50 protein-coding genes and 2 pseudogenes (2 of these 52 only partly in view) are annotated in these 57,671 nt (G+C 67.2%); 27 read left to right on the top strand and 25 right to left on the bottom strand.

Going from position 1 to position 57,671, the window contains the following annotated elements; translation table 11 throughout:
- Both NMK44_RS31385 and NMK44_RS31380 read right to left on the bottom strand, forming a co-directional pair.
- Positions 1-843, bottom strand: partial view of a zeta toxin family protein gene (locus NMK44_RS31385; RefSeq protein ID WP_302888865.1) — the 5' portion only. It extends 78 nt beyond the left edge of the window; the window shows 843 of its 921 coding nt (coding positions 1-843); its start codon is at positions 841-843; its stop codon lies off the left edge, out of view.
- Positions 844-1,074: 231 nt separating this feature from the next.
- Positions 1,075-1,806 carry a hypothetical protein gene (locus NMK44_RS31380; protein ID WP_254749534.1) on the bottom strand — a complete coding sequence of 244 codons (732 nt, stop codon included), beginning with the start codon at positions 1,804-1,806 and terminating at the stop codon, positions 1,075-1,077.
- A 430-nt stretch (positions 1,807-2,236) separates the two neighbouring features.
- Between NMK44_RS31380 and NMK44_RS31375 the strand changes: the two genes are divergently transcribed.
- Positions 2,237-3,574: an LGFP repeat-containing protein gene (locus NMK44_RS31375; RefSeq protein ID WP_254749522.1), complete on the top strand. Its 1,338-nt coding sequence runs from the start codon at positions 2,237-2,239 to the stop codon at positions 3,572-3,574.
- Between the two features lie 342 nt (positions 3,575-3,916).
- On the opposite strand, the gene NMK44_RS31370 is transcribed toward NMK44_RS31375, so the two are convergent.
- Positions 3,917-5,740: a hypothetical protein gene (locus NMK44_RS31370; RefSeq protein ID WP_254749520.1), complete on the bottom strand. Its 1,824-nt coding sequence runs from the start codon at positions 5,738-5,740 to the stop codon at positions 3,917-3,919.
- Between the two features lie 283 nt (positions 5,741-6,023).
- Here NMK44_RS31370 and NMK44_RS31365 point away from each other — a divergent pair, with 283 nt between their 5' ends.
- Complete coding sequence (locus tag NMK44_RS31365; RefSeq protein WP_254749518.1) at positions 6,024-7,628, top strand: tectonin domain-containing protein; 1,605 nt, start codon at positions 6,024-6,026, stop codon at positions 7,626-7,628.
- Positions 7,629-8,388: 760 nt separating this feature from the next.
- Here the strand turns inward: NMK44_RS31365 and NMK44_RS31360 are convergent.
- Entirely contained in the window at positions 8,389-9,624 is a 1,236-nt protein-coding gene (locus NMK44_RS31360) for an amidohydrolase family protein (RefSeq protein ID WP_254749516.1), read from the bottom strand.
- A gap of 91 nt (positions 9,625-9,715) precedes the next feature.
- Between NMK44_RS31360 and NMK44_RS31355 the strand changes: the two genes are divergently transcribed.
- Positions 9,716-10,183 (top strand): MarR family winged helix-turn-helix transcriptional regulator, encoded by a 468-nt coding sequence (locus NMK44_RS31355; RefSeq protein ID WP_254749514.1) that lies wholly within the window; start codon positions 9,716-9,718, stop codon positions 10,181-10,183.
- A gap of 249 nt (positions 10,184-10,432) precedes the next feature.
- On the opposite strand, the gene NMK44_RS42220 is transcribed toward NMK44_RS31355, so the two are convergent.
- From NMK44_RS42220 to NMK44_RS31340, 4 genes are all read right to left on the bottom strand, one after another.
- Complete coding sequence (locus tag NMK44_RS42220; RefSeq protein ID WP_302888843.1) at positions 10,433-10,558, bottom strand: hypothetical protein; 126 nt, start codon at positions 10,556-10,558, stop codon at positions 10,433-10,435.
- A gap of 388 nt (positions 10,559-10,946) precedes the next feature.
- A complete protein-coding gene (locus NMK44_RS31350) occupies positions 10,947-12,479 on the bottom strand; it encodes an ATP-binding protein (RefSeq protein ID WP_254749512.1) in 1,533 nt (510 codons plus the stop codon).
- Between the two features lie 913 nt (positions 12,480-13,392).
- Entirely contained in the window at positions 13,393-15,180 is a 1,788-nt protein-coding gene (locus NMK44_RS31345) for a hypothetical protein (protein ID WP_254749510.1), read from the bottom strand.
- 282 nt (positions 15,181-15,462) lie between these two features.
- Positions 15,463-15,936, bottom strand: a complete 474-nt coding sequence (locus tag NMK44_RS31340) for a DUF6233 domain-containing protein (RefSeq protein WP_254749508.1) — start codon at positions 15,934-15,936, stop codon at positions 15,463-15,465.
- 113 nt (positions 15,937-16,049) lie between these two features.
- On the opposite strand from NMK44_RS31340, the gene NMK44_RS31335 reads away from it, so the two are divergent.
- The 11 genes from NMK44_RS31335 (at position 16,050) to NMK44_RS31290 (ending at position 24,942) form a co-directional block, all read left to right on the top strand.
- Positions 16,050-17,348 carry an alpha/beta hydrolase family protein gene (locus tag NMK44_RS31335; RefSeq protein WP_254749506.1) on the top strand — a complete coding sequence of 433 codons (1,299 nt, stop codon included), beginning with the start codon at positions 16,050-16,052 and terminating at the stop codon, positions 17,346-17,348.
- 537 nt (positions 17,349-17,885) lie between these two features.
- Positions 17,886-18,080, top strand: a complete 195-nt coding sequence (locus NMK44_RS31330; RefSeq protein WP_254749504.1) for a holin — start codon at positions 17,886-17,888, stop codon at positions 18,078-18,080.
- Positions 18,081-18,109: 29 nt separating this feature from the next.
- Positions 18,110-18,343, top strand: coding sequence for a hypothetical protein (locus NMK44_RS31325; protein ID WP_254749502.1), 234 nt, complete (start codon positions 18,110-18,112; stop codon positions 18,341-18,343).
- A gap of 19 nt (positions 18,344-18,362) precedes the next feature.
- Positions 18,363-18,485, top strand: coding sequence for a DUF7620 family protein (locus NMK44_RS42935; RefSeq protein ID WP_428849367.1), 123 nt, complete (start codon positions 18,363-18,365; stop codon positions 18,483-18,485).
- A 1-nt stretch (position 18,486) separates the two neighbouring features.
- The gene (locus NMK44_RS42930) at positions 18,487-18,813 is read left to right on the top strand and encodes a putative phage holin (protein WP_428849366.1); all 327 of its coding nucleotides are present in this window, start codon (positions 18,487-18,489) and stop codon (positions 18,811-18,813) included.
- A gap of 310 nt (positions 18,814-19,123) precedes the next feature.
- Positions 19,124-19,627, top strand: a complete 504-nt coding sequence (locus NMK44_RS31315) for an RICIN domain-containing protein (protein ID WP_254749498.1) — start codon at positions 19,124-19,126, stop codon at positions 19,625-19,627.
- Positions 19,628-19,857: 230 nt separating this feature from the next.
- On the top strand, positions 19,858-20,517 hold the full coding sequence (locus tag NMK44_RS31310) for an HNH endonuclease family protein (RefSeq protein WP_254749496.1): 660 nt from the start codon (positions 19,858-19,860) through the stop codon (positions 20,515-20,517).
- A gap of 136 nt (positions 20,518-20,653) precedes the next feature.
- Positions 20,654-21,904 carry a helix-turn-helix domain-containing protein gene (locus tag NMK44_RS31305; protein ID WP_254749494.1) on the top strand — a complete coding sequence of 417 codons (1,251 nt, stop codon included), beginning with the start codon at positions 20,654-20,656 and terminating at the stop codon, positions 21,902-21,904.
- Positions 21,905-22,040: 136 nt separating this feature from the next.
- A complete protein-coding gene (locus NMK44_RS31300; RefSeq protein ID WP_308358635.1) occupies positions 22,041-22,607 on the top strand; it encodes an SPRY domain-containing protein in 567 nt (188 codons plus the stop codon).
- On the top strand, positions 22,604-22,795 hold the full coding sequence (locus tag NMK44_RS31295; RefSeq protein ID WP_254749492.1) for a hypothetical protein: 192 nt from the start codon (positions 22,604-22,606) through the stop codon (positions 22,793-22,795). The genes NMK44_RS31300 and NMK44_RS31295 overlap by 4 nt, the downstream gene beginning before the upstream one ends.
- Complete coding sequence (locus NMK44_RS31290) at positions 22,774-24,942, top strand: DEAD/DEAH box helicase (protein ID WP_254749490.1); 2,169 nt, start codon at positions 22,774-22,776, stop codon at positions 24,940-24,942. The genes NMK44_RS31295 and NMK44_RS31290 overlap by 22 nt, the downstream gene beginning before the upstream one ends.
- Before the next feature lie 31 nt (positions 24,943-24,973).
- Here NMK44_RS31290 and NMK44_RS31285 read toward each other — a convergent pair whose 3' ends face one another.
- Entirely contained in the window at positions 24,974-25,525 is a 552-nt protein-coding gene (locus NMK44_RS31285; protein ID WP_254749488.1) for a helix-turn-helix domain-containing protein, read from the bottom strand.
- A gap of 143 nt (positions 25,526-25,668) precedes the next feature.
- A pseudogene (locus NMK44_RS31280) lies at positions 25,669-25,925 on the bottom strand (transposase); the annotation flags it as partial.
- Positions 25,926-25,997: 72 nt separating this feature from the next.
- Here NMK44_RS31280 and NMK44_RS31275 point away from each other — a divergent pair.
- From NMK44_RS31275 to recD2, 9 genes are all read left to right on the top strand, one after another.
- Positions 25,998-27,190 (top strand): IS3 family transposase gene (locus NMK44_RS31275; protein ID WP_254749486.1). Its coding sequence is split into 2 segments (ribosomal slippage): positions 25,998-26,262 and positions 26,262-27,190, totalling 1,194 coding nucleotides; the frame shifts between segments, so codons are not numbered across the junction.
- A gap of 375 nt (positions 27,191-27,565) precedes the next feature.
- Positions 27,566-27,991: a DUF4259 domain-containing protein gene (locus NMK44_RS31270; protein WP_254749484.1), complete on the top strand. Its 426-nt coding sequence runs from the start codon at positions 27,566-27,568 to the stop codon at positions 27,989-27,991.
- Positions 27,992-28,027: 36 nt separating this feature from the next.
- The gene (locus NMK44_RS31265) at positions 28,028-28,432 is read left to right on the top strand and encodes a hypothetical protein (protein WP_254749483.1); all 405 of its coding nucleotides are present in this window, start codon (positions 28,028-28,030) and stop codon (positions 28,430-28,432) included.
- 167 nt (positions 28,433-28,599) lie between these two features.
- Positions 28,600-29,277 (top strand): DUF4253 domain-containing protein, encoded by a 678-nt coding sequence (locus NMK44_RS31260; RefSeq protein WP_254749482.1) that lies wholly within the window; start codon positions 28,600-28,602, stop codon positions 29,275-29,277.
- 153 nt (positions 29,278-29,430) lie between these two features.
- Positions 29,431-29,991, top strand: coding sequence for a hypothetical protein (locus NMK44_RS31255; RefSeq protein ID WP_254749481.1), 561 nt, complete (start codon positions 29,431-29,433; stop codon positions 29,989-29,991).
- 213 nt (positions 29,992-30,204) lie between these two features.
- Complete coding sequence (locus NMK44_RS31250) at positions 30,205-30,465, top strand: hypothetical protein (protein ID WP_254749480.1); 261 nt, start codon at positions 30,205-30,207, stop codon at positions 30,463-30,465.
- A 731-nt stretch (positions 30,466-31,196) separates the two neighbouring features.
- Positions 31,197-31,460, top strand: coding sequence for a helix-turn-helix transcriptional regulator (locus NMK44_RS31245; RefSeq protein WP_254749479.1), 264 nt, complete (start codon positions 31,197-31,199; stop codon positions 31,458-31,460).
- A gap of 179 nt (positions 31,461-31,639) precedes the next feature.
- Entirely contained in the window at positions 31,640-32,518 is an 879-nt protein-coding gene (locus tag NMK44_RS31240; protein ID WP_254749478.1) for a DUF6083 domain-containing protein, read from the top strand.
- 291 nt (positions 32,519-32,809) lie between these two features.
- Complete coding sequence (gene recD2 / locus NMK44_RS31235) at positions 32,810-35,125, top strand: SF1B family DNA helicase RecD2 (RefSeq protein WP_254749476.1); 2,316 nt, start codon at positions 32,810-32,812, stop codon at positions 35,123-35,125.
- A gap of 294 nt (positions 35,126-35,419) precedes the next feature.
- Here recD2 and NMK44_RS31230 read toward each other — a convergent pair whose 3' ends face one another.
- On the bottom strand, positions 35,420-36,661 hold the full coding sequence (locus NMK44_RS31230; RefSeq protein WP_254749474.1) for a helix-turn-helix domain-containing protein: 1,242 nt from the start codon (positions 36,659-36,661) through the stop codon (positions 35,420-35,422).
- 1,606 nt (positions 36,662-38,267) lie between these two features.
- Between NMK44_RS31230 and NMK44_RS31225 the strand changes: the two are divergent.
- Positions 38,268-38,809 (top strand): annotated as a pseudogene (locus NMK44_RS31225) (integrase core domain-containing protein); the annotation flags it as partial.
- A 392-nt stretch (positions 38,810-39,201) separates the two neighbouring features.
- Here NMK44_RS31225 and NMK44_RS31220 read toward each other — a convergent pair.
- The 8 genes from NMK44_RS31220 to NMK44_RS31185 form a co-directional block, all read right to left on the bottom strand.
- Positions 39,202-39,990, bottom strand: coding sequence for an inositol monophosphatase family protein (locus NMK44_RS31220; protein WP_254749472.1), 789 nt, complete (start codon positions 39,988-39,990; stop codon positions 39,202-39,204).
- Positions 39,991-40,174: 184 nt separating this feature from the next.
- Positions 40,175-40,972, bottom strand: a complete 798-nt coding sequence (locus NMK44_RS31215; protein ID WP_254749470.1) for a TauD/TfdA family dioxygenase — start codon at positions 40,970-40,972, stop codon at positions 40,175-40,177.
- Between the two features lie 85 nt (positions 40,973-41,057).
- Positions 41,058-42,416: a thymidine phosphorylase gene (locus NMK44_RS31210; protein WP_254749468.1), complete on the bottom strand. Its 1,359-nt coding sequence runs from the start codon at positions 42,414-42,416 to the stop codon at positions 41,058-41,060.
- Positions 42,413-43,705 carry an aminotransferase family protein gene (locus NMK44_RS31205; protein ID WP_254749466.1) on the bottom strand — a complete coding sequence of 431 codons (1,293 nt, stop codon included), beginning with the start codon at positions 43,703-43,705 and terminating at the stop codon, positions 42,413-42,415. Before NMK44_RS31205 ends, NMK44_RS31210 begins: the two co-directional genes overlap by 4 nt.
- Before the next feature lie 50 nt (positions 43,706-43,755).
- Positions 43,756-44,556, bottom strand: a complete 801-nt coding sequence (locus NMK44_RS31200) for a thioesterase II family protein (RefSeq protein WP_254749464.1) — start codon at positions 44,554-44,556, stop codon at positions 43,756-43,758.
- Positions 44,553-45,824, bottom strand: a complete 1,272-nt coding sequence (locus NMK44_RS31195) for a DegT/DnrJ/EryC1/StrS family aminotransferase (protein ID WP_254749462.1) — start codon at positions 45,822-45,824, stop codon at positions 44,553-44,555. Before NMK44_RS31195 ends, NMK44_RS31200 begins: the two co-directional genes overlap by 4 nt.
- Complete coding sequence (locus NMK44_RS31190) at positions 45,736-46,830, bottom strand: Gfo/Idh/MocA family protein (RefSeq protein WP_254749460.1); 1,095 nt, start codon at positions 46,828-46,830, stop codon at positions 45,736-45,738. The genes NMK44_RS31195 and NMK44_RS31190 overlap by 89 nt, the downstream gene beginning before the upstream one ends.
- A gap of 97 nt (positions 46,831-46,927) precedes the next feature.
- On the bottom strand, positions 46,928-48,109 hold the full coding sequence (locus NMK44_RS31185) for a glycosyltransferase (protein ID WP_254749458.1): 1,182 nt from the start codon (positions 48,107-48,109) through the stop codon (positions 46,928-46,930).
- A gap of 102 nt (positions 48,110-48,211) precedes the next feature.
- On the opposite strand from NMK44_RS31185, the gene NMK44_RS31180 reads away from it, so the two are divergent.
- Both NMK44_RS31180 and NMK44_RS31175 read left to right on the top strand, forming a co-directional pair.
- A complete protein-coding gene (locus NMK44_RS31180) occupies positions 48,212-49,477 on the top strand; it encodes an MFS transporter (RefSeq protein WP_254749456.1) in 1,266 nt (421 codons plus the stop codon).
- A gap of 5 nt (positions 49,478-49,482) precedes the next feature.
- Complete coding sequence (locus NMK44_RS31175; protein WP_254749454.1) at positions 49,483-50,469, top strand: SAM-dependent methyltransferase; 987 nt, start codon at positions 49,483-49,485, stop codon at positions 50,467-50,469.
- Between the two features lie 800 nt (positions 50,470-51,269).
- On the opposite strand, the gene NMK44_RS31170 is transcribed toward NMK44_RS31175, so the two are convergent.
- The 5 genes from NMK44_RS31170 to NMK44_RS31150 are packed head-to-tail and all read right to left on the bottom strand — an operon-like array spanning position 51,270 to position 56,572.
- Positions 51,270-52,538, bottom strand: a complete 1,269-nt coding sequence (locus tag NMK44_RS31170; protein WP_254749452.1) for an ATP-grasp domain-containing protein — start codon at positions 52,536-52,538, stop codon at positions 51,270-51,272.
- A gap of 39 nt (positions 52,539-52,577) precedes the next feature.
- The gene (locus NMK44_RS31165; protein ID WP_254749450.1) at positions 52,578-53,855 is read right to left on the bottom strand and encodes a DegT/DnrJ/EryC1/StrS aminotransferase family protein; all 1,278 of its coding nucleotides are present in this window, start codon (positions 53,853-53,855) and stop codon (positions 52,578-52,580) included.
- Between the two features lie 25 nt (positions 53,856-53,880).
- Positions 53,881-54,678, bottom strand: coding sequence for an SDR family NAD(P)-dependent oxidoreductase (locus NMK44_RS31160; protein WP_254749448.1), 798 nt, complete (start codon positions 54,676-54,678; stop codon positions 53,881-53,883).
- A complete protein-coding gene (locus NMK44_RS31155; protein WP_254749446.1) occupies positions 54,675-55,406 on the bottom strand; it encodes a cupin domain-containing protein in 732 nt (243 codons plus the stop codon). Before NMK44_RS31155 ends, NMK44_RS31160 begins: the two co-directional genes overlap by 4 nt.
- Positions 55,406-56,572 carry a 2-deoxy-scyllo-inosose synthase gene (locus NMK44_RS31150; RefSeq protein WP_254749444.1) on the bottom strand — a complete coding sequence of 389 codons (1,167 nt, stop codon included), beginning with the start codon at positions 56,570-56,572 and terminating at the stop codon, positions 55,406-55,408. The genes NMK44_RS31155 and NMK44_RS31150 overlap by 1 nt, the downstream gene beginning before the upstream one ends.
- Before the next feature lie 514 nt (positions 56,573-57,086).
- On the opposite strand from NMK44_RS31150, the gene NMK44_RS31145 reads away from it, so the two are divergent.
- Positions 57,087-57,407: a hypothetical protein gene (locus tag NMK44_RS31145; RefSeq protein WP_254749442.1), complete on the top strand. Its 321-nt coding sequence runs from the start codon at positions 57,087-57,089 to the stop codon at positions 57,405-57,407.
- A 252-nt stretch (positions 57,408-57,659) separates the two neighbouring features.
- Here the strand turns inward: NMK44_RS31145 and NMK44_RS31140 are convergent, their stop codons facing one another.
- Positions 57,660-57,671, bottom strand: partial view of an ArsR/SmtB family transcription factor gene (locus NMK44_RS31140; protein WP_254749440.1) — the 3' portion only. The gene runs 960 nt beyond the window's last position; only the last 12 of its 972 coding nucleotides appear in the window; the start codon falls outside the window, past its right edge — the gene reads right to left on this strand; it ends in the stop codon at positions 57,660-57,662.

The raw sequence follows: 57,671 nt of genomic DNA, 5'->3' as shown, positions 1-57,671 counted from the left end.
GGCGCCTTGCCCGACCCAGCGACGATGCCGACGCCGTTGGCGCGGACCGGGTCGGCGGCCAGGTCGTCGAGGGCGGACAGAGTGTCCTCCGGGGTGAACGGCGCGAGACGTCGGGTCCGGGCAGCGCGAAGAGAAGCCAACTGGGCCCTTCCTCGCGCCCGTACCTGGTCGGAGTCGACCCCGACCAGGTCGGCCATCGCCAGCTGGGCGGGTATCTCCGGCTTGACGCCCTCTCCCACCGGGCGACTTTCTCGCGGCGGAAGGCCATGTTCCCGTGGCCGAGCTCTGTGGTCCGCTCGGCCACCGCCTTGGCAGGGGTGGCGAGGCTGTGGCCACCCGCGGCACGCTCGGGATGCCTCCCGACGTGCTGAACAACTGCTGCTGTCGTGAGACGCGACCACGCCGGTGGTCAGGCGTACAGGGAGTGGAGGAGCCAAGCCCGCGGCTACAGCGACCAGCCACAGACGTAGCCTCAAAGTCCCCCTGCCCGGTCGATGGGCTGAGCCCGCGGCTAGCCTCACGCCCGCTCAGCCTCCGCACACAGGTGTCGTGGTTCTCCCACGACACGAACCGGAACTCGGTGAGGAAACGCTTCGCGGTCCCGAGCTGGCTCAGGGTCTCTGCTGTCGCCAGCATTACCACCTCAAGCCGGGTACCGAAGCGTCGGTATGCGGCAGAAGAGGCCCGGAACTCCTTGGGATCGGCCAGCGCCGACTCGACCACCGCGTCCAGGCGCTGGGCACGGACGTACTCCTCCACGGCTGCCTGCCAACTACGCGTATCGAATCTGCCTCTCGGATCCTCATAACCCGCCTGACGACTGGACTCGTTTCGGGGCGTCAGCCGATCTGCGGGTGGTGCACCCGAACCGGGAGCAAGGCGTGAGGCGGGGCTGGCCTAATCCGTGTGTTCCTTGCGCTGCCAGCGGCTCCAGGCTGGCGCGGCTCCCCAGGCGATGGCGGCCACGATGAGACCGGCGATGACGTTCTCGATGATGTTGTTCACGGGCATGCCTCCCAGGCGTCGGGCGGCCTGCTGACCGGGCGACACCAGGTTGTCGGGCGTTGGGTGGAGTTAGCGGGTCATGAGTCCGGCAGGCAGTCGTGGGTGTCGCAGGAAGACGCGGGCTTCTCGTCGCACGGGAATCTCGCGGGCGAAGTTCGGTGCGAGTTCGGTGCGGTGCCGGACCGCCTGTGGTAGGTGCCGAGCTGGCCTGAAGCCGAGCATCCTGGAGAAGGCACTCCACGCACGGGAGTCGGCGTTGGGACCGGTCGCCGCGTGGTGGGCGGCGAGGAGATGTGCGGCGAGCGCGTCACCGGCGCCGGCGGCGAAGCGCCACCAGTAGGTCGCCGACTCGCGCTTGTCGAGGCTGTAGAGCAGGCATCCGAAGGTTCGGGCGCCGGCCTCGTCGTAGTCGGCCGCGAAAGCATCAAGGGTGTCGATCTCCACAGAGCGCAGGACGGTACTGCACAGCTCGGTCACGTAGCTGAAGGCGAGGTACTGGCTGGCCTTCAGGTCAAACGGGTTGATGGGGGTGGGGCGACGTCGGCGTGAGCGCGGCCGTTGAAGCGGCCGCCCAGCCGGCCGGACCGTCCGCGAGGGCGGCCCGGCGGTCGGCGGCGCCACCTGGGCGATCTCCGCGGTCTCCTCCGTGTAGGCGGCCGGGCCCGCGGACGCGTACTGCACCCGTGTGGGCCGCTTGGCCTCGGACGCGATCCGCGCCGCCAGACGCTGCATGAAGCTCTCGGTGCTGTGGAGCATGACCTGCGCGCGGATCGCCTCCGCCTGGCGAGCCAGTAGTTCCACCGCGCCCTCCGCCCCCTCCCCGCCCAGAGACTGCTCCGGCCCGACGGGATCGCTACGATGTCGTCTCTGCGCGACACAGCGCCCCTCCGCCTTCCGGGACAGGGTCTGCGCGGCACCGTTGGCATTGTGCGCCGCCTTCCAGGACCCGAGCTGTGCTGTTCGGTAACCGCACCGAGTTGTCCAACGTTAAGTCCCTCGGAGGGGTTCGTCATCCTCGACGGCACCCTGATGGTCAGCAAACGCATCGCAGCGGATGAGCCGTACTACCGCGGTACCAGCCGAATCGGTCACACTGTTGCCGCCGTTCACGCCATCGATCCTGCTGTGCTGCCCTAGCTTCGGGAGTCGGGGATACGTCACTTTTCTGGTGCCCCCCAGCTCCCATAGGGTCCTCGAATTCCCCCAGCCTCAGAAAGTTAGGTGATCTTTGATGGCGCGCATCAAAGCACTGCGTCGTAGTGGCTTACTTGCAGCAACGGCTTTGACCGCGACGGTCGCGTTACCGACCCCGGCGAAGGCCGACAACCAGTACTGCGGTCGCCCGTACTGGGTTAAAGGCGCGATCCAGGCCAAGTACGACGAGATGGACGGCCCCGACAGCCCGCTCGGATGCCCGACGTCGAATGAGCAGACCACTCCGAACGGACGTGGCAAGTACACGACCTTCGATAGCGGTTCGATCTACTGGACCTCTGGCACGGGTGCTCATCCGGTATGGGGCAAGGTCAGGGAGAAGTGGGGCCAGCTGGGCTGGGAAGGCGGCGCGCTCGGATTCTCGAAGAGCGACGAATTCACCAATCCGGATGGTGTCGGCAAGCGCCAAGAGTACGAGGGTGGCACGATCTACTGGCACCCGAGCCGCTCCAACGGCGCATACCCTGTCTGGGGCAAGATCGGGGAGAAGTGGGGCGCCGCGGACTGGGAGAATGGCCCGTACGGCTACCCCGTCACCGACGAGGCCCCGGGGTTACGCCCGGAGGACGGGTACTCGCAGCAGTTCGAGAACGGGCCGATCGGGTGGGCTCCGGGGGAGGCCAATAATCCGCAGTGGCAGCGGGCGAAGGCCAAGCACATTGACGGCAACGCAAACTCGGGCGACCAGGCACAGAGCGCGACCCTGCTGTCCAAGGGACCCGACCGTGGGGTCGTTCTGGTGCGTGGCTTCATCGCCAACACCACCGGGTTTTACGACCGGATCGGCGAGCACCGCTCGTTCAGCACCGACCCGGAGGCTGGCGCCAAGGGAACCATCGCCTGGGACACCGCCACGGGGCAGGTGGGGGTCTATATCGAGCACTCGTGCGTCCAGGGAGTCAAGTGCTGGGACGCGAAGCCGCTGGTCCGCACGCCGCACGCGAAGGAGAACACCGACAGCAATGACATCGAGCAGAAGGAGTACTGGGTCGAGCCGTACGGCAAGGGGGGTACCCGCGTCGACGTGTCGCTGGTGAACGGGTTCGCCGAGTCCTGGCAACCCGAATTGGCCAATGCCGGGAGGATCAACGCGACCTTCTGGCTGACCCCGCGTCAGTACGACCCGGACAAGACCATCAACGACACCGAGACATTCGACGTCAGGACGACCAAGGACAGGTTCCCCTCATGGGAGGTCCTGCGCTATCGCCACCTGAAGCCGACCTCCAGCGCACCCGAGGTGAGCTGGATGGGCCGTGTCGGACAGACCGAAATCGGAGACCTGAAGGGTGTCCAGCACACCTGCACGCGAATTGGCGTGGACTCCGACGACCCCTCGATGAACTGCAATTGAGAACCAGGGCATCCGTCTACCTCGCCCTGCTCCGGACCGCTCGCTGAGTGGCCCACCCCGTCTGATGAGGGCGGATATAGGTGGTCGCGGTCTGCTCGTGGCGGTGCCTAACCGCTGGCTGAGGAGGCTGAGTCACGGTGACGTGGCCCAGCCTCCTCAGAACCGAAGGTGCCTGCTTTCAGGCGTCACGGCCCGAGCAAACCGCCACCACCCTGTACCAGGCTGCTCCGGACCCCCTCACAGAGGTAGTCGGGCGTCTCCCACTTCATTACCACCCCCGCTGAGCTGCGAAAACGAGGGGCGCCGTGTACGGGCCCTCCTCGCGTGGGCGGTGGGCCTGTGTCAGTTCGTCCGGGTGAAGGTGAACGACCGGGGTGCTGCGCCGTTGGTGGACGCGATCCACTGCACGTGCATCGTGTTTCCCTGCGGCCGGTGCATGACGCGTGTCGGGGTCTGGGTGCAGAAGCCGTCTGGTTCGGAGGAGGTGACGGTTTCCGGGCCGAACCGCAGTGTGCTGTCAACGGAGGCGAGTACGGAGAAGCCCCGGCAGTGGTGGACATCCCCGTCCCAGGCGAACTCGGCACGGGCATGGCCCGGGGTTCCCTGACGGATGGTGAGGCGGACGGAGGAGGTGGGGTCGTTGCCGTCCTGGGCTTGCCAGGTTCCCAGGTAGGGGGTGGGGATGGTCTGGGTTGTGGGGGTTGCGCGGTGGAGTTTGAAGGTGGTTCCTGCGGTCTCGAGGGTGAGGGTGGTTTTGCCTCGGTGCCGGAGGGTGAGGTGGCCGGTGGTGGCGCAGAGGTTGTCGGGGATGGTGGTGACGGGTTCTGGTGCGAGGATGAGGTGTGTGCCAGTGGTGATGAGAGTGCCCTTCGACTGGCACAGGGCGTTGGTCGAGGAAGTCAGGATGTCGGCGATCTGGGTACCGACGGGGCCTTTGCGGATCACGAACCTGTGCAGGGTGGCTGCGCCTTCGCCGGGCTCGTTGGATTCGCCTTCCCACGTGCCGATGAAGGTGTCCGGCACGGACGTCGTGCTGGCGGTGTTGCGGGCCCGAGGTGATGAGGTGGCGCTTGCTGAGGAGCTGGAGGAAGGCGAGCGCGATGCGGGCTGAGAGGGGCTCGGCGGGGAGGCGTTCGGGGTCGCGGTGGCGGGCAGGGGCTGGTGGGCCTGGTGGTTAGGGGGGTGCTTGGTGTCGCGCATGTTCAGGGTGGTGACGACGGCTGCGCTCGTGGCGACGGCGGTGAGCGCAACCGCGACCGCCACGACCACGAGGGTGCGCCTCCGGTGCGGCCGCTCCCGCGGCGGGGCGGCGGGCTGGCTTTCGGGCAGGGCGGCGGGCTGCTCCGTGGCGGGTTGGGTGGCGGCGACGAGGGCGGTGTCCGCGCCTACGGACCGGGCGGTGAGCAGTCGGACCGCGGCGTACTGCTCGGCCAGCGCTGCGCGGGAGACGGCGAGCACGGTGGCGGCCTCGTGTGAGGCCTGTGCGTTGTGGACGGGCAGGAGAGCGCCGGTGCCGTGGGTGGATGCGGTGCCTTCCAGGGCGGGGGGAGTGCCGGGTACCGCGCCGGTGGCCGGTTCCTCTGCGGTCACTTGATCCCGTACGCCGCTAACGGTGGTGTGGATCACGCGGATCAGGTCCAGCCGGTCGTGCGCTTCGCGCAGGTATCCGGTGGCCACGGCGGGGTCCGGGACGGCAGGGCCCGCAGCGGCGGCGTCGGTGGAGGCGGTCAGGGGGGCTTGCATCTGCAGGCCGGCGATGACGCCGAGCAGGATGTGGACAAGGCGCTCAGCGTCCTCGAGCGTCGCGGACGCCTGTGCTGCCGCCTGGAGCGGAGTGACCTCCCCGCCGAGGTGCGCCGGCTGTGCAAGGGGCGGCGGTTGCAGGGCGGCGGTGGCCTGGGCATGGAGTCGCTGGGCCTGTTCCCACCGCACGGTGCGGGTGCGTTCATCGCGGACCGCATCGTCGACCAGGCGCTTGAGCAGGTGCAGGTGGATCGTCTTGATTCCGGCACGGTACTCGCCCCAGCTCGTCTTGCTGATCTTGTACCGCTCGGCGAGCTCGCGGACCGTGAACTCCTTCGTCAGCTCGCGCACGAACACCGCTAACGCGTTGGCCTGATCGGTCTGCCCCTTGGGCCCGCCCTGCGGACGTCCAGCCTTCGCCACCGTGGGCCCCCGTAGTTGTCCGCGTTGTCCGCCGCGTGCAAGCACATCACCTGCAGGCATACGAAACCGCTGTTGATGGACAATCAGACCAGACCACACCGTGGGAGCTCCAGCACTTCCCAGACAAACCCTGGAGCAACCCGTGACCCGTCCTCTCTCCCGAGTCCGGCCCCGGAAGTCCGGACTCGGCAAACCCCCTGCGGTTCCGCGTCGCATAGGCGTCATCGTGTCCGGCTCGAGCACTGCCGGGATCCGGTCTTTCCCGCGTCACCATCCCTGCGTAGTGGTCGCACTCGTCCGCCGCGTGTGTGTGCTGCTGGCCGCTGTGCTGGCCCTGGGCCTCCTCACCGCCACGCCGTCCCTCGCGGACGAGCAAGCTGGCCAGGAGGCGTCGTCCCCGGCGGCAACCGACACCGCAGGGGTGCTGGCAGTCACCGGGCGGGACCGCGTGTACGCACTGGCGGCGAACCGGGGCTCAGTGTGGCAGCGCACCGGCAACGGCACCGCGTGGGAACGGATCGGGGGTGCCGCAAAGCGCATCTACGCGGGGAAGGCCGGGCTGTTCGCGATCAGCCCCGACGGCAGCTCCGTCTGGCGGTACGACGGCGAGCCCGACTCCTGGACGGGGGTCGGCGGCGCGTACGCCGAACTGGCCATCACCGGCGACGACGTGTACGGCCTGAGCGACGACCGCACCTATGTGCGCAAGTGGGACGGCCACAGGAACTGGCAGGGCATCGGCGGGGCGGCTCAACACATCTACGCGGGCGAGGCGGGACTATTCGCCACCAGCCGGAGCGACGGCGCCATCCAAAAGTACAGCGGCACCCCGTACGCGTGGGACCGCGTCGGTGGGCCGGGGGCGGACTTCGCCGTCAGCGACGAGCACCTCTACGGCGTGACGCCGGACGGTTCGGCCGTGTACCAGTGGTCGGGCAAGGGAGAGGAATGGGCTCGGATCGGCGGCCCGGCGAAGAGCCTCCACGCCGGCGGCGCCGGGCTGTTCGCCACCGACCCGGCTGACGGCAGTCTGCAGGCGTACAGCGGCGAGCCCAACGTCTGGACGCCTGCGGGCGGCCCCGGCCTGACCTTCGGCGTCAGCGACGAGCATGTGTACGGCGTCTCACCTGACGGCCATGATGTCCTGCGCTGGAATGGGGAGGGCACATCGTGGTCGATGACCGGCGGCCCGTCCGAGCGGTTCTACGAGCGGGCCAAGTACACCGGCTTCGACAGCGCCCCACCCAAGGGCGCCAAACGTGTGCGGATCCAGGGGCAGCCGGGCCCGGACAACGGCATCATCATGGCCCGCTTCTTCATCCACACCGAGGAAGCCGCCTTCGGCACCCTGCACGGCGACGATCGGGGGCACTCCAAAGAGCCCGAGGCCGGGTACCGGATGGCCATGTTCTGGAACACAGCGACCGGAGAAGTGACCTTCACCGTGACCCAGTCGACCAAGACCACCCTCAGCAGGTCACTCGGTGTCCTCGACGGTAACTTCAGCGCCGACGTCCCGGCCCGGCCCATTCGCCAGGGCGATCCGAGCACGGAGGACACAGCGGATTGGCGCAACGTCATCGACGCCAGGCGTGTCGACGGTTCCGGCATCCATCTGAAGATCCGTGGCGTGAACAGTGTGCTCCCCGTCTTCGCCGTCGACACCGACCTCAGGATGGAGCTGACCGGGGAGGGCATTACCGTGCGTCGCTCGGGCGACTCCTACCCTGACTTCGAGGCCGTGCAGTACCGGCGGGACGCGGCTCCCGCATCCCTCGCGCGGGACGACATGGCGGCGGGCAACTTCTGGCTCAACGGGCTGCACGCAATGCCCGTCTTCCCCAACATCGATAGGACGTGGCTCAACGGGGACAGGACACAGGGCTGAGCCCCGGCCCGTAGACGCTGCCCCTTCCGTACGACGGGAAAAGCCCCCGGCGGGGCGCCGCAGAAGGCGGCGGCCCACCGGGGGCCTCATGCGCTAACGACTCCCTTGCCGACGCCATCGGCGCGCCGGGAGCCCGGCGATCACTCAGCGCTTGGACGGGATCGAGCGTGCTGTCGGTGAGCCGGGAGACGCGCCGATCACTCAGCGCTTGGACGCGATCGAGCGTGTCCTGTTCGCCCTCGCCCGCGCCCAGGGGATTGACCCCGGCAGCGCCTCCTGAACCATGGGCCTACGATCCGACAGTACGATGATCATGTGACAGTCCGCCGCATTCTTGGCACTGGCCCGCAGGACGCGCACAGCATTCGTGCCGCCCAGGCCGACCTTCTGAATGACCTGCCTGGTGTCCGCCTCCCTGACCTTGGCGAACTGCGGGCCCGTGGAGTGCTCGGAGCCCAACGTCCAGCACCCCGGGAGCCGCGCCGGGCCCTCGGAGCGGGCGCGACGACCAACTCGGTTCCCTCGTCCGACGACGATCAGTAGGGCAGGCAGCGGCGGCACCTCGTTGCCTCCATGGGCCCGCCCCTGGCCACGGCGCTGTCTCACGTCTCGAGGCGACGGCGCCGCCGAAGTAGTGGGCGTGGACATCGATGCGGTGTGCGGGCATGGCGCCGTCACCTCGCTGCGTGAAGGAGGGGAAGGAGTGCGAAAACGGATAGGGCCGGGCCCTTTGGGGCCCAGCTATGGAACTGTGACGGGTTCAGGCGGCCAGGCGGGTGCCGCGGCGCCACACCCCGCGGGTGTTGAGGGTGTCGGAGATGGTGGTGGTGGGATCACCGTCGACCAGGAGCAGGTCTGCGCGCAGGCCCTCGGCGATGCGGCCGCGGTCGGAGAGGTGGAAACGGCGGGCGGTCGTGGCTGTCGCCGCGCGCAGTGCGGACGCAGGGGTCAGTCCGGCTGCCACGAGGTGTTGCATCTCCTGGTGGACGCTGGCGCCGTGGGCGAGACCGCCGAGGAACGGCATGGGCTGGGAGACGTCGGTGCCCACCAGCAGGTCGACTCCGGCGTCGGCGAGGGCCTTGACGCTGTCCAGGACGTCCTGGAGCTTGCCCTGGGGGTAGTGGCCGAAGCAGGAGCGCAAGGTGGCGTCCCAATCGGTGTCCAGGCGGGAGGCCACGCGTGGGTCGTCGGCCAGCTGGTCGCCGGTGATGCCCATCATGGAGGCGTTCAGCACGGTGCAGGGCACGATGAATACCCCGGCGTCCTTGATCATCGTGATGATGTCGTCGGTGGCCGGTTCGACGAACAGGTGGACCAGGCCGTCGATGCCGGCCTCGATGGCCATGCGGGTGGCGTCGATGGTCAGCGTGTGGGCGACGGTCAGCGCGCCGTGCTTCTTGGCCGCGGTCACCCCGGCGTTCAAGGTGGCCTGGTCGAGCATGGGCAGGCCCGGGTGCCCCTCGACGCTGCCGTCGTCGATCATGAACTTGATGTAGTCCGAGCCGTGCGCGAGCAGCTGCGGGATGGACGCTGCCGCAGCCTCGGGGCTGGTGGCGTCAGGGTGGTAGGGCGGCTCGCCCCGGGGCCCGTCGCCCTGTCCGCTGCCGGCGGGCTTGCCCGGGTGGAAGTCCTCGGGGAACAGCTCGCTCGGGTGCCCGCCGGGCGGGGTCAGCGCAAAGCCGGACGAGCGCACATCGGCCACCGAGTCGTCTTCGCTGATCGGTGTGCGCCGGTCGCGGGTGTTCGCGCCCTGCATTTCCAGTTCGGTGGTGACACCGAACTTCAGGGCCAGCGCGAGCGAGGCACGGTCGGTGTGGACGTGTGCGTCGATCAGGCCCGGCAGCAGCGTCGCTCCGGTTCCGTCGATGATCCGGGCCCCGGCCGGGGCGCTGCCGCCGACCTGGACAATCCGGCCTCCTTCGATCACGACGGTGGTGACGCCGAGTGACTTCTCCCCGTCGAAGACCTGCGCGCCGGTGATGGCGGTAGTGCTCATGATCGTGCCTCGCTTCGGTGGACCAACCCAATAATCCATACCCTAAGTCATGTACATGCGCTACGCATGTCGATCTGGCGTGTCGTAGATTATGGGTGTGACCAGTCAAGGACAGCCTGCGCCCGCCGACGACGCGCTTCTCGACAACGTGGGCCCGGCGCTGTCCCGGTTGCGCAGGCGCGTGGGCTCCGGACGCGGGGACCTGACCCGCAACCTCGTCTTGAACGTGGTCAGCGACGCGGCAGGCCGGATCACGGTGGGGGGTGTCGCCGAGGAGATGGGCGTCGCTCAGCCGGTCGCCAGCCGTGCCATCGCTGCATGCCTAGCCGAGGGACTGCTCCGTCGCGTCGCTTCTCAGCAGGACGGGCGCAGCAGCCTGCTCGAACTCACCGACGAGGGAGAGTCCGCGCGCAGGGCCTACGCCACCGAGCAGCGTCGCGCTTTCGAGGAGATCACCGCGAACTGGGACAGCGCGGACCGCTTGCAATTCGCACGCTTCCTCACGCGCTACGGCCAGGACGCGAGCGCCTGGACAGCCCGACGCAAGTCCGAAGAATGAGCCGCCCGCTCGTTGAAGGCCGCAGCTGCCCCTGACCGTGCGAGCCGGCCCGGCCGCCCTCCGTCGCGGTCAGCCACTACTCCAGCACATCCGTCTTCTCCACTACGACCGAGGCCCTGGCTGACCTGTCAACAACGTTGGTGGGCAATACACCTAGGCGCGACCATGCAGGTTGTTAACGGGCTCAGTTCCTAGGCAGCCTGGTACTCGTGAAGCTCTGCCCGAAGAATGTGTTCTCCGGGCAGAGCTTCACGAGCAACATCGCCCTTGACTTTCCTGCTCAACCAGCCGCTGCACGTCGTGCTCGAACTCGCCCATCGCCTCGACGTCCACCCGGTAGACCTCGCCTCGTATGCCGCCGACGCCGACGACCACCCCCGCTACTTCGACGCCCAGTTCCCGACCGAGCCCGCTCCGGCACCGACACGGACGCCGTCGCTTTCCTCAACGCGCTCGCCCACGCCGGCCGCCCGCTCACTGCTGACTTCCTCGCTGAGTGCCTCGGCTGGGACCTCGACCGCGTCAGCGACGTCGTCGAGCGCGCCTGGGCCTACCCCCACCTCGCCGGGCCGTATGCGCTGCGGCGCGCGGCCCCCGCGCACTTCACTCCCAGCCCGCGCCTGGATGTCCTCACCGACCGGCAGATGAACTGGGTCCACCCCGCCAACCACGCCGAGCCGTGGCGTCACCCGAGCGATTCGCACTACTCCGGAGGAACGAGCACGCTCCGGGATGAGTGCATGAATTGTCGCCCGTCCCCACACTAACCGTGCAAGCGGGTCAGGAGTGGGGCGGCCATGTATCCGTGGTCCGAAGGCATCGAGACAAGGCTGAGGTCCGAAGGGATGGAGGACGTCAGATATGGGTTGGGCCGCTTGTGATTGATCCGCTGGGCATCCCTTGGGCTCAGACCCGGCCAGCAGACGAGGCAGCCGACCGCTTCGAGTAGTGGAACGTGCAAAGACTCCGGAATGTCATCGAGGAGCTGGAGGGTGAGGAGAACGCCGGCATGGGCGGCACGGAGACGCTGCACACCGCGGAGGCTCCCTGGAGTGATGGCTTGCGCGGCTACGTCGAGCACGAGGAAAGCGAAAGCAGTCTGGTCCGGGCGCGTGGCCGCGTAGGTGTTGAACTGGGCCAGGACGAGGCGGGCTGTGACATCAGAGGCCTTGGCGAAGCCGGAGGCGGGCAGGTCGATGCGGATGCGCTGAGGCTCTTGCAGGGCTGCGCCGAGAAGGAACGGCGGCGCATCGGTACAGGGAGTGAGGAGCGGCTCCAGTGTGGCGACCCGATCGCGCAGCAATGCCCTGATCATTTCACCGGCGTCGGTTTCTCGACCCCTCTTGTCGAGGACGCGCAGATGTGAATCCTGACCGGCGGCTTCGAGAGCATTGCGGAGCGAGTCGATCGCGTCCTGGCTGCCGTTGAGGAGTTCGTGGAGCTCTGACACGTGAGGGAAGCGGTGATGAGCTGCCTGGAATGGCCCGAGGAGTTCGGCGAGTGCGGTCGCGGCGCGCGGGACGGCGTGAGCCATGGGGCCGGTGGTACTGGGCAGGTCACCGACCAGAGCCTCGGCGAGGATGGTTGCCGCTTGCTGGGAGTCGTCGGTGCCCCCGTAGATATCGAAGTCATGCAGTGATCGAGGGTCGCCCGGCCTGATGACGATGTCGAAGGCGTCGTCCGGCACGGCGGGCTCCGTTCCTGTTCCCACAGCGATGATGGTCGTTGTTCGGGCGAGTGCCTGCAGACACAGCGCTTCGATGATGGGGCGGACCAGTTGAGTAGTCTGTCCCGAGCGGGAAGGCCCAATTGCCAGAACGGAAGTCCCCAGCTCGGCAGGGCTCAGGGCGAGACCGAAGCCACCGTGCGCGGGCGTGTCGCCCGGCTCCTGGACCGCGGTACCGATCCGCACCTGCCCGGTCATCAGGTCGTGCGCCGCGGTCCGCCGTGGCAGATCTCGCGCGCCGGAAGGGTGCGTCCACGCGGCGGCGCCGAGCCGGAGGACGGTGTCGGTGAAGTCTGCCAGTGGCATCCGGCCGATTCGCACCATAGTCCACGAGTGGGCGATGCGCGCAAAATCCACATCACTCATCGACCCGGAGCGGGCATCGGAGATCAGCCGGTCCGCAGCGGCATGCGCACCTGCCGCACGAAGTTCGGGCCATTGGGCCAAGCCACTGGGCGATGTGGGCCCCGACTGTCCGGGAACGGGGTCCCACAGGCGCTTCGAGGCCGGCAACACATAGCGGCGCCATACCTGGCGCCAGCCTCCGAGCCAGCCGAAGAACGTGGCCACTAAACCCAGGAGTAGAACGTAGTAACCACGGACGACCTATATCAGCTCACTGACGTCCGTGGGGTTTTCGAGCGCGTATTTCAAAGGGGCGTACCAGATGCTTCCGAGATACCCGTTATTGATCAGGCCCCACACGAGCCAGGTGCACACGACTCCGGTGAACGCGCGCACCACGAGCCACCCGCCAGGTGTCGAGGCCCTTTTGACATGTAACCCGTACCGCCACACCCCTAAAGGGGCCGCTGGACGGGGCGACTCCAGCCAGGAGACGAAGCGCTCCCCAGCTGTCTGCACTCCCGTCCCGCCCCTGCGGACAGAGCCTGGGCCCACGGGCGGATGCGGTGGTGGAGGAGGGAGACCCGGACCCCAAGGCACGGGCGGCGGCACCAGGCGATCGGGCGGCTGAGAGACAGGCCGCGGTGGCCACCCCGACATCTGATCATCTTGCTCAGTACCCATCTGGGCCCCCATGGACCGCACGCCAGGACCTGACCGACTGGGCTGATGCTCTGACACCACCGGTCGGGCCCAATTGCCCGCTTCTCCCGGTGTTGCCGCGCCCGGCGCTGCTGCTGGGGTGATCGTCCGGGGGTTGCAGCAGGGTCGGCCACCATGGGTCGTAGAACACCTGGTACGGCCGGTGCTTCGCCTCTGTCGCAGGCTCCAACGGCCACAACACGCCCATGCTTCTCCCCCTGCTCAGTTCCCACCCCTGGATGACGCTTCGTCACCAAGATTGTTAACTGCGTAACACCGCGGGCGCTAGATGTCCGGCTCGCACCAGCTTCATCCCGACAGTCCGGCAGTCACGGGCACCAAGCGCGCCACGTCCCCTGCAGCAGACGTGCCCGACGATGCCTACGCCAGGCCATCGGGGGAGGCTTGCTGTACCTGTGCCGATGGTTAGGGAGGGTTATGCCGGGGTGATGGGTTCCGGCTGGGATGCGAGCATGTCGAGCAGCTGTCCGAAGGTGATCTTTTCGTCGGTGGGACCGTAGTCGAGAGCCTTGAGCAGGGTGTGCCAGCGCTCTGGCTGAGTGCCGCACTGGGCGAGCAGGTGGGGCACGGCGATGTTGGCTTCGGTGCGGATGAGAACTTCGTCAGCGGGCAGCTGGCGCAGGTGGTGCAGGGTGTGGTGGCGGGAGTCGAGGATGGAACGGTACACGTCGCCGGAGGTCCACAAGCCGTCGGTTTCAGGAGCGTCGAGCCACGACTGGAGCACCGCGCAGGGGTCGGGATGACGGTCGAGTTCATCGTCGGTCAGTAGCCGCAGCACGGCTTCGGTGTCGTCGGCCGGAGCGAGAGCGGCCGCGGCCGTGTGCAGCCAGCAAGGGACGTCGCTCTGGTGCCCGATCCAGGAGAGTTCGAGCGGATGCAGCGTGGGGAGTGTCTCTGTGACCGCGATGCGCGGTGTGTGCGGGTTACCGGCAAGGAAGAGCAGCGCGGCGACCCGCCGGTGCTGGAAGTTGCTCTCCAGGAGGCGGACCGGGCTGAGTAGATCGGTGCCTTCAGTGAAGCGAGACAGCCGGGGGCTGGGGGGTGCGGAGACGACGGCTGGCTGTTCCAGCATGGTGAGCAGGGCACATGCCTTGGCCAGGTGCTTGGGGTTAGCGCTGAGCCGGGCCAGGTCCTGGGCCACGGTGATGATGTCGCCGCGGAATTCGTTCGTCGACATACGAGGCGGAGCGAGCAGGCGTCCGCGGCGCACACATTCGTCGGCGGCCGCGTGCAGTTGCTCGGCCGCGATGTCCATGACGCTGGGGTTGTAGCGGACCCGTTCAGCAATGCGGTGGAGCCGATGACGGGCAGTCACGCTCGGCTTGGGCAGGCCGGCCATCTCCGGTAGACACAGAGCGGGCAGACAGGCCCGCAGCAGACCGGGGCCCAGAGCTGGCGCAGGCTCCGGCCGTTCAGCCGGGGCATCCTGCTCGCCGCAAGAGAGAGACTCGCCGCCCGAGACCGCCATGCGGGTGCGGCGCGCCTCCACTTCAGCATGGTCCAGCAGGAGGTGCTGGACAGCCGTGCCAAAGACGGGGTGTCGGACCAGTGTGGGCCACCGGTCAGGGCAGGTGGCGAGGATGCGCCAGGGAGCACCCTCACCGAACTCGAGGGGAAGGTCCAGCGTGGGATGTCCGGAGATCCCCCACCTCTCGTGCTGGCCGGGGTGTCGCAGGAGGCGGGCAAGCGGGCCTAGGGCGTACTCCAGTACTGCATCGAAAAGGGCCTGGGGCATAGGCGGGAACGGCTCCGCGTTGCGGCGGTAGCGGTTCGGGTTCCAGTCGTCGACAACCCGCTTGAGATCGGTGTCGTGCAGCTGCGGAAGCAGGCTGATCGCGTCATCGACCTGGCCGGGATGCCGGGCCAGCCCGATGACCAGCCCTGGTGTCGGACGGTGACTCCGCAGGATCACGGGCAGGTCAGCGGCCGTGACCACGCCCTGATCGGCGAGGTCAGCAACCTGCTTGTCGTCGGCCTGTTCCAGGACACGCCGACGCAGCGCCGGGTCGGTTGCGCGCTGCACGAGGGCGGGCAGCGCAGTCGCGAGAGCCCTCTTGCGCCACTCCTCGCCACGGTTGTCGACGCCATAGAAGGCGCGGGAAGTCGTGCATAGTGCCTCGACCACTGCGGGGAGCGCTTCGTCTGGCAGCCCTTCAGTAGCGATGAGCTGCTGCCACAGCGGATACGTCCGGGCGTTCACCATGTTCGACCCCTCCCCAGGTACGACACCGTGTGACCGTTCGGTCACTGCACAGGCCTGAGGGTGACAGTACGCGGCGACGGCCACCCGCCGGTCCCGAACTCTGTAAGAGACGTCGAATGCCGCCGTTGACGCCCCCCGCAGTGCGGCCCGGAGGGTGAATCCCGGTGATGGCACGATGCGTTGAGACGAATAAGGGGTTTCCCAGGCCCCGCCGCTCGCGCTCCTCTCCACAGATGGTGCCGCATCCAGGTTGCCGGCGGCGTGCCCGCAAAGCGCTCCTGCTCAGCACCTCAGGGCACGATCAGGTCGACAAACATCGCAGATCGCGACCTTTTGGTCCGCGCACAGCAGCATGGCCTGTTCGGTGGTGATGCAGGTATGGCTGTCCCGGGCCTGCCAGCAGTCACGGCGGTGCAGGCGCCGGGAGGGGGAGTCCTCGCTGTATTGGTGGGTTTTCTGCAGTACCCACTGTCGGCCCGCCACCGCTCCCTCCGTCGGCAGCGTCGAGTAGTCCTCACCGGGGATCGGCGTGATGCGCTCGGCCTGGACGCTGATCGGGGTGGGCGCGCCCGTCGGCTTGGTGGCGCCGTCGGCTGCTTCGTGCCGGGCCGGGAGGATGGCCTCGCATTCGTACCACCAGGCCCCGTCGCGTGAGCGGTGGCGGGAGGTCACCACGACATCAAGCTCCTGGCCGTCAGGCAGCGTCGCCCGCGCCCACGGCCCGGCCTTGGACCGCCACTCTTCCTCCACACCCACCGTTTGATTCTAGTTCGAGTATTAGGCCATGTGGCGCTGAGCGGTATGTGCGAAGGCCCGTGTCTCATCGGTCGATCGCAGAGACAACCGCAAGGCACAGGGTGAGGCACGCGGTGAACGTGACGCCGCTGCGGGTGAAGGCTGCTGGGATCGTCGCACCGTCCCAGCGGGCCAGGGCGAAGGATGTGGCCGCGGCGACGGTGGCGAACAAGACGGCTACGGCCAGTACGAGGAGTAATTCAAAGACTCACATGCCAGTCATCGGGTCATGGAAGGTGGGTTCGCTGGCCACGACAGTGACCAGCGCTTATTCTCCCTTCATGTCGTATGATCCTTTTACCCGTGGGGCTGCTCCCGTCGGCGTCCGCACGGCACATATCGAAGACCCCGACCGCCAGGGCCGTACCTTGGCCATTGAGATGTGGTACCCGGCCGCAGCCGAGTTCACCGGAAAAGACCGTGACGTTGCACTGATCGACCGTTATGTTCCGGCCCCTGGAATGCCCGAGGCCACCCAGGCCGCCCTGCGCGACGTTGCACCTGGGGAAGGGTTCTTCCCACTGGTCGTCTACTCCCACAGCACCGGAGGCCACCGCCGTGAAGCCGCGTACATGGCTACGCACCTCGCGAGCCACGGATACGTCGTCGTGGCACCGGACCACACCGGCGACACCCAGACGGATCTGATTCTCGATGCCTCTGCCGGTGACAGCGGGGCGAGTCCTCACCGCATGTCGGACGAGGAGACCTGCGCCACTCGCCCACTCGATGTCGTGCTCACCGTCGACCACGTGCTCGCCGGCGTCGACACGGCGATCACGGCAGTCATCGATCCCCAGAACATCGGAACCTGCGGGGTGTCACTCGGAGGGTGGACGACGCTCACCACCAACGCGTACGACTCCAGATTCAATGCCACTGTCGCGGCGGCGCCAAGCTACGGCACTCACGGTCCCTTCCCCCAGACCGCGTTTCAGACCTCCCTCCTGCGCCTCGACTGGGACCGTGCCGTGCCCACCTTCATCCTCGCCGGCGACCCGGACGGGATGCTCGTACTCTCCGATCTGCGTGAACTTCACGCAAGGCTCCATTCCCCGAAGAGATTCGCATCCCTCAGCGGCGCCAGTCACTTCCATTGGGGAGAGAACGCCGAAGAGCTCTATGAGTTCTATCGGCCCATGTGGGAAGCGGGCGGGGTGATCGAAGCCCAGGGAACCGATCTCTCAGCCCTCGCCTCCATGCCGGCCTTCTCGGATCTGTGCCCGAACTGGCATGCTACCGAAGCCTACAAAGTGATTTGCCTGGCGCATATGGATGCCTATCTAAAATTCAACACTCAAGCGCATGAATTCATTCACGGAAATCTCAAGGGTGCATTCGAGGAAAGGGGAATCATCCTGGATGTCGCCTGATACTCCAGCTGTAGATCGTGATCTTCACTGTCTGTGGCTGGCTCGCCGCCTGCCATTCTTGAGCCCTGGCTTTTCCCGGTCAGCGGGCCAGTCAGCCACGGCTTCCCTTCCCGCTCTCCAAGCTGATCGACGATCTCGACCCCAGAGACTGCCGCACCGCAACAATCCGAAAGCAGACGCTGGGACGGTTGCCTCCATCGCTCGCCACCCCTGTCTGCCATCGCGTCCTCTTCGCCGTCGTTGACGGTGGCAAGATCTCGGCGGAACGTCCCCGCGTCGGTGGGGACCACCCCGGCCCCTCGCATCCGGCCGCGTCCAGGAGCGGAACACCCCCGCGTCGGCGGGGACCACAGCGACAACCCCCGGCCGCGTTGACCGGGGGCCGGAACACCCCCGCGGACGCGGGGGTGAACCGATCGGAACGGGCGCCAAAACCGCTCGGCGTGTGTGCTCCCCGCCGACGCGGGGGTGAACCGATCAACGCAGCACTGGCGATGTTCGCTCAGCGGTGCTCCCCGCGTCCGCGGGGGTGAACCGGTGAAGGCCACGACCACCAGCACTCTTCTCGTGTCGCTCGTCCTCGCCGTTCTCAACGACATCCACGGTGACGCGTCCCTACTGGCACCGCTGCCCGGCTGGCTCCAGGTCATCATCGCCCTCGTCCCGCCGGCCATCGCTTTCGGCACCGGCTGGCAGGCCCGCCACACCCCGCGGGGCCCGGCGGGCCTCTGACCGTGTTTGCGCAGCAAGAGGGGGCGACCGTGGCCGAACTCTTCGGTATCAACCCCACCCAGGGCGGGGCTGCGGCCATCGTCGTTGTCGTCGTGCTGATGGTACTGACCGGCCGCCTGGTACCCCGCAGCACCCTCCAGGACATGCGGGAGGAGCGGGACACCTGGCGCGCCGCACACAGCGAGTCTGAGGTGGGCCGCGCGGCCGACCGGGAGCAGATCCGCGAGCTGCTGGAGCTGTCCCGGACGGCCGGCCGCGTCTGAGGCGCTCGACCGAGCTCGTGTGGCTCGGGAGGAGGCTGAGGGTCGGCGGCCGTTGGTGCAGGCGGAGGTGGCACGGCTGCGGCACCTGCGGAAGGAGAACAATTTCGAGGCGAAGATCCGCGCGGCATTTGGGGGGAGTTGAGATGGGAGGGCTGGCTGTGGATCAACTGGTCAACGTGATCGCGAGTGGCCTGGTCTTCCTGGCGTGTGCGGGGTTCGCGGCCACGTATCACAGGCTCGCGCCTTGGTGGCGCAGTGACATAGGGCGGAATCTCATGGCCTTCGCTGGCGCTGTGGGCATGTTGTGCCTGTACACGATGCTGATCACGGAGTGGCCCGAGGGCTGTATGGCGACCGTGCTCAGGAGTTGCAGGGTGGCGGTGCTGGTGGCCATCGCCGCGTTGATGGCGCAGCGGACGCGGATGGTTGTGCGGGCTCAGCGGGAGCGGCGGGGCCGCTCTGGAGTGTGACAACGGCGGGTGTGCCCCCCTTCGGCCTACGGGCCGGAGGGAGCCCTTTCGTCATGCTGAGCCGTCCCCATCCGCAGGGTGCCGTACGGCTTCAGCTGGTGCAGATCCAGCCGTCCAGATCCTCAATGTCCTCGGGCGATGCAAGCGGGCTGGCCAGCGGTTTTGGTTGCACCTCTGGACGGCCGCTCGGGCCTTGCCTGATCGGGAGTCGAGTCACTTAATCGCGGCATTGTGGGGCAACTCCCAAGGGAATACGTTACGCATCCAACTGGGCACGACGCGTGACCAGTTTGAAGTGGAGGAGTCCTTCATGCGCATTCGATCTGCCTGTGTCATGGTCGCCCTAGCGTTAGGTGCGACCGTACTCGGTGTGGGCACCGCCGACGCGACGGGGCCGTTGAGCGGCACCAAGGTCCGGAACTGGCAGACCGGCTACGTCCTCGGCGTCGCCGGTAACTCGACGGTCGGCGGTGCCGAGGTCCAGTACCAGGCTGACACCAACGACTTGGCTCAGAAGTGGGCCATCGATCCGGTCACCCGCGACACCTTCCTGCTGCGCAATCTCAACAGCGACATGTGCGTCACCGCTGTGGCTGGCGGCGACACGGAACCCCTCCAACAGCGTCCGTGCGATTCCCGGTGGGAGGAGCAGACCTTCACCATGGCGGACTCCGGCAAGCCCAATCGGTATCAGCTCCGCAACCTGGCCCACAGCAAGTGCATGCACCCTTATGCCAGCACCGCGCCCACCTATCCCCGGTTGTACGCCTGTAGCACCACCACCTGGCAGGCCCATTCGTTCGACGTCCGGTGACATCGCTTCAAGGCGGGGGAACACGGCAAGCCAGCATCACCTGACCAAGGCCGACCCGAAGAAGGGGCGTCCGAAGCCATAAGAGGTGGCTTCGGACGCCCCTTTCGACTGTAGCGATAGGGGGGCAGCGGCTGGATCGTAAATCGGGCTTTCGAAGACTCGCGCGCACGCCAGTCCAGTGATTCGCAGGTGGTGGCCGCTACGGTGCCGATCCCCTACGAAGGAGCGGCATGAGGCTGAAGGCTTTACTGGTCGGTGGCGCAGCAGTGGCGGCCCTTGGCATCCCGGCCACACCAGCGGCGGCGGCGCCGGGCGACACGGTGACGACGACACTCACACAGGCCATCGCCGACCTCCCGGTGGCGGCTGAGGACCGCACTGGGTACACCCGCGACGCGTTCCGGCACTGGATCGATGAAGACCGGGACACCTGCAACACGCGAGCGGAGGTCCTCATTTCTGAGGCGATCGTCCCGCCGACGGTGAGCCCGCGGTGCAGTATCTCCGGCGGTGTCTGGCACAGCTACTACGACGACGTCGACCAGACGTCCGCCCGCGCGCTCGATATCGACCACCTGATCCCTCTGGCGGAAGGGTGGGATTCGGGCGCTTCGACGTGGTCCGCGGCCGAGCGTCAGGCGTACGCCAACGACCTCGACGACCCGCGCTCGCTGGTGGCGGTGACGGCGCGGGAGAACCGGCAGAAGGCTGACCAAGATCCGTCAGAGTGGCTACCGTCCGATGCCGGGGCGGTGTGCCGGTACGTGACCGAGTGGACGGCGGTCAAAACCCGCTGGGGACTGTCGACGGACCCGGCGGAAGTCGATGCGCTGGAGCAGCTAGCCGACGGCTGCCCGGACTCGGAGATCACGGTCGTGCTGGCCCGCTGACATCGAGCAGCCTCGCCTCCTCTGGCCTACGGGACGGAGGGGGCCTTTCGTCATGCCTGGAGGTGAACCGGCTCACGTAAAGAGGGCCCTGCCCCATACCCTGGCAGTGACGAGCTGGACAGAGAGGGGCAAGGCCATGCCATCTGATGCTACCCCGGAACCACTTGACCACCCGCTGATCTTCGGACAGCGCATGCAAGTTCTCCGCACCCGCCGAGGCATGAGCCGCACCGTCCTCGCCGGACTCGTCGACAAATCCCCGAGCTGGGTTAAGCAGATCGAGAACGGCACCCTCCACACCCCGGCCCTACCCATGATTCTGCGCATCGCCGAGGTGCTACGCGTCCGCGACCTATCCGATCTCACCGGTGACCAGAGCATGCCCACCGATCTCTTCATCGGCCCCGGCCACGCCAAGCTGCCTGCCGTACGCGCCGCGATCGATTCCTTCCCCCTGACCTCAGACCACGAGGCGCCGTCCGCATCCCATCTGGCCGCCCGCCTCGAACGGGCCTGGGCCTCTAGGCATTCGGCGCCGAACCATCGCGACGTGGTCGGTGGTCTCCTCCCACACCTCATCCGAGACGCCCAGCTGGCCGTCCGACAGGCCGAGCGATCCGCGGACAGGCGGGCGGCACAAGCCGTGCTCTCCGAGGTCTACAGCCTCAGCCAGTTCTTCATCGCCTACCAGCCCGACTCGGCTCTCCTGTGGCGGGTGGCGGAGCGCGGCATGGTCGCCGCGCAGGAGAGTGAGGACCCGCACGCGATCGGTGTCACGGCGTGGTTGACCGCCCAGGCTCACCGCGATTCCGGCCCGGCGCACTTCGACGCAGCGGACGCGGTCACGCTGGAGACGCTGCGCTATCTCAACCCGCTGCTACCGGACGCGTCAGACGATGTGCGCGCGATCGCGGGTGCCTTGCAGTTCGAGGCTGGGTACACTGCTGCCCGGCGAGGAGACACCGGTACGGCGTGGGGCTACTGGGACACCGCCCGGAAGATGGCCAAGAAGCTGCCTGCCGACTACTACCACCCTGTGACCTCGTTCTCTCAGGCCATCATGGGCGCGCACGCGGTCACGGTGGCTGTCGAGCTGCACGCGGGAGGGGAATCCGTACGGCAGGCTGCCGCAGCGGACGCGACGACGATCCCCTCTAGGCCGCGCCGGGCTCGGCATCGGATCGAGGAGGCCCGGGGCTATCAGCTCGACAGGCAGCCGGAGACGGCGCTCGCGACGCTGGACAAGGCGTACGAGGCGGCGCCGGAGACGATCCGGTACAACGGCTACGCGCGCAGGATCATCTTGGAAGAGAGCGAGTCGAAGTCCCCGACGCATCGTCGGCGGGCTGCCGAACTGGCTGTGAAGATCGGGGTTTTGGCCGCCTGAGTGTTCGAGGGGCAGAATCTCTGCCCCTTCTCACTCCCCGGCGCTCCTACGGTCAGTTATCACCTGATCACCGATGATGCCGGGGGCCACCGTGCCAACGAATCCCCAAGTCCTTCCATGGACGCCGCCGCCCGCCGTGGACGTCGAGCCCTTACCTGTGGGGCGCTGGTGGGACGCCGTACGAGCAGAGGCCCCCGTCGGCCCGCGCGCCCTGGACATCCTCGGGGACGCCAGCGGAGCCGTCATCCAGGACACCTACGGCACCCTGTACTGGCTCATCGCCAAAGGCACCGCGCGAGGCTGGAGCCTCCGCCAAGTACGTGTGCTCACCTCGCACCGTCAGGAGAGCACCGTCCTGGGCGTGCCGCCGATCGGCTGGACCGAACCTCCGCCCGCCGACAAAGCGCGCGCGTACTGGCGCGTGCCGCTCACGCCGGGCCGGTACCTGACCGACTCGGAGCGGTTGTGGGAGGCTCTGGCCGCCGCGGACCACGCCGAGCTCGGCCCTCGCTCCGAAGGGCGTCAGCTGTGCGTCCATTGCCAGCTGCCGACGGACGAGCCGGTCATCATCGGCGCCGAGCACGATGGGAGCCTCGGCAGCGGGATCATCTACGCCTGCCCCCGGCACGCCCGCGGCTACCCGGCGGTGGACGCTGAGCGTCTGGTCGCCGCGCTGCGCGGCCGTGAGGGGGCCGGGACGTGACGGCCGCCCGGCCCACCGCACCCTGCGCCGAGGAGGCGTGGTGCGCGGCCATACTTCACGCCGCGGGCTGCCTCGCCTGCCGGACGTCGGGCGCCGTGTGCGAGCGGGGCGAGGCCCTGCTCGCCGCATACGCCGAGGCCGTGCAGCAGGGCCGGTCCTCGTTCTGGTGCCCACCCTGGAACTGCTGATCCAGACCGCGGCCCGGTGGCTCGCCGACGGGAAATTCGACCAACTCATTGGCGTGTGCTCGCTGCCGGGTGTCCACGACCGCCACCTGCGCGGTCACCTGTGGATCACCGGAGACCCGCACGCGCTCGTCCGTCGCATCGCCCAAGGAGGGCACACCGCCGTCTTCACGACCTACTCGTCCCTGCGGACCCTGGTCGAGGCCCACCGCGCCCACGGACTGCCTCGGTGGGACTTCGCACTCGCGGACGAGGCCCACCGCACCAGCGGAGACTGGGACAAGAAATGGGGCCTCATCCACGACGACCGCGCCATCCCGGTCGCCCACCGCCTCTACATGACCGCGACCCCGCGCAACTGGCGCCCCACGGGCAGCAGACGGAAGAAGGCCCGACCGCGCATCGAACGCCTCGCCTCGATGGACGACCCCACTGTCTACGGGCCCACGGTCTACAAGCTGGACCTGGCAGAAGCCATCGAGCGCGGCATCCTCGCCGACTACCAGCTCATCGTCCCCGAAATCCGCGACAAGAAGCTCCTGAAGATCCTTCAGGACGAACTGCCCACACCCCATCTGGACGGGCTGCGCATTGCGACGATGCAGGCAGGCCTGCTGACCGCCATGGCCGAACACGATGCACGCCAGGTACTGACGTTCCACGCACGCGTCGCCGCCGCCCGCGGCTTCGCCGACACGCTGCCCCAGACGGCCGAGATCCTCGCCGACCACACCGGCATCCGCAACCCCTGGTCACATGCCCTGCACCACCGCCAGCCGGCCTGGGAACGCCAGCTGTACTTCCGTGAGTTCGAGCACTTCTCGGCGCTGGCCCCCGGCAGCGCCGCCGACGCTCACGATGCCGCGGTGCTGGCCAGCGTCCGGGTGCTGAGCGAGGGGGTCGACGCCCCCAACACCGACGGCATCTTCATCGCGGATCCACGCCGAACTCCCAGCAGCATCGCCCAGACCATCGGCCGGGGCCTGCGTAAACCGGCAGGGCAGGACAAGTGCGCCTCGATCTTCCTGCCGGTCTATACCCACCCGGGGCAGACCACGCAGGAAGCGATGGAGTCCTCCCAGTTCTCCGAGATCTGGCGCTTCTTCAACGGCCTTGCCGTCTACGACTCCAAGATCTTCAAACGGTTCGGCAAGTACCAGCGCGCTCGGCCACAGCCCATCCCAGCCCGTCCCACCCGCGTCGCCGACGTCAACCGTGCCTTAGGGCTGCGCACCCACCGCCCCCACAACAACGCCTACTGGGACCTCGGCTGGCAAGAGGCCCAGGCCTTCCACAAACAGCACGGCCACCTGAACGTGCCCAGTGAATACGTCGCCCCCAACGGACTGTCCCTGGGGCAGTGGATCGGCCAACAGCGCTCCCTCCACACCGTGGGCGCCCTCTCTGCCGAACGCAGTGCCGCCCTCACCTTCCTGGGAATCTCTTGGCCCCACCCCCCGGAAAGCTTCGAACACCACCTGGAGCACGCCACCGCCAGCGCCGCCCGCCACGGCACTCTCGTCCTGGGCAAACACCCCCACGCAGGCGACCGAGCCACGGCCGCCTGGCTCGAGACCATGCGCCGCCGCGCAGACATCGGAGAACTCGCGCCCGCCCGCATCGCCGCGCTCGACGCCGTGGACCCCTTCTGGAACCCGCCCTGGAGCCTGCGCTGGCAGTACACCTACGTTCAGATCCGGCGGCGCCTGACCACCACCCCCTGGCGGTGCACCTACCACCTGGACCACGACCACGACTCGTCCTGGGACACCTGGCTGGACCGTCAGATCACCAACCACGACCTCCTCGCCCCGCAGCAAAAGCACCTGCTGGACACCCTGGCGCGCGCCTGCCCCGATGCCCACCCGCACAGCATGCTGCTGACCCGGCCCACGACCCTGCGCGCGCGAGCCTTCAACCGCGGTCTGCGGGCGGCCCGCCGCTACCACCTACGCCACGGCAACCTCAACGTTCCCGCAGGCCATATCGAAGACGTCGACGGAGACCCCGTCGCCCTCGACGCATGGCTGGTACGCCGTCAGCGGGGCATCGCACAGATGACACCACGCCAGCGCACCGCCCTCGAAGTCCTCGACGCCGGGCTCCTGCCCATGTTCCTTCCGCCCACGCAGCCCGCAGCCGCAGCATGACCCGGCACCGGGCCAGCCCAAGCGGGGCAGATCACCCCCTCGCGGCGGCGTTGACGCCGGCCACCTGATAGAACACCCGGCTCCCGCGCTTGACGCGCCGCACCCGCCCCTGGCGCACCATCGCCTCCAGTGCGTTGCGCATCGCCGGCTCCTTGATCCGCCGACCCGGATGCGCCCGGCCCAACGCCGCCGCTACATCCTGCGCGGAACACGGCCGGCCCCGGCCACGCAGCTCGTCGACGATCAGATCCCGCAACGTTGGTGCCCCGGACGCCGCCCTGGGGGATGCAGCCGTCGAGGGGACCGGTTCCTTCCCAGCCTCCCCGTCACCGGAAACCGCCTCAGCGGCACCCTCTTCCTGAGCGCCATCCGCACCAGTGCCCGCTCTCGGCGGTGGCTGCATGCTGTTCTGCAAGCCCTCCAGCCAGGCCTGACCCTCATCGAGGAGGCGCAACTGGTCCTGCAAAGCGGCGATATCGGTGCGGATCCGCTCACGCTCTTTCGCGATGAGCTCCAAGTCGCCCTTCACCACGGCCGCGTATCTGGCGCGGACGGACGGGAGGTCAGCGACAGAGTCATTCATGGGACCGCCTTCCACGACACTGCTCGGCAGTAGCCACGCTAGGCACGTCGGCGATGTCGACCTGCCAAACGTGCATACATGAACGATTGCGACCGCTTCGGACCAGACTGTGACCGCAACGCTTCGTGGTGGCGGCTGAAGGGACCGGCGGTGCGGCCCTTCCTCTTCCGGTTGGCGGCCTGGTCCTTCTTTTCCGGGATGACTGCCTTGATGCTGCGGTTCCGCAGGTAAGAGCGGTTAGCGCGGGACGAGTAGGCCTTGTCCGCAGCTACAGTGCTCCGGGCCTGGTTCGAGGCCGGCCGACAGGCAGACGGACCCGTATCTTCTGCAGCACGGGGACGAACTGCCGGCTGTCGGCGGCCTGTCCTGCGGTCAGTACGAGTGACATCGGACGGCACTTTGAGCTGTACCGAGATTTGTGGAGTCCCTGATGCCAGGGTTACCGTCCTGGCGAAGGAGAACCACCAGCACCATGGCAGCACCCCGTAAATACCCTGACGAGCTCCGCGAGCGCGCGATCCGCGAGGTCCGCACCACCGGCCGCTCCATCGCCCACGTCGCGAAGGACCTCGGCATCCACAAGGAAGCCCTGCGCGGCTGGGTCCGCCAGGCCGAGGTCGACCGCGGCGAGCGGGACGACCGGCTCACCACCGCCGAGCTCGACGAGTTGAAGCAACTCCGCAGGGAAGTAGCAGAGTTGAGGCGGGCGAACGAGATTCTGAAAGCCGCCTCGGTGTTTTTTGCCCAGGAGATCGACCGTCCCCGGACGAGGCCGAGCAGGTGATCGACCACCTGCGTGGACACGGCCTCGGGGTCGATCCCGTCTGCCGGGTGCTGGAGCTGTCCCCGTCGACGTACTTCGCCCGCAGGAAGCGGCCGAAGTCGGCCCGCCGGCTCCGGGACGAACAGCTCATGCCGCTGGTCGAAGAGATTCATGCCGAGTCGGGCGGCACCTATGGTGCCCGCCGGATCACGCGGGCCCTGGGGCGCAAGGGCGTCGAGGTGGCCCGCTGCACCGTCGAGCGGCTGATGGCCGAGCTGGGCCTGGAGGGCGTCATCCGTGGCCGACGGCGCCGGACCACGGTTCCAGAGCCGTCGGCGCCGCGTCCGCCGGACCTGGTCGACCGCGACTTCACCGCCTCGCGGCCTGATCAGCTGTGGGTGGCGGACATGACCTATGTCCGCACCTGGTCGGGGTGGGCGTATGTGGCGTTCGTCCTGGACGTGCACTCGCGGATGATCGTCGGGTGGCAGGTCGCGAACCACATGCGGACCGAACTCCCGCTGGACGCCCTGGAGATGGCCTTGTGGAGACGGAGGATCAAGAAGGACTCCGGCCTCATTCATCACAGCGACCGAGGGTCGCAATACGTATCAATTCGGTATACTGACCGGCTCGCTGACATCGGCGCCTCCGCGTCGGTCGGGTCCGTCGCGGACAGCTATGACAACGCGATGGCCGAGGCGCTGAACGGCACGTTCAAGGCCGAGCTGATCGAGATGCAGGGCCCCTGGAAGGACGTCGACCAGGTCGAGTGGGCGATCTTCCAGTGGATCACCTGGTACAACGAAGAGCGTCTTCACTCCGCGCTCGACTACGTGCCGCCGGCCGAGTACGAGGAAGCCTTCTGGTGGAGCCAGGAGCAAACCCCGCAGTCCGCCTGAAACAAGATCACCGGACTCTACGAAACTCGGTACAGCTCAGATCGGACATGCTCGCGTGGACGGCCGCATCGTACCCAGGCCGCATAGGCGCCGGGACCAAGGCCTGCGCCAGTAGTTCGCAGGCGTCCACCGCCTTCGTCGCCCGCCCCTTGGCACGCGGCACCGACACCAGGCCGCCCCGGCCAGCCTTCCGTCGCCTGCCCCGCCAGCACGGCTGCTTGGGCCGCAGTACGGTAGCGATGATGCTGCGGGTCGCCAAACAGACCGCGAGTGTCAGCTCAACCCGGGCGGGCTGGCGGCATCCCTTGGACTGCGCGGGCGTTGTCAGTGGCCTCTGTCAGGATGCCCCGGTCAACATCATGATCGGGAGAGCACATGGGTACGTGGGACGTCGGCCCCTTCGACAACGACACCGCGGCGGACTTCTGCGGCGACCTCGATGAGGCGGCGGCGGGTGATCGCGAGGGCATTGTCCGCGGCATTCTCACCCGTGTGATCGACACTGCGGGCTATCTGGAAGCACCCGAGTCTGAGCGAGCCGTGGCTGGGGCTGCCCTCGTTGCGGCGCAATGCCCTGAGGGTGAGCCGGCCGATACGGCCTATGGGCCGGAAGAGCCCCTTCCTGATCTCACCGGTCTACGCGACCTCGCCCTGCAGGCCCTCGACCGGGTCATGACCGAGCCGTCCGAGCTGATGGACCTATGGGCGGAGTCGGACGGCGGCCCCTGGCGTGCGAACATGCGCGGTCTGCAGAACGTGCTCCTGCCCAAGCGGCCGGGAGAACAGCACAGCTTGCTCTGACCCACCGCAACCGCTACTCCAACCCAGAAGGCCACCATGAGCTGGGACGTACTTCTCCTCCACCTGCCCGACGACGTCAGCTCGATGGAGGAGATCCCCGCCGACTACACCCCACCCCCGCTCGGCCGGCGCAACGACGTGCTCGCGGCTGTCACCCAGGCCATTCCCGAAGTCGACCTCTCGGACCCTGCCTGGGGCGAACTTCTCGGCCCCGCTTGGTCCATTGAACTCAACATCGGCTCAGGAGACCCAGTGGAATCGATCATGCTCCACATCCGTGGCTCCAGCGAGGACGTACTGACGCCCGTCCTCCGTCTTGCCGAAGCTCTGCGGTGCAAAGCACTGGACTGCGCCGAAGGGGGCCTGCTCGCTCCGGGCCGCGCGTCGGGTTGGCCCGCCTTCCAACAGTTCCGCGATCGAGCGGCCGGTACCCCGCAGTGACACCCACCGGTCGCAGAACCAGTCGCCAAACCATGCCCCTTGAAGCCCGCTTGAGCCTTGAAAGTCTCCTCCCTCCCGGCCGGATGATCACTGGCAACGAAGGCGACGGAGTCGCACAGGCCCTATGGATCAGTGACGGGCCAGCCGAAGCCGGTCTATGGACGCGGATGCACGCCGAACACACACGCTCCGGCCTGTGGCCGTTGCTGCTCGAAGCTCTGGATCCGGGCGATGCCGAATTCCGCCCATGGGGATCCGGGGAGGTCTTCCCCGAGCAGATGTCCTCCCCGGCCAACCACGACCCTGCCGACCTCCTCGCACAGTGGTGGGCGACCTACACAACTGTCGACGAAGACGACGACATCCTCGACACCGACCGGCGCCTCGCCGTCACGGCCCCCTTCGGACAGACCTGGCCCGGCCTCGCGGCTGGGAGCGAGCCAACAACGAATCCCGATCAACTGGCCGCCGAATACGCGCAGGCGTTCCTCGCCGAGCGCCCACAGACCCGGCTTGGGCTGGTCGCCGCAGCATCCGGAGCGGAGGCGCTCGCGGTCGCGGGTTGGGAAGGACCCTGCAACTACGACAACGACACCGCGAAATTCTCTGCCGTCGTCCGTGACTGGGAGCAGCGGTTCGGCGCCCGTGTCGTCGCGGTCGGGTTCTCCACCCTGCACCTCAGCATCGCCGCGCCACCTGTGGACGAGCACGAGGCTCTCCTGCTCGCGGCCGAGCACTTCGCCTTCTGCCCGGACAACATCTGGCAGGGCAGCAGGCCGTACACACTGGCCGCGTACGCCGAGCGGATCGCCGGTGCCCATCACTGGGACTTCTGGTGGGACTGACCGGCTTCCCAAGAAACACTTCCATTCCCGAGAGAAGCGGCCTTCGAGTGGGCCGTGCGTCCCGGCCGGCCCCGTGAAGCCGAGACTAACTGTGCGCGGGGAGGCCGATAGCGTGGGCAGCCTGGTAGACGACTGCGTGATCAAGGGGAGGCGGTGTGGAAGGTGGGTGTCTGGGCGGTTGCCAACGAGGCTGACCGAGTTCAATGGGAGATGCTCCCTGGTGAGGGTGTTGGACCGCTGCGGTTCGGAATGTCGCACGACGAAGCGGCTGCAGCAGCCGCGAACATGTTGAGGCCCTTCGTCACCCGTGGCGGCTACGACAGCCCCGTGGTGTGTTCAGAATTCGCCCTCGTCGCGGCACCCATCGCGCCGACTGTCACCGCCTACTACGACGCAGGGCGCCTGGCCTGCGTGGCCGTCAGCGCACTTCGAGGTCCACAAGTCACCCTGGGCGGGCTGCGGCTCGTTGGCCGGGTCCCGTCCGAGCTCGAGGATGCCTTCTCCGAGTACACGTCCACGAACGGCCACGACCTGCGGTACTCCCAGCATGCCGACCCAGGCTCCGAGACGCTCGGAGTCGTCCTACGTGCCCAGCGTGCCGGAGACGTTGTCTTGAGCAGGCCGGTGTTGGTCGCCTCCACCTGGGCCGAGCGCTGCTGTGATGTCACCGAAGGCCGCATCCCCGCTGAGGAGTGGCGGGACCGCGCCTGGTGATCGGGCTGCTACCAACTTGGCAGGTGCCTGATGCTGGGAAACGATCTACGATGGGATGGGAAACGATCTCCAGCAGGTGTCCTCGGCCCCTGATCAGACCTACTCGTGAACACCCCCAAGACAGGCCTTCCGTACCGTGCCTGGGAAGGCGCGCGTGAGAGTGGCAACTGGAACCGGACGAACCTGATTCACAAAGACACGCTGCCTGCCGATATGACAGACCAGTTCCGTGACCTCGCGCAGTCCTACCTCACGCCGCACGAGGCCGAGATCGGGCGGCAGGCCACCTTCAATTACATGCGCCTGGCCCGCGTCGAGGTCGCCCAGCACTCGCACCGGGTCTATTACGTCTTCCCCACAGCTGCCTCGCCTCGGGTGCTCGTCCTGCCCTCGCAGCAGAGAATCTGGCAGATCGCCGGGGCGGCCCTGGGAGCCCTCCTGGTGCTCTTCCTTCTCGTACGGCTCATCGCTTAGCCAGCCTTATCCATCTGGGGAACCGTCCGTGGGAGGAGGCAGGGAGGTCGTCCGGTCAGAAGAGAAGATGTGGTTCGTCGGTCCACCAGAGGTGGCTGTCGAAGGTTCCGCAGCTGACATCCTCTTCCTGAAGCGGCGCAGGGGTAGCGGGAGCGCTGGTATAGGGAACGTTCCGGGGTTCGGGCACCACTGCTGAGTGCGGAGTGACCATCGCGCAGGCGCGGCAGGTGTCGGCCAGGCGCCAGAGGCTGCCGCTGCGGTCGCGGGCGAGGTGTAGTGCCAGGGGGCCGTCGCAGCCGCGGTGGCGTGGGTGCCAGCGGCAGGTGTGTTCGCCGCACTGGCAGATCCGCAAGTGAGGTGCCAGGTCCTCGTTGCGTGCGTGGTGCGCAAGGTGGGTCACCACAGTCGTGCGGACAGCCGTGGGCCCGGTGCTGACTGGTGTGGGGCCGCAGTGCGGGCACAGCAGGACCCGCCCGCGGGCCTGCTGGCGGATCTCCACCGTCCAGGTGCGCCGTACCGGGGGAGTGGTCGCGCCGGACCCCATGGGTCGTCATCCTCCGTCCTGTGCTTGAGGGCAGCCGGCCATGCCCGTGGCTCCCGTTTTCGGGTGTGAGCGGGCTGGCGGCGGCACAGTAGTGCAGACCTCTGCCCTGTTGGGCGGGGCGACTCCGGTCGAAATAGGGCAGAGGTCTGCACTGACAGGGCAGGGGTCTGCACCGTGCGATAGGCGGGTGACGATCTTCCCGCCCGACCCCAACCTCGACGAGCTCCGCCTCGAGCTCTCCCGGCTGCGGGCCACACGCGGATGGAGCTACGACGAACTCGCCGCCCGAAGCGGCCTGTCACGCCGCACGTTCATCGAGATCGAGCAGGGCCGCACCATCGGCACCCTCCAGACCTGGCACGCCCTCGCCCACGCCCTGGACACCCCCATCGACCAACTCCTGGGCACCCTCTGCGAAGGCCACGAACCACCGGCAACGCCGACCCCCTGACCCGCCTGCTCCCACGCAAGACCCGCCCGAGCCCCAGCAATCGGCGCCACCCGAACTGACGACGCCCCCAGAACGCCAGTCCGAGAGAAGAACGCACATGCGACCGCTTGCGGCCGCTCAGGGGACACCGGCGGCAATCCTGCACACCTCGCAGCGTGTCGGCTGTCAGCTTCCCGCACATGCACGCCACCAACACCTCCGCAGCCGGAGACCTGGCCTGGGACGGCAGCTACAAAAACCGCCGACTCCCGCGCTTCCTGCGCGTAGCCCCGGACAGCCCCACCCGCCTGCTGCGCACCGCCCAGCAGAGCCGATGCTCCGACTGCGGAAACCACATCGAGTGGTACGACCGCACAGCCGGCCACAACCCCGTACCACTCCACCCCCACGAACTCCCCGCCTCCACCGTCCCCCCAAGCCAGCGCTGGCACATCGACACCGGCATCGCCCACCCAGCCGGTGACGGTTCCCCCTGGTGCCGCGTACGCCACCGCGCCCTGTGCCCCGCCACCCCCGCACAGCCCGGCAACCACACACTGGACACCCTGCGCCGCAACCTGGCCCTCACCTCACGACGCCTACAGGACACCGGCCACTTCACACCACCCCCACCCCCGCACCTTGGCCCACCCACCTGCGTACCGGCACCGCCTGAAGCCCGGCCGGTCGTCCAATTCCTGTGTCTGCGCTACCTCGCCCCCAGCCCCCTCGAACACATCCCCTGCGTAGCCCAGACCCGCGCCCGCCGCCGCTGCCCCTACCCCGTCCTCGACACCGACGCTCTCCCCGGCACCTGGATCCTGGCGCCCCTCCACTCAGACCACCAGCCAGACCACCTACCGATCCCCGAATGGTGGATCGCCCTCTACGACCTCACCCACCTCCCATACAGCGAACAACTGCGCTGGCGCGCCCAACGCTGCACCACCCATGCCATCGCCCCAGACGCTGCCGACATCGCCCGCACCACCTGGGAGCCCTTCAACTCCCACACCCACCACCAGCACATCCGCCATCACCTGCCCGACACTCCGCCCACTCGCAAAGGCCGCAGATGACAGACGCCGATTCTTCCGCGACCTGAGCCGCAGGAAGCCGCCGCTCGCCCTGGCCGGCACCATCCCCACCGTCCTGAACGGCTCAGCAGCCCGGAAACCAAAGCCCCCGTGGGCCTCGAGCACGCCATCACCAGCGCCACCACCCACCACTGCACCGGGTCTGCGCGTCTGGGACACCGAACACGCTGCTCAACGCCCATGCCAGCAGTGTCCACACGGACACCAATCAGAGCGCAACCGGCCGCATCAGCGACCCGCCGCCCGGACCCAGCCCGCTGAGAAGAGAACCTCGTGACCGCCCTGACCGGCCCACCACCTCGCGACTGCGTCGACGGAATCGTCGACCACCTCGTCCACGTCACCCACGACCATCACACCGTGCTCCGCCTGACCGTCGCAGAGGACGACCGCGCACCACAGACGGTCACCGCCGTCGGCAAAGCGCTATTCGGCACACAACCGGGAGAGAGTCTCCGCCTGACCGGCACCTGGACCCACCACCCCCGCTACGGAGACCAGTTCAAGACCGAGGTCTGCCACAGGACACTCCCCGCCACCACCCGCGCTACCCGCCTCTACCTCGCCTCCGGACTCATCCACGGCATCGGCGAAACACTCGCCACCGCCATCGTCAACCACTTCGGGGACCAGACCCTGCACATCATCGACACCGAACCCCAACGCCTCCTGGAAGTCACCGGCATCGGCCCCACCCGCCTCGAACGCATCGCCCAGGCGTGGCAAACCCAGAAAGCCATCGCCGAAATCATGGTCTTCCTCCAGGGCCTCAACATTTCAGCCCACCTGGCGGTGAAGATCTACCAGACCTACACCGACAGCGACCGCGACCCCATGGAGGTGGTCCGGCACACGCCCTACCAGCTCTGCCACGACATCCATGGCGTCGGATTCGACACCGCAGACCGCATCGCCCTCGCCGTCGGCATCCCCAAACACAGCAACCAACGCCTCCAGGCAGCCCTCCTCCACACCCTCACCCAAGCCCGCACCCGAGGCGACTGCCACCTGCCCGAACGCGTCCTCCTCGCCCGCACCCGCCACCTCCTCACCGACCACGACCCCACCACCACCGACATCCTCGAAGACCCGATCCTGCGCCAGGCCCTGAACACCCTGCGCTCCCGCGGCGAGACGGTCCTCGAAAACCTCCCCGTGCCCGCTGCCGAAGACACGGAGCTCTTTCACGCGACCACCGTCGTCAGCCTCACATCCATGCACCGAGCCGAGGCCGGCCTGGCCGAAGACATCCTGCGCCTCCACCGCACCCCGCCCACCCTGGCTGACCACACCGACTGGGTCAGCGAGCTCACCCAGGTCGCTCCCGACAACCTGACCGACGAGCAGCAGCACGCTGTCCGGACCGCGCTCACCACACCCCTATCGGTCCTGACCGGAGGCCCCGGCTGCGGCAAAACCCATACCCTGCGCACCCTCGTCGCCGTCGCCAACACAGCCGGGATCAGCATCGCGCTGGCTGCGCCCACCGGGAAAGCTGCCAAGCGCATGGAGGAAGCCGCCGGACACCCGGCCACGACCATCCACCGTCTGCTCAACCCCCCACCCAGACCCTCCGGCAGCCGCGGCGAGCACACGCCGATGGACACAGCCGACCTCATCGTCATCGACGAAGCCTCCATACTCGACGTCCAGCTCGCTGCCAGACTCACCGCGGCCATCCGCACAGGCTGTCATCTGCTCCTGGTCGGCGACACCGACCAGCTCCCCAGCGTCGGGCCGGGCCGCGTCCTGCGAGACCTTCTGGCCGTCCCTGAAATCCCCCGCACCCAGCTCACCCGCATCTTCCGCCAGGATGACGGCAGCACGGCGATCATCGACAACGCGCACCGCATCCTGCGAGGCCGGCCGCCCCAGCCCGCACCAGGCATCTTCGGCTGCCGACCCCTTGAAGATGCCGACCACATCGCTCAACACGTCGTCGACCTCGTCGCCACACACATTCCGCGGCACTTCACCACGACGTCCGAGGACATCCAGGTCCTCTGCCCCGCACGACGCCACGTGACCGGCACCCTTGCCCTCAACATGCAACTGCAGGACCGTCTCAACCCCCACACACCCGACAAACCCCAGCACCACCACGAAGGCCGGATCTTCCGCCTCGGAGACCGCGTCCTGCAGATCCGCAACCAACCCCACCGCGGGAACAACGGCGTCTTCAACGGAACCAGCGGCACCATCACCGCCATCGACGCCCAAGACCACTACCTCACCGTCACCCTGACCGACGGCGAAAGCGTCCCCTACCACTTCACCGACCTCGACGAACTCCTCCACGCCTACGCCCTGACCGTCCAACGATCCCAGGGCAGCGAATACCCCTACGTCGTCATCCCGGTAGCCACCTCGGCCAGCCAACTACTCCAACGCAACCTGCTCTACACCGCCGTCACCCGCGCACGCCGCGGCGTCATGCTCATCGGCCAGCCTGCCGCCGTCCATCAAGCCCTCGCCAACACCCACACCCGACGCCGCTTCACTGCCCTCGACCACCGCATCCGACAATCACCCACAGCCCCACCCCGGGCACACGCCAACAAACTTGCTGGACAACTCACCCTCACATAAGGCAACATGTATCTACATTATCCCGCATTGACCATCGCAGCGAGTGGTGCTGGAACTGCAGATATTCGTCGAGCTGAAGGCCCCGTCATGACGCGCCTCGATCCTGAACATTCGCCAGCTCGTTGTTCTACGCTCGCGCCTGCCCGAGGGCGATGTATCGACCGCTGCCCCTGTCTCACTCCTATCCACCGCGCCCGCTGGGTGAGTACAGGCGGCGCAATCGCAGAGGGGCGTGCGAACGGAGGCAGGCAGTGATCAGCCCAGCTTGATAGTCTGCGCCCCTGGTTCTCCTGGTCAATCAGCTATAACAGCTGAGCTGTGGAGCTGTGCCAGAGTTTCGGCGAGGGTACGCCAAACTTCTGCGGCCAGATCGACGTTGAGGGAGTCGTTCGCCCGGCGAGCGAGGTCTTGCAGCGTCCGAATGCCTTCTTCTGGCTTCCCATCCAGGACGAGTAGTTGGCTGCGCAAGACGTCGAGCCTGACGCGGTCACGGAATGAGAGACGGAGGTCGTCTTCCCTCAGTTTTTCGCACAACTTGCTGGCATCCGCTGTGCGGCCCTCATGGAAGGCCAGGTGTGCTTGAAGGACCAGGAGCTCTTGCCGTTGGAGCGGAGTTCCGATCAGCTCGAGGGCAGTCTCCGCCTCCTGTAGACGGAGACGTGCGATGTCTGTCCGTGGCGGATCAACCTGGAGATAGAGAGATGCCGCGGCCAGTCGAAGGCGCATCCACAGCATCAAGTCATCACGACTGTCCAGCCGCCGCAAAGCCTGTTCGAGGAAATCCTGTGCCGCTGCGTGGTCTCCTTGACGTGTGCGCACGGCGGCGGCTGTCCACAAGGCCTCGACCGGGAGAGCACCCGATGCGTCTCCTACCAGTGCGCACAGGTCGTCGGCATGGGCTCTGGCATCCGGCAAGCGCCCTGTCTCAGCTTCTGTGGATACCAGCACTAGCAGCGCTGTCGCGGTGTCATGCACGGACAGTTGGTGCTGCTGGGCGATATGGAAGGCATCGATCGCACACGTATACGCGTCATCGGTGTTTCCCAGCGCGCGCATGCAGCGAGCTGCCTGAGTGCGTGCTCTTGCGCGCATCTCGGGGTTTCCCAGCTCGTCCGAGATACTGGTCAATTCCTGCAAATGCTCGAATTCCTCGTTGTACTGGCCGCGCTGAGTCTTGATGCGGGCGAGTAGCCACAACGCCTGCCAACGAAGCGCCGGATTGCGACCGTCGTCGGTGGCGATGGCGTCTGCGAGAAGTTCAGCCGCGACATCGTCGTCGGGGGAGGAAGTCACTGTCGCGAGGACGCCTGCGAGAGATCCGGTAGTTGGTTCTTCGAAGGCGGAGACCGGGACTTCGAGTTGCTTGGCCAGATAGGTGACGATTCGCTCAGTGGGTGGACGGGCTCCCGACTCCAGCCGTGACAGATAGCCGGTGGAGATCTCTTGCCCGCCCAGCGTGGCCTGTGACAGGCCACGCGCAAGGCGCAGTTCCTTGAGACGTCGCCCGAAAGACGGCTGTTCCAAAGTGTGCCTCATCCCGCCGAGCCTCCTGTCAGCCACCATGCCAGAGAAGACCGTCTTCGCTCATTGCCCAATCGGAGCTAACGCCCAGGCAGGCCGGTCCATATGCGGTGGGCTGCTCCCGGGAGGTTCTGATCCGGTGGTGGTCGGTCACAATCAGTCCTTCGACAACGCTCTCCATGACGTGACTGCTTGGGCTAGCGCGAGAGTAGCCCGTCTGTGCGTCGTCTGGCAACCTCCAGTTTCCATACTTGACAACAGGGAGTGAGGCAGCGACGAGCCACGTCGTGGCTGGCAGGGTTCCGAGTGATGTCTAGGTCCTTGCTGCCTGGGCGGGACATGTAGCCCAGAGTCTGGGCGTGCTCGCATCGATGCAGGTTCATATCTTACGCAATGGGACAAATTACCGCGGCCACTTGATGTCAAAATTGGCAATTAATGTCGGCAAGTAGTTGCCAAGTTTTGCGTCGTCGAGGTAGCTTCCTAAGCGGCCGCCCGGGACGCCGGTCTCCGGTGGTACGACCACTCATCTCTGGGGGGAATCATGAGGGCGTTTCTTCGCCATGCCTGTCTGTCGACGGCAGCTGTACTGGGGGCAACCCTGCTCCCGCTCGTGTGGCAGTCGGGCTCTGTTGGGGGAGTGTCTGTCCACCAGGTGGAGGACGCGAGGCAGCAGGTAGAGTCCGGCGAATCGACTGAAATTGACTGGCCGTAGGTCATTACCGTTCGCTTAGGTACACATGGGGCCGACGGCTAGTATCCCTGTCGCAGATCGCTATCGTCGCTGAGATGGAAGCACCGCGAGCTGCCCTTCGCCGCCCGCTGCCGGGCGGCGAAGACTCGACTGGGGCCTCTTCAACACCGACGCAACCCTTGCGCCAGGCCGCCGACGCTGATTGCATCAGCAACGATCAGTGGAGCGCGGTCACCTTGACGTCAACGGGGGTGATGCGCGCCGAGTTCTGGCGCCCGAACACCGCGGCCTGGCGACTGACCACTGCCCCTGCATTTCGGATGCGGCATGCCCCGTTCCGTGGTGGGATCCGCGGCATAAGCGATGCACTGCGTGCTTTGTATCAAACAGTACTACGCCACGATGCCGCTGTGATTCTCCGACGTCGGGGAGTTCGGAGCACTGCGGCTGTTGGTACGGAAGGAACCGGGAACCTCACACAACGCCGGCCTGAGCCACGCCCAACCTGTCGTGGAGGGCGCTGGTCGTCACCGCCACTGATGTCTTTCTGGTGCGTGCCCGGCAGCGTGAACTGGGAGTGCTGGAAGCCTTCGAGTGGCTCGCAGAAGCAGCTTTGAGCTCCGTACCGTAGTCGAAGACGCCGACTTATCGGTAGTAGAGCGACCGTTGATGTCTCTAGGCCCGCATCGCATCGTGCCTCCGCAACCCTTGCCCAAACGGTGCCATGATCCGAGTGGCGGAGACCAATGACCCGGCCTTGCCGGAAACGCTCGCTCTCGAGCGTCCTGGCCTCCGCCGAGGCGGGAACCGCGGTGGGCTCGGCAGGCGCTGCGGAACTCTCGGCAGTGGCTGAGGAACTGACTGCGGACGACAGGGTCGAGGCGGCTCGGGCCGACCTCGGGGCGGCTGGGTACAGGACACTCGTCGCAGCTCGGCTGCATACCCGACGGCGGGGGCTGGCGTATCCATGGCCGTGCTGCCTGTCCCAACCGTCGCCGCACCACAGGCGTTCGACTACATCCACTCCGCAGTCGACAACCACAGCCGCCTCGCCTGCAGCGAAGTCCACCAGGGCGAGAAAGCCGCCACCTGCGCGGGCTTCCTGCAGCAAGCCGCAGTCTTCTTCGCCACCCGCGGCATCCCGCGCATCGAACGTGTCCTGACGGACAATGCTGGTCCTGCCGCGAGAGCTTCTCCTGGCGGCAGGCGCTTGCAAAGCTCGGCGCTGCCGACAAGCTCACCCGCATCTACCGGCCGCAGACCAATAATGGCAAGGTCGAACGCTTCAACCGCACCTTGCTCGATGGGTGGGCCTACCTCCTACGGCCCTACACCAGCAACGATGAACGAACCGCCGGACTGGACACCTCCCTGCGTAACTACAACCATCACCGGTGCGTGACACACCGCCACTCGGAGGCAAGCCGCCTATCAGCCGTGTGAACAACGCTACGGGTCGATACACCTAACTCCCGTCGGCCCAGGCCGATTCAAGGCGGCTTGCCAACCACCGAGGTGTTGCCTGAAGAGACAACCTCAGGCACGCGAGCGGAGCGGATCCGCCAGGCCCGCCCCGCGAGCCCCGGACCCGGCGTGCGCAGGCTCGACGGTAGAACCGATCAACCCCTTGCGGTCCGGGTGTGGGCGTCGCTGACCACCTACCCTGCGGCGGCGCCCGCACCGCTCTGCCCATCCTGCATATGGGACAGCCTGGAAGAGACGTGTTTCGGCGAAGCCGATCCTTCTCATGTGCGAGCGAGCCCCCAGGCGATCGGTGATCGCAGTGGCGAAGGCGGACCGGGGAGCTTCTTCGCCGGCTCCGCCAGCCCGCCCTCGCTGCTTCGGCCACCGGCCCCTGATCTCAGTCGGCCAGCAGCTGGCTCAGGAGCTCGTGGACGTGGGGCCCGCCTGCCAGGACGCCTTGGGCGAACGTGGTGACGATGCCGCCGGCCTCCTCGACGATCAGTCGGCCAGCGGCCCAGTCCCATCGGGACAGCTCGTCCTCGAAATACCCGTCGAGGCGCCCGGCGGCGATCCAGCACAGGTCGATTGCCGAGCTCCCAGGTGCCCGTATGTCCGCGACGTGTGGGGCGACCCGCGCGACCTGGGCTGCTTGCCGCCGCCTGTCCTCGGGTTGATAGCCGAACTCCGTGGCGAGCACGGCTTGGGGGAGCGGCACAGGATCCGCAACGCCGATGGGGGCGCCATCGCGCTGACTGCCACCGCCGCGTACGGCGGTGAACTGCTCCCCGCGCATCACATCGTGGACGACGCCGACCACCGCCCTCCACGTCCCGGCGGTGTATGCCTCGCAAGCGATGCTCACGGCGAAGTGCGGTATCTGGTGTACATAGTTGACCGTGCCATCGAGCGGGTCGATCACCCAGCGCAGGTCGTTGTGTGATGCGATGCTCTCGCCGTCCTCACTCAGCAGACCGTCGAGCGGCCGTGACGCTGTCAGGCGAGCCCGAATGGCGGCATCGCTCGCGACATCGGCGGCGGTCACCGGGTCCGTCGGAGAGGATTTGGTGCTGAGTGGTTCCGGGGCGGATGTCAGCGCGAGGATCGCCTCGCTTGCCTCGGTCGCCATGGCCCTGCCCACGAGGAGCAACTCCGCCAGGTCGGCCCGGACGCCGTCCGGCTCTGTCATAGCGTCTCCTTACCACGCGGTTCAGTGCGTCGGGCCCGAAAGACGGCGAAGCAGCAGCGATCGGCCTCGCCTGCTGCTTCGTCGTCTTTCGGGCCCCGGACAGGCTGCGGGGGAGCGGAAGCCCCCCGCAGCCCCGGCCGTCTCCTGGGCTCAGGGCCCCGTATCCGTGCCGGACGTGGTCTGATCACCCGCCACCCGGGTGCCGCAGGTGAAGGCTGCGGAGCAGGCGCCGGCGCCTGCCCGGGCCGTCGCGGTACTTCGACCGGCCGTGTGAGATGCGCGTGTTGTCCATCACGATGGCCTGCCCTTCGGCGAGGGTGAAGCGCAGGGAGTACGGGCTGCCTTCCTGCCGTGCCGAGCGAAGGAACTCCAGGCCACGCCCGGCCGCCACGGGGTCGTCGACCGCTGACGTCTCCCAGCGGTCGGTGGCGTCGACACAGTACCTGCAGACCAGCCGATCGCCGATGACCGCGAACGCCGGCCCCCTGTTGGCCTCGTCGGAGCCGTTGAACGTCGCCCGGCGCACCAGGACACCGGGGGAGGTCAGGGCCCGAGCTGCGGCTGGGTCGGTGTCGAGCAGCTCCGCGAAGGCGGCGTGAGCGTTGAAGACAAAGCTCTCGCCCCCCTCAGCGCCCTGTGAACAGCACAGCAGAACAGCTGACTTGATCACGCCGATGTCCTGCAGGGTTCCGTCGCAGTGCAGATCCTGGCCAACGGTCGTCTCGAAGTGGGGGTGGCGCGAATCCTCCTGGACCTCGGGAGCGGAGATGCTGGACACCCGGGGCGAGGCGTATCCAGCCTTGGTGTAGAGGGGCGGCACAAAGGGTTCGCCGAGCTCCAGCGCCTGGGCCAGGTGCTCCACCGTGTCCTCCCCGCACTCTTCCGGGGTGAACTGAACCAGCGCGAAGCCGTTTAGCCGGTAGCGGGCAACGGCCTCGGCTGCCTCAGCCTCGGAGACCTGTCGGGCGTCGGCCACGGCCACCGGCCGAGCCGGGGCTGTGGCGAAGGAGGTCGGAGTGGTACAGATGGCTGAACGCAGCTCATCGGGGGCTGTTGTCAGGGGCATATCACAGTTCCTGGGGTTCGAAGATTTGGTGAACGGCCGGAGGCGGGGTGACCTTTTGGTCTCCGAGTTGGAACGCTGATGCCACAAGTGATCGTGCTGCGTCCGCGTCTCCCAGGTCGTAGTGGAGTTCCGCGAGGATGTCGCCCTTGTCAACCCGGTCGCCCACCCGGTGGTTCATCCGGACACCAGCGCCGTAGTCCAGTGGCGCGTCGTGGGTCAGGCGTCCGGCCCCCAGCAGCAGCGTCGCGCTACCCACGGCACGCGGGTCGATACGGGTGATCCAGCCGGACTCCGGGGCCTTTACCACCAGCCGCTGCGAAGCGGTCGGGAAGCGCTCCGCCTCGAGATCGGCGGCGTCCGCGCCCTGCGCGACCGCCCACCGTACGAACATCTCGTACGCGGACCCGTCGTCGATGACCCGGTTGACCCTGGCCGCGGCCTGCTCCTCAGTGAGCAGGGGGTCGACGCTCTGCAGCATCAGGCGGCTGATCGTCGCGCAGAGATCCCACAGCCCGGGGGGTCGCTCCCCACGGAGAACGGCCAGCGCCTGCCGGATCTCCATGGCGTTGCCCACCGCAGACCCCAGCGGCTGACTCATGTCGCTGAGCACCGCCCGCCCGCTGAGACCGAAGGCACGGGCGAGGTCAAGCATCGTCTCGGTCAGTCGTACCGCGCGGTCCTGTTCCGGGATCAGCGCCCCGGCGCCCGTCTTGACGTCCAGGACGAGTCCGTCGGCACGGACGGCGACCTTCTTGCTGATAATGCTCGCGGCGATCAGCGGGATGCTCTCCACCGTGCCGGTGACATCGCGCAGCGCGTAGGTAGCTCCGTCCCCCGGAGTCAGATCGGAACTCTGGCCGGTGATGACCATACCGACCGAGCGGATCATGGGCACGATCTCGCCGGTGGGCAGGTAGCTCCTGAGACCCTTGATCGACTCCAGCTTGTCGAGCGTGCCTCCGGCAAAGCCGAGGGCCCGTCCTGTCATCTTCGCCACCGGCACGCCGCATGCGGCGACCACCGGCACCACAATCAGGGTGGTGGTGTCCCCGACACCGCCGGTGCTGTGCTTGTCGACGACCGCTCCGTCGACCTGGCTCAGATCCAAGTGCCCGCCGCCGAGGGCGTATGCACGGGTCAGTGCGGCCAGTTCCCCGGTGGACAGGCCTCTGCACGCCACCGTCGCCAGCCAGGCCGACATCTGGTAGTCGGGGATACGGGCGGCGACGAAGTCGGCGACGATGCCCGAGGTCTCCTCGTCGTCGAGGAGTGTGCCCGCGCGCTTGCGATTGATCGACTCGAGGATCCGGGCGGAGGCGGCCATGTCCTTGATTTCCCTCGGGGCCGACGCTGACATCATGCGGCCACCTCAAGCGCCTTCCCGATGGTCTCGGCGATCGACTGGACCACGGTCTCGTCACTCGTCAGAGGAGGTACAGCCATGACGACCCGGCCCTGGCGACGGAGCAGCAGTCCGTTCTCCTCGGCCGCGGCAACGAGGTGCACGGCTTCGGCCTCCTCGGCGAACTCAAGGGAGACGAACAGCCCCAGACCGCGTACGTCCGTGATGCCCCCGGTCCGAAGGAACGCCTCCAGCTTCCGGAGGAGAAGCCCGCCGAGCTGGTCGGACCGCTCGACCAGGTTCTCGCGGTCCAGCAGATCCAGGGTAGCGAGGGCGGCGGCAGCGGCGAGCGCATGGCCCGAAGTGGTCTGCCCGAAGCGCAGCCCACCGAGGTACTCGTCGTCGGCGAACGCCTTGTAGATCGTCTCCCTGACGCTGACGGCGGCGATCGGCGCGTAGCCGCTTGCCAGACCCTTGCTGGACACGACGATGTCGGGGACCACGTTTTCCCGCTGGAATGCGAACATACGACCGGTACGCCCGTATCCCGTGGACACTTCGTCGATGATCAGCAGCACTCCGTTGGTGTCGCACAGCTCCCTAAGCCCGGCGAGGAATCCGTCCGGCAGAACGACACCACCTCCCACGTTGAGCAGCGGCTCGATCACGACCGCGAGTGGCGGGCTGTCCGGATCCTCGGCGAACGCCCTGCGCATGCTGTCGAGCAGCGGTCGGAGTGTCTCGGGACGCCGCATGTCCCGTGCCGACGTGGGCAGGGGCACCCGGGTGACCGGAAGGGGCTCCTGGAAGGGGTGGGCCAGGTGCGGCAGTCCCGACAGGCTCCGGGCCAGCACAGTCGAGCCGTGGTAACCGGAGTCGAAGGTCACCAGCCGGGTCCGCGGGGTGCCCCGTATACGGGCGTACATGGCGGCGATGAGCACCGCCGCCTCGCACCCTTCGGTGCCGCTGTTGGTGAGCAGCGTGCGGGAGAGTTCCGGGGGCATGAGCGCGGCCACCCGCTGGGCGACCGCACCTGCCAGGACATGGGTGGCCACGGACAGGTCGTAGCCGTGGAACCGCGAGGCCTGCTCGCCGATTGCCTGGGCGATCTCCGGTAACGCGTAGCCGCAGGTCAGGTTGAGCGAAGAGGCGTCCAAGTACTCCCGGCCCTCGATGTCCGTGACATAGGGCCCGGTTCCCTGCACGAGCATTCTGCGGGTCATGGGCGCGGTCACCGGCGACCAGATGTGCCACAGATGGTCGCGGTCCCGCCGACGGGCCGCTTCAGGGTCGTCCGCGGGGTTCACAGTAGGTCCGTCCGCGGGATCTGTGGTGGCATCAGCGGATGCCTGCGCTGTCATGACCGACTCCCGTCGATAGCTGTGGGTACGCCCGTGCCGGTCTGACCGGCGGCTGACATGGCCGCTCTCAGCAGCTCGTGGGGCGGCTCCTCGGTGAGATAGAAGTGACCCCCGGGCACCGTCACCTGCGCGACCGATGCCGTGGTGAGACTCGTCCACGGACGGCGGTCGGTGTTCTCGTCCCGGTCTCCGGTGACGACCGTCACCGGGCACCGCAGAAGCGGCTGCGCGGGCATGCGGTAGCCGTGGTACAGACGGGCGTCGCCCATGACATACGGCAGGACCAGTTCCCGGAACAGGGCGTCGTCCATCATGTCGTGGCTGGTGCCGCCCATGGAGAGCAGCTCCTCGACCACCACCTGCTCCTCATCCGGCTCCTGTGCGGCCTCGGGCAGGGGCGCGTCGCGCGAGCCTGAAGCGAAGAGATGCGCGACCGGCACGCCGGATGCCTCAAGGGCACGCGCGGTCTCCAGTGCGATCGGCGCCCCCATGCTGTGCCCGAAGAGCGTCAGGGGCAGGTCCGCAAACTCTCCCAGTGCGCCGGCGATGTCGCGGGCGAGCATGGGCAGGTCCTCGGCCAACGGCTCACCGATCCGTTCGGCTCGGCCCGGATAGCACACTGCGAGGACCTCGGCCTCGGGGAGGCCGTCAGCCCACTCTCGGAAGAAAGACGCCGATCCGCCCGCGTGCGGAAAGCAGACGAGACGGTACGCGGCGCGGGGAACCCGGCTCCAGCGCCGAAACCACGGCTTCCCTGCTGTGTTCCCACCCTCCTGTCGCGGCGGACCTACGCTCACCCCTGCCCCCTCATCGCGGAGCCGGACAAGTGGTTGGCGACCTTCTCAACGACCGCCCGAACAGCTGTGAGGTACTGTTCGTCCTCCTCCTCGTAACCCGCCGGCGCGCAGGGAACGGAGATCTTGAACGTCCGTGCCGCGAGCCGGTCGGCAACGGGGAACCGGGCCCGGATGCAGGGCCGGTCGTAGGTGGTCACCGGTGAGATCGGGTTCTGGAATAGGTGCAGGGTGTGCAGCGGCGAGGTCGCCTTGGGAATGTCGAGATCGTCCAGGCCCTCCGCGTTGCACGCGGCCACCAGCCAGTCCCTGCCGCCCGGAATGACGTCCGGGTCGGCCTCAAAGAGAAGGGCGTAGTGCGCCGAGATCCGGTCGCCCGTCGACAGCGTCAGGGGAATGATCCCCTCGATCCGCGTGAACAGCTCCGCGATCTCCCCCGCGAAGCCCTGCTTGCCCTTGACCCAGGAGGCCAATTCAGCGACCTGGCCAACGGCAAAGGCGATTGCCAGCGGATGCGCACGGTACTTCAGACCGTGGCCGGTGACGGAGTACGGGTAGAGCTCCCCTTCCGGATCCATCTCTTTCATGGCCCGCTTGTTGAAGTGGCCCAGAAGCTGCGCCCGGTCGTAGACCTCGCGGCTGCTGGTGCACATCACACCGCCCTCACCAGCGGCGACCAGCTTCTGGGTCTGCATGCTCCAGGCAGCCGCGTCCCCGAAGGTGCCGACGGGGCGGCCGCCGTAGGTCGCGCCGTGCGCGTGGGAGCAGTCCTCGATCAGGGCGAGACCGTGGCGTTGGGTAAAAGCCACGATGGCGTCCATGTCGCAGGGCAGGCCCCACATATGTGTGATGACGATCGCCTTCGTGCGGTCGGTGATGAGCTGCGCCGCAGCCTCCACGTCGAACGAACCGTCGGGCTTGGAGTCGACCAGCACTGGCAGAGCGCCCAGTTGGAACAGAGACGCCGAGGTGGCGAAGAAGGTATAGCTCGGGCACAGGACCTCGTCCCGCGGCCCGAGACCGACTCCGTAGAACGCGGAGTGGAGGGCCGCGGTACCGGAATTGGTCACCAGGCTGAATGGGACGTCATGGGCCATCGACCATGCATCCTCGAACTCGGCGACAACTCCCGATCGGTCGTAAATCGAGAGTTGGCCGCTCTTCAGCTGGCGCAGGACGCGCTCAGACCACTCCGGTCGCTGCTTCGGCCAGGGGTACGCTATTGCCCGATCCAGAATGGGCTGCCCGCCGTCGATCGCCAGCTTCGACACAGAGATCACTTGTCCTCTCATTGAGCGTCTTGACAGAGCTCTTTTGGGAAATCGACTGGTAGAGCGATTCGATGGTGGTGGTGATCTGCACACCGTCGATCACTTCGCGGCGGGTGACCTCTCGGTTGGAGAGGTTGTCCAGTACGTCCACCAGCAGTACGGACGTCGAGTCAACGGCCCGGTCACCGTCGACCCGTTCCACCAAGGTGTTCGAGCGGTCGAACCGCTCGAAGGAATTCTTGGTCAGCCTGATGTGCCCGTCGGCGCCGTGGATGCGTATCAGCTCTTCCTTGCTGGCCTCGCAGAGGGACAGCCGGAGTGTTCCCGTGACACCGTTCTCGTACGAAAGGTTCGATAGCACCGTCTCCTCGATGTCGTACGCGGCCGACGGAATCAGCTTGGGAGCGGCGCTGGCGTAGACGAGCGACGGCATGCCGAAGAACCAGTGGAGCAGGTCGATGATGTGGTAGCCCATGTCGATAATGGCGCCGCCGCCGGAGGTCGCCGACTGGGCCCTCCAGCCGGCCTGGTAGGCGTCGGTGCTGAGCTGGTAGACGGCGTCGAAGTGCCTGACCTCGCCGATTTCCTGAAGCGCGGCTTTCGCGCGCACGTACAGCGGGTTGTAGCGCCGCTGTACGCAGATGCGCATGTGACCGTCGTGCTTCTCGACGGCGTCGGCGAGTTCGTACGCCTGCGGCAGGGACAGCGCGAACGGCTTCTCCTTGATGAAGGGGATCCCGCGCTGGAACAGATCCTTCGAGACATCGACGTGCGTGTGGTGCGGTGTCACCACGATGGCGATGTCGGGCTGAACCTCGTCCAGCAGAGCCTTGTGATCCCTGAAGAAGCGTGGACGGGAGGTGCTGCCGAGCTTTTTGAGCTCATAGGCGAGGCGATCCTCGGCCGCAGCATCCACATCGCAGGCGGCGATGATCTCTATCTGCGGGAACAGACCGACAAGTGCCGGAACATAGTCTTTGAGCGTCCTACCGCCGATACCAATCACTGCACATCGACGCGTTGTTGAGCCTTGCACGGAAACAACCCCTTTGGTTGGTAAGCGATGTCAGTCGTGCAACCAGGGTGAGTACGTGATTGGGACGTCAGTGCCCGTCCTTGCCGAGAATTGCTACCGTGTTGGCAACGCGCTCGGCCTCGCGAAGGACGGCGTCCTGGAGTCGGTCGCTCAGCTCCGCCACCGGAGGGAGGACGCGGCACTCGTCGACGTGGCCGTCCGGGTAGGGCAGGGCGAAGCCGGCCAGCGGCAGAACGGTCAGTTCGGCGTGAGTGTCGAACTGGGCGGCGACGTCGGGGGCGGGCCTCTGCGTCGAAGGATCGATGGCGGCCCCGAGGACCAGCAGGCTGCTGCCGGACGCCGTCCCGATCACGGCGCCCAGGGAGTAGTCAGGCCCGCGGACCGCCGCATCCAGCTCGCGACGGACCTCGGGCAGGGCCTCGGCCGTCTCCGTCCAGCCGAAGGCCAGGGCGAGTTCCAACTCCAGGCGAGGCCACTTGGCCAGGTAGTAGCGGTTGTTGATCTGCGCAGTGCGCCCGTTGTCCGAGACGCTGCGCAGGTGGGGCAGGTGGAGGCCGTACACATCCTCCCCAAGCATGATCGGCGTGCCGGTCAGGGAGATCCGCAGCGCCCACTCCTGGTCTTCGGGGCCCCAGCCCTGGAAGCCTTCGTCGAAGGTGAGGTCGTGCTGCCTGACCGTCGCGGTGGGTATGGCCACCAGGCCGCCTCGGGCGTAGACCCAGGGGAAACGTCTGAACGCGGTCGTGTGCTCCGCGGTCCAGCGTTCGTCTTCGACGACCCGATCCTGGGCCTCGAACCTTGCCAGGACCTCGCGGTAGTGGCTGAACGGAGCATGCTCGACATGCTCGACGTCCGTCTCCACTTCCTCGTCGTAGCCGATCATCTGCCCGGCCACGCACACGTTCTGCCCATGCACGTAATACCGCTCGTAGAGGTTCTCGAGGAACCGGGTGGGCAGCACCATGTCCGCGTCCATGATGAGCGTCACCTGGCCGCGGGCATGACGCATGGCCAGGTTCCTGGCCATGTTCAGGTTCCAGGGGGCGGCGGAGAGGACCGAGAGGATCGTGAGCCGGTCAGTGAACTCCCCGCATGTGGAGACGTACTCCGGGGAGTACTCCATCGCACCGATGAGGACCTCGAATCCGGACGGGTCCATCGTCTGCTCGGCAAGGGCGGACAGGACGAGGCGGATGCTCTCCAACCGCTGTTTGTAGGGGATCACGACGCTGAATTTCAGGTCATCCATGCCAACAGTGTCACCCAACGTTGCCTAGAGTGGCAATAGTTGTGCCTTGTGTGGCAGAAACGCGGTAGGCTCCGCGGAACGCGACAACGGGTCGGAGGGGACATGGCGGAAGCCGAGAACAGCATGTCCGATGAGGAGACGGCGGGAGTCGGGCAGGAGGAGGCTGTCCGCAACACATCGGTCCCACATCGGCTCCGGTGGGCGTCGATGGCCCCGTTCTTCCTGACGGGGTTCGTCTTCGCGAGTTACTTCGTGCGGATCCCATGGTGGAAGTCGGGGTTCGGGCTGTCCGAGGGCGAGTTGGGTGTCTTGCTGATGGTGCCTGTCCTCACGGGCCTGTTGGCGATGCAGGCGACAGGTGGCCTGGTCGGGCGGTTCGGCAGCGCATCCGTGGTGCGGGTGGCCTCACTCGCGCTCCCGCTCTCGCTCGTCGCGATGGTGCCGGCGACCTCGGCGGACTCCCTCGTGTGGTTCGGTGTCGCACTGGCCCTGTTCGGCGCAGCCGACGGCCTCATCGACGTCTCTATCAACGCGCACGGCATCGCGGTGGAGAAGGCCATCGGACGGCGCATCATGAACAGTTGCCATGCGGCATGGAGCATCGGCTCCGCCGTGGGCTCCATGCTCGGCGGCGTGGCGCTCAAGGTCGGTTTGTCGCTGATAGTGCACTATACGGCCGTGGGCGCGGCCATGATCCTGCTCGCACTGGCGGCCGGGAGCCAGCTGTTGCCCGCCCAGGCGGACCGCACGCGATCTGAGACAAAGGCGACCGACACGTCGGGCAACGGCTCGCCGGCCCGCTCGGGAGCTCTGGCAGGCTGGTCCGCGCGCCTGTTGCTGCTAGGCCTGACGGGTACGGTCGTCCTCGTCGCCAGCGGAGCTGTTGGCAACTGGAGCGGTATCTACCTCCACGACGACCTGGACGCCTCCATCGCCGTCGCCTCACTCGGTTACATCGGTTTCAGCGCCTGCGAGGCTGGCGGAAGACTGGTAGGCGACCGGCTGCACGAGCGGTACGGCGCGCGGACCCTTGTCTGCCTGAGCGGTGGCGTCGCCGTATTTGGCTTGGCGGTCGCAGTGCTGGCTCTCGGCCCATTAATCGCCGTCGCGGGCTTTGCGCTACTCGGCCTCGGGCTCTCCGTACTCGTGCCGATTATCTTCAGTTCGGTGGGGCATGGCGGCGAAGAACTGGGTGCGACCAGCGCGGCGGACGCCCTGGCGAAGGTCAACACCATGTCGTACACCGGCCTGTTGATCGGCCCAGTTCTCGTCGGCTGGTCCGCGGAGGGCATAGGCCTTAGGGCGACCCTGGGCGGAATGGTCGTTCTTCTCGCCGCGACCATGGCGACAGGGCTCAGGAAGGTGTGAGCCTCATGACACTCATGAACACCGAGCGACCAATCATCATCGTGGGGTTGGGGCCCGGCCAGGAGGAAGCCGCGTCCCGGCGGGCACTGGAAGTGGTGCGTGGCGGATTCCGCGTCTACGTTGCAGCCCCCGGACATCTAGCCACGTCCCTGGTGGGCGAACCCCGTGCGCTCCCCGAAGGGCTGAGCGGCGATCCTACTGCGATTGCCCGCTTCCTCGTCGATAAAGCCTGGGACGGGGAACTGCCGGTTGTACTCGCGGTACCGGGATCGCCGTTCGTCGCGGAGCCGATCGTGTCCAGGCTCCTGTCCCTATACAGCGATGACATCCGAGTGATTCCTGGGGTGTCTTTCCTCGACACGTTGTGGGGGAGCTTGGGCGTCGATCCTTTCCAAAACGGGGTCCGCCTGGTACCCGCCGACAGTGCACAGGTACAGACGCTCGGGAGCGGCCGCCCTGCAGTCATCACCGATCTCACCGCGGCCTCGGTGGCCAGGCTCGCCGCACTTGCCAAGGAGGGGCTGCCCGGCGAGGTCGTCGTGGCGCACCACGTCGGACAGCCGGACGAATCCCTGCTGCGGGTTCCCTTGACCGAGCTGGGTGAGGTCGGGGGATTGGATGAGTACACCTCGCTGTTTCTCCCGAGGGCCACAGTCGCCGGCTCCACGCTGGCCGAGGCTGTGAGCGCTCAGCACCGCGGCACGCGCATGGGTTATGGCATGGCGGACCTCGAGGCCGCCTTCGCCGATGTGGAGGCGGAGGTGCTGGAGGCGCGGGAAGAGCCGAGCGAGTCCGAGGTCGGGGACATCCTGTTCGCTGCGGTACAGGTAAGCAGACTCCTCCAGGTCGACCCCGACCGAGCACTCCGAGGAGCCGTCGGCCGATTTACCGGGCGCCTGGACTACATCAACGGACTCGGTGAGAACCTCGCAGCCTGCTCCCCCGAGCAGCTGCGCCGATTTTGGGCCGAGGCCAAGCGGCAAGGTGGCTGAGGGCCGCTCTACCTCATCTGCGGTGCGGCGCCCCGGCGCCGGGGAACCGTGGCTACCTGGGAGAGTTGGCCGCTGGCCAGATCGCCTGACCACCCGTCCGGCCAGGTGACGACCACCTGGGAGTCCGTCGCTCTGGATGACTGTTCTGACGAGAAACCTCTACGGTGGCCGGGCACGGCGGGATGGCTTTTCAACGATGAGTGTTGAGAGCTGGTGTCGCGCTGGGTGGCGCTGGTCAGGCTCCTGCGGGGTGAGGGTGATCTGGCGCCCCAGCCCGCGCTCAAATGCCTGGCGGAGAGCCTGGCGACGGACACACCGACCGGTCGTCCTGCCGATCGCGTGGCGCTCCACCTGTAGTACCGGAGCGGTCTGCTTCATCTTCAACCACCGGCGCAGCTAGGGCAGTCGCTGAGTAGATTCCGAGGGCGCGGTCATTGGGGGGCATCGTGCCTATTAGCGTTAAAAGATTGCCAAACCTTGGAGCGCTGGCCGCGTGGTGAGCGCTCCGCAGCAGGTCGACGTGCTTCGGACGAGGAAGCAGCGGACTCGGATCGCTGGAGTGACCGGCGGGATGGGGCGGGCCTTGTCCGCTCCATGACCGACAACCGGGGCGAGATCAACATCGCCCCGGTGAAGCTGCGGCGCCGTCTCATTGGTCAATTCCTCGACTTGGCCTCCAGAGCCCAGCGAGGGGCAGCCGTCGGAGTCGTGCCGGTTTTGTGGAGTCCGAATGCGCCTCATACTGAGCCAACGCAGAGGTGGGGGCTGTGACCGTCCCCACGCTTTGTGTATGCGCGGACTCAACGCACATGGAATACGAGGTCCTTGAGGGAGTCGACCGCCTCGCGGTCGTGCAGTAGAGCCTGTTCGTCGGTGCTGGCCAGCAGCACACGCAGCGGACTGGAGGTGAGGTCCGTGGTGGGCCGGATCCGCTTGCCGGGACCCGAGCGCAGCGCCACCGCGTACACGCTGGGCAGTGCGGCGATCTTGTTGACGACGGCCTCGTCCACACTCTCCACGATCCCGTCGAGCACCGTCGGCGCCTCGTAGACTGCAGCGGTTTGCAGCGGGCGGTAGGTCAGACCGCCGTGGGTACGGGCGAAGTCCTCCGGCTCTGTACAGGCATAGGCGACCAGGCGGGCTACGTTGGTGCCCAGGACCGCGTCGTAGAAGTCCGGGATCATCGCGCCGTTCATCCGCGCGCCGATCTCGACAAGGGTGGGGCCCTGCGGGGTCATGATGATCTCAGAGTGGGCGGCGCCGTGCCGGATGCCGAGCGCGTCGAGGACCGTGCGTACGTAGGCGAACAGGGCGGAGACGGGCTCACGCTCGGGGTCGAGCAGGACGGCCATGTCGTAGATCTGACGCCCGCCGCCAATGGCCTTGCGCCGCGACTCCCACACGTCGGCCAGGTAGTGGGTGCCCTTCGCGGACACTGTGTCGACGGAGAACTCCGGGCCCTGCAGGAAGGACTGAACTAGGACTTCGGTGTTGGGCTCGTCGAACACGGTGCGGGAGGCAAGGATACGGTCGACCGCGGCGGCCACCTCTTCGAGGGTGTGGCAGATGTACACGTTGTCGGCTGACGCGGACGCCAGCGGCTTGACCACGACTGGTGTGGTGCCCAGAGCGTGGGCCCAGTCAGCGGCCTCCTGGGCGGAACCGGTCTTCAGCTGCTCGGCGCACCTGATGCCTGCTGCGCGGAGCGTTTCGATCATCTCGTATTTGTCACGGCGCGCCCGGGACAGCGTCGTGCCGTTCCCGGCGAGGTATAGCCGCTCGCTGAGCGTGTCCGCGAGCCGGACGCCCGGCTCCTGGCCCGGTATCACGGCAATCGGATCGAGTGCGGCTAGGCGGTCCACGGTGGCTGCCACGGCGGTCTCGTCTGGGCACACCAGCCAGTGAGCATAATCTTCAGGCCGGGGCTGAACCATGGTCGCGTACGGCTCGGCCGAACCCAGAACGTGTACGGCCTGGTATCCGCGCTCGGCGAACGCTTCGATCAGAGCTGGCGCGTTGGAATAACCGTCCACGATCACAACGGTCTTCCTAGAAGAAGTTCTGGTCATTGTGTCCCTCACTTGGGATGTCTGGGGCGGGGGCGCTGCTTACCTCGCAAGGCGGGAGCGGTGGGCGAGGACGCGACGGAAGGCCTCGGCGATGTCGCGCATGTCCGATGCGTCGCCGAGGAGGGCGCTGTGGTGGAAGGTGAGGAAGGATTCGGCTGCCTGGCGCGCCACCGGCAGGTCGTAACCCCCGGGGCCGATCTGCTTGAGATGCTCGGGGCTGATGGCGAACCGGGGCCGTGATGATGGGTCATACAGCGGGCTTGCGTACAGCGGCTGGTACACCGGCCGTACGTGTAGCCCCAGTTCCGCGGTAACGGCCCGGGCGATGACATCCGACGGCACGGTGCGCAGCACGTCGTCGGGCAGCGCGGCCGCATACCCGAAGTAGGTACGCTCGGTGGTGTGTGGTGAAGTGCGCTGCGGGCTCAGGCCGAGCTCGCCGAGCAGTTCGTCAAGCAGCACCGCGTTGGCGCGACGTATCGCGTTCTGCCGGTCCAAGTCGGTGAGTTGAGCGCTGAGCAGCGCCGACTGAAACTCCGACAGGCATCGGTTGCTGCCCATCAGCTCACCGGTCTCCACCAACTCGGGCATGCCGACACCAGCGAAGTCGGCGCTGCGCACGCGGCCGTCCGCGTGCAGGTGCTCGATACGCCGGGCGAGGTTCGGGTTGTCGGTCACAGCGGCGCCGCCCTCGCCGCTGCTCAGCACCTTGGTGTGGTGCATGCTGAACGTGCCGACATCACCGAAAGTGCCCGCCTTCAGGCCCCGGTACCTCGCACCGTGGGCCTGCGCGCTGTCCTCGATCAGGGCGAGTCCGTGTCGGCCTGCGATCGCCTGCAGGGCATCCAGGTCGGCCAGCGCCGAGTACAGGTGGACGACCACGATCGCCTTGGTGGCCGACGTGATGGCCGCCTCGGCGGCTGCCTGGTTCAAGCACAGAGTGTGCGGGTCGACGTCCACAAAGATCGGCACGGCGTTCACGCCGAGCACCGTCGACGCTGACGCCGCCCAGGACAGGGCGGGCACGATCACCTCGTCACCCGCCCCCACTCCGCACGCCTCGAGGGCCGTCATCAGGGCTGCGGTGCCGCTTGCCGTGGGCACGCAGTGACTGGTGCCAAGGTAGGCGGCGAACTCGTCTGCGAAGCGTTGCTCGCGAGTCGGCTCGCCGGTGCAGGGGCTGGCGATTGACCAGCGCTCCGAGTGCAGTACGTCGAGCAGTGCCGCTCCGGCGCCCGCAGCGGGCTGTGGCCACGGCGGCCACGGCCGGGCACCGCGCACGGGGGCCGCACCGTGCATGGCAAGTCCGGTTCCCATGGGTCAGATCTCCTTGGAGAGTGGGCTATAGCAGGCCGCGGATGGTGCCGCCGTCCACGCCCCAGACCGAGCCGGTGACGAAGGACGCGACGTCCGAGGCCAGGAACGCTATGACGTAGGCCACTTCGTCGGGCGTGCCCATCCGGCCGAGTGGAAGCTGACGTTTGGTCATCTCGTACTCGACCGCTTCCTTGGCGCCCCGGCCGTGCACTTGGCCGAGCGTGTCGGCGAAGCCGCCGGGCCGGGTCCACAGCGGCGTCCACACCGGCCCGGGCGCGACGGCGTTGACCCGCACCACAGGGCCTTCGGATAAGGCGAGGCTCTTGGTGAGGCTGAGCAGCCCCGCCTTGGAGACTTGGTAGTCGGCTGGTCCGGCCTCCGGTTGTCGGGCCAGGTCGGAGGCGTTGGTGACGATGGCGCCGCGGCCGCGCTCACGCATCCCCGGCAGCACGAGCCGGATGGCGCGTACCGCGCTGAGGAAGTTGATCTCAAACGTGTGCAGCCAGTCGTCGTCGGTCAGCTCGGCGAAGCCGCGGGCCTGGCACTGTCCCACGTTGTTGACGAGGATGTCGGCGCCGCCGAGGGCGTCGAGGGCGCTGGTAACTGACACTGTCACACCGGTCGCGTCACCCAGGTCGCCGACCACCCCGGTGACCTCGGCGCTCTTGCTCAGTTCCTCGACCACCACGGACAACTGCTGCTCGTCGCAGTCGAGCAGGGCGAGCCGGGCGCCCTCGGCCGCGAGGACCCGTGCGGTCTCGGCGCCGATACCATTCGCGGCGCCGGTGACGATGGCGGTCCTTCCATCGAGTCCGAGTTTCATGCGACGCCTACTTCCGTGCTGATGACCCGCAGCGGGCCGTTCCCCGTGTTGACCAGGCGATACGCGTACTTCGGTGGCGCCGCCACCGACAGGCCAGGACTGCCGGCGTACTCGTCGTCACCGATGGCGATGACCACGGCGCCCTCCAGGACATGCAGCACGATGCTGCAGTCGGGGGGCACCTGCTCGTCGACGCGGTCGCCCTGCGCCACGTCCAGCAGACGGAACTGCCGCCAGTCACCGGTGAAGTGTGGAGTGAGGTCGACGTGCGCGACCCGGGTGCTAGTGCCGGGCGGGAGGAGGTCGGGCACGTGCAGTCGCGAGGGCTTGGCGGTCGGCCCCTGACCGGGGAACACCTCGCTCACGAAGAAGTGCATGTCTTCGTCGCTGCGATTGGCGATCGAATGGGCGGAACCGATCGGGGTGGTGACGAGGTCGCCGGCTCGGACCTCGATTTCTTGGCCGTCCATGGTGACGACGGCCCGCCCGGAGACGATGTAGTAGATCTCCTCGGTCCGCAGATGGATGTGCTCACCGACCGAGCTACCTGGTTCGATGACCACGTACTCGACGCAGTTCCACTCGCCTTCTAGGTGCATGCCGTTCATCAGCATCTTCCAGCGGCACACCCCCTCGCCGCCCACCTGCCGGTGGGTGACAGCCGGGCCGGAGGTGTCGTTGGCGATGGGCCCGAAGGGGCGGCGTTCACCGCGGACGACGGTGGCCATCACACACGCGCCAGAACGTAGCGGTCGCTGAGCACGGACTCGATGCCGAGCCGCACCGTGTCCTCGTCGACCTGGGTGATCAGTTTGCCGTCGGGGCGGTGGACGCGACCGAGTTCCTCGAGGAGGATGAAGTCGACAGCGCCAGTACGTCCGGGAACGTAGCCCCGCTTGTTGTCCAGGCGGATGACCTCGAGCACGGAGTCCGCGTCGATGCCTTCGGGGAGCTGCACCGGGGCGCCGTTGAGTTCCAGCAGACGGCGGTGGGCCTGCTCGTCGGAGCGGTCGAGTAGCCCGAGCTCCCGGGACATGCGGGCGGCCGCGAGCATCCCGATGCCGATGGCGAAGCCGTGCCGCAGCCGTCCCCCGGTCAGCAACTCCGCTGCGTGGCCGGTGGTGTGGCCGTACTCCAACACGAGAGCCTCGTGCTTCTCAGTGTGGTCGTCGCGCATCACGGAGGTCTTGGCATCGACGCACAGGTCGATGAAGCGGGTGATGTCCTCGGGGGAGTAGCAAGCATCGGTGCGCAGCATCCCGGCGACCTCGTCGTAGCGCTCGGGCACGATGCCGAGCACGTTTTTGATCATCTCGCAGAGCGCGGAGCGGGTCTCGTCGGCAGGCAGTGACTCCAGGAAGTCCAGGTTGTTCCAGACCAGGGCCGGCGTGTGGAAGGTGCCCAAGTGGTTCTTACCGCAACGTGAGTTGACGGCCTGCTTGAGCGAGAGCACCGAGTCCGACATACCGAGCAGGGTGGTTGGCAGGTGCACGAGCCGTACGCCGCGAAACAGCAGCGCAGCGAGCAGCCCCGCAATGTTTCCGATAACGCCGCCGCCGAGCGCGACCACTACGGACCTGCGCGTGATACCGCTCTCGAGGGCCCGCTCGGCGAGCTGGTCGAGGACGCCTAAGGTCTTCTCGGTCTCGTCGGCCTGTGCCTTGACTACTTGGGTCGGGGCGACGGCGCCGAGGGCCACTTTGGTCGCGGCCACCAGGCTGTCGGGCAAGCCGGCGTCGGTGACAACGACGAAGCGGTCAGCGTCGAGAGCGTCGAGGCGTGTGCGTAGGTCATTCCACGCGGTGCGGCCGTGTCGGACGTGAAAGTCGTAGCTGACGTCGCCGAAGCGGACTCGTCGGTCGAGTCCGGAGCGCAGTCCGGCAGGAAGGGGCATGTCAACTCCGTTAGCACATATGGGATTAGGGGCCCGGCAGTGCGGTGCCGGGTGCAACGAGAAGAACTTTGCCAGATGTGACCAAGAGTTGACAATATTTGGCAATGGATCCATTAGAGGATGTCTCGCCATTCCCAAACCGCCATGAACCGCAGGTGAAGTCGCTGCCCTAGGCGTTGCCTGGCCCCTCGCGAGTCTCCCGCTGGTCACCGCCCTGGTCGTCCGGTTCGGACAGCGCGGCTCGCTCGGCATGTCGATGACTTCTACGACGGGTTCACCGCAGACAAGCCCGAGGTCAACTAACCTAGGTATTTCACCACCGGAATCCACGCTGCCAAGGAGGTCCGCCTGCTTGGCCTCGCCGACACCGCGCCGCGAGCAACGCCTGCCTCTCCGCAGATGGCAGGGCAGACACCGCCTCCCCGGCCGCGCCTTGTCAGACTCGTCGGCGGTGCCGCCACCGACCATCCCTTGAGCTTGCTGAGCATCCGCACTGCAGGCTGTACTGATCCTTATGCGATTCGGCGTCTACTTCCTCGAAGCCGACGTCCAGACCCTCATTGCCCTGCGCGCCTTCTGCGTCGGCATGTATGTCCTCAGCGACGTCAGCAGGGCTCGATGGCGGGTGGCCGGGGCGACGCGCCGGATCCCCCGGTGTCCCTTGAGGTCGGTGGCGATGAACCCGAGCACAAGGGAGACGGTCCGGACCTCGGCCAGGACGATTTCGCTGACCAGCATGGTGAGCAGTGCCCGCCTGTGGGGGCTGTCGCAGCACCATGCGCAGGCAGGCCCTGAACTTGCCCGTTGTGAAGTGGTGTTCAGTGAGCAAGGCTGATGCGGAGATGTGTACCTGCCTGTCGATGGTGGACCGGTGAGGGATGCAGGCTGCAGTATTGGCCGCGAACGTCGTATTAGAACTGTTCCCGGGCAGGTGAGGAGCAACGGCTTCTCGGATAGCGCCGCGTGCTGGAGCTGCGCGAGGCAGGCCGTGCTGCGGGTGCCGTGCACACAGGTGCCGACGAGGCTGGTGTCTTTATGGTGACCGATAAGTCCTGTCATCGAGGAGAGCGCATTGAGGCAGCGGTAGTCAACGCTGTGC

Origin of the sequence: Streptomyces cucumeris, from assembly GCF_024295805.1 — a bacterium.
GTDB classification, from domain to species: Bacteria; Actinomycetota; Actinomycetes; order Streptomycetales; family Streptomycetaceae; genus Streptomyces; species Streptomyces cucumeris.
Note: the sequence above shows the minus strand (reverse complement) of the source record. Positions and strands in the feature narration are given on the sequence as shown.

Bases quoted from the DNA above. Each gene is read 5' to 3' on its own strand.
- NMK44_RS31375 (WP_254749522.1), top strand. From the start codon at position 2,237: ATGGCGCGCATCAAAGCACTGCGTCGTAGTGGCTTACTTGCAGCAACG.
- NMK44_RS31360 (WP_254749516.1), bottom strand. From the start codon at position 9,624: ATGAGCACTACCGCCATCACCGGCGCGCAGGTCTTCGACGGGGAGAAG.
- NMK44_RS31355 (WP_254749514.1), top strand. From the start codon at position 9,716: ATGGGTGTGACCAGTCAAGGACAGCCTGCGCCCGCCGACGACGCGCTT.
- NMK44_RS31345 (WP_254749510.1), bottom strand. From the start codon at position 15,180: ATGGTGAACGCCCGGACGTATCCGCTGTGGCAGCAGCTCATCGCTACT.
- NMK44_RS42930 (WP_428849366.1), top strand. From the start codon at position 18,487: ATGGGAGGGCTGGCTGTGGATCAACTGGTCAACGTGATCGCGAGTGGC.
- NMK44_RS31315 (WP_254749498.1), top strand. From the start codon at position 19,124: ATGCGCATTCGATCTGCCTGTGTCATGGTCGCCCTAGCGTTAGGTGCG.
- NMK44_RS31310 (WP_254749496.1), top strand. From the start codon at position 19,858: ATGAGGCTGAAGGCTTTACTGGTCGGTGGCGCAGCAGTGGCGGCCCTT.
- NMK44_RS31305 (WP_254749494.1), top strand. From the start codon at position 20,654: ATGCCATCTGATGCTACCCCGGAACCACTTGACCACCCGCTGATCTTC.
- NMK44_RS31285 (WP_254749488.1), bottom strand. From the start codon at position 25,525: ATGAATGACTCTGTCGCTGACCTCCCGTCCGTCCGCGCCAGATACGCG.
- NMK44_RS31270 (WP_254749484.1), top strand. From the start codon at position 27,566: ATGGGTACGTGGGACGTCGGCCCCTTCGACAACGACACCGCGGCGGAC.
- NMK44_RS31265 (WP_254749483.1), top strand. From the start codon at position 28,028: ATGAGCTGGGACGTACTTCTCCTCCACCTGCCCGACGACGTCAGCTCG.
- NMK44_RS31260 (WP_254749482.1), top strand. From the start codon at position 28,600: ATGCACGCCGAACACACACGCTCCGGCCTGTGGCCGTTGCTGCTCGAA.
- NMK44_RS31250 (WP_254749480.1), top strand. From the start codon at position 30,205: ATGACAGACCAGTTCCGTGACCTCGCGCAGTCCTACCTCACGCCGCAC.
- NMK44_RS31240 (WP_254749478.1), top strand. From the start codon at position 31,640: ATGCACGCCACCAACACCTCCGCAGCCGGAGACCTGGCCTGGGACGGC.
- NMK44_RS31230 (WP_254749474.1), bottom strand. From the start codon at position 36,661: ATGAGGCACACTTTGGAACAGCCGTCTTTCGGGCGACGTCTCAAGGAA.
- NMK44_RS31220 (WP_254749472.1), bottom strand. From the start codon at position 39,990: ATGACAGAGCCGGACGGCGTCCGGGCCGACCTGGCGGAGTTGCTCCTC.
- NMK44_RS31210 (WP_254749468.1), bottom strand. From the start codon at position 42,416: ATGATGTCAGCGTCGGCCCCGAGGGAAATCAAGGACATGGCCGCCTCC.
- NMK44_RS31185 (WP_254749458.1), bottom strand. From the start codon at position 48,109: ATGGATGACCTGAAATTCAGCGTCGTGATCCCCTACAAACAGCGGTTG.
- NMK44_RS31180 (WP_254749456.1), top strand. From the start codon at position 48,212: ATGGCGGAAGCCGAGAACAGCATGTCCGATGAGGAGACGGCGGGAGTC.
- NMK44_RS31175 (WP_254749454.1), top strand. From the start codon at position 49,483: ATGACACTCATGAACACCGAGCGACCAATCATCATCGTGGGGTTGGGG.
- NMK44_RS31170 (WP_254749452.1), bottom strand. From the start codon at position 52,538: ATGACCAGAACTTCTTCTAGGAAGACCGTTGTGATCGTGGACGGTTAT.
- NMK44_RS31165 (WP_254749450.1), bottom strand. From the start codon at position 53,855: ATGGGAACCGGACTTGCCATGCACGGTGCGGCCCCCGTGCGCGGTGCC.
- NMK44_RS31160 (WP_254749448.1), bottom strand. From the start codon at position 54,678: ATGAAACTCGGACTCGATGGAAGGACCGCCATCGTCACCGGCGCCGCG.
- NMK44_RS31155 (WP_254749446.1), bottom strand. From the start codon at position 55,406: ATGGCCACCGTCGTCCGCGGTGAACGCCGCCCCTTCGGGCCCATCGCC.
- NMK44_RS31150 (WP_254749444.1), bottom strand. From the start codon at position 56,572: ATGCCCCTTCCTGCCGGACTGCGCTCCGGACTCGACCGACGAGTCCGC.
- NMK44_RS31145 (WP_254749442.1), top strand. From the start codon at position 57,087: ATGCGATTCGGCGTCTACTTCCTCGAAGCCGACGTCCAGACCCTCATT.